This window comes from Cupriavidus sp. H19C3 (genome assembly GCF_049393815.1).
Lineage (GTDB): Bacteria > Pseudomonadota > Gammaproteobacteria > Burkholderiales > Burkholderiaceae > Cupriavidus.
Genome location: NZ_CP184985.1, coordinates 974958 through 1032628 on the forward strand (window position 1 = coordinate 974958; position 57671 = coordinate 1032628).

Consider the following 57671-nt stretch of genomic DNA (forward strand, 5'->3'; position numbering starts at 1 on the left):
ACCACCCGAACCCATTGCGCCGGAATCCGAACAGGACCAGCGTACCCGTGAGCAGTTGCTCAAGGAGAACGAATACCTGCGCGCGGAGGTGGCGTACCTAAAAAAACTCGATGCCTTGATTCGAGCGGAGCAGCGTCAGGCGCCGCGCGCAAAGCGCAAGTAGTACTCGAATTGAGGCAGCATCATCCATTGGCCGTTCTGCTGGCGGTGGCAGGACTGGCGCGCAGCACCTTCTACTATCAGCAGAAGGCCCTGCTGGCAGGAGACCGTTACGCTGAACTCAAGCAGCGCATTCGAGCGATCTATGAGCGCCATCGAGGCCGATATGGCTATCGGCGCATTACTGCGGCAATTCGGCAGGACGGCGAGGTAGTCAATCACAAGTTGGTCCGGCGCCTGATGCTGCAGTTGGGCCTGAAGTCGCTGGTACGACCGAAGAAATACCGCTCTTACCGGGGAGGGCTCGGACTGGCAGCTCCGAACCTGCTCAACCGACAGTTCGCCGCACAACGGCCTAACGAGAAATGGGTAACGGACGTAACCGAGTTCAACGTGAAGGGGCAGAAGTTGTACCTGTCGCCGGTCATGGATCTGTACAACGGCGAGATCGTCGCGTGGCAGAGTTCCACACGGCCCACGTTCGATCTGGTCAGCGGCATGCTGAAGAAAGCGATCTCACGCCTCAAGCGTAGTGAGCGGCCATTGTTGCATTCGGATCAGGGCTGGCAATATCGGATGCCCGCCTATCGACGGCTCCTGGGCAAAAAGGTCCGTCAGAGTATGTCCCGTAAGGGAAATTGCCTCGACAATGCCGCGATGGAAAGCTTCTTCGGAACGCTCAAGTCGGAGTTCTTCTACCTGAACGAGTTCGACAGCGTGAAGCAGTTGCAAAGTGGGATCCGACAATACATCCACTACTACAACAACGAACGTATCCGACTGAAGCTAAAAGGGCTGAGTCCCGTGCAGTACAGGACCCAGCCCTTGCAAGCCTAGTCTTCTTGAACCGTCCAACTTCTGGGGTTCAGTTCAATTCGCGGGCGTTTCTTGCTACTGGCGGAGTGGACGGGACTCGCCTGCGTTTCGCAGGCCGCTGCCGCGCCGGTAGGCGCGGCCCTTCTCGTCCCGCCGGGAGCCGCGCAGGCGGCTCCCTCCACTCCGCACAAATGAAAAACGCCCGCATTCGCGGGCGTTTCTTGCTACTGGCGGAGTGGACGGGACTCGCCTACGTTTCGCAGGCCGCTGCCGCGCCGGTAGGCGCGGCCCTTCTCGCCCCGCCGGGAGCCGCGCAGGCGGCTCCCTCCACTCCGCACAAATGAAAAACGCCCGCATTCGCGGGCGTTTCTTGCTACTGGCGGAGTGGACGGGACTCGAACCCGCGACCCCCGGCGTGACAGGCCGGTATTCTAACCGACTGAACTACCACTCCTGTGTCGGTCCCTGCGTGGATGAAAATGCGACCTGCGTCGATGGAGAGCAGTGGTGGGTGCTGAGGGGTTCGAACCCCCGACCTACGCCTTGTAAGGGCGCCGCTCTACCAGCTGAGCTAAGCACCCGCTCGACCATCGCAGATGTCATTGTCATTGTCGACAACATCCACTCGGTAATCTCGCTTCGCACGGCTCGGCAGGTACTGCTTGATTGCCGCTGTTTGCGTTGCGAGGCCGCGATTGTAATCCAGGTTTCCGCGCTTTGCCAAGCACCCGACGCAATAAAAAACGCCATGGGCGCGAGCCCATGGCGTCTTATCGCAACTGTCGGCTAACCGCAGCTCAGTGGTGCGTCATCTCGACCGAGGTCGTCGACTTGTCCGCCACTTCGGCAGGCTTGTCCACTTCCTCCGGCAGCGGCTCGGGCTTGCGCTCAAGCGCCAGTTCCAGCACCTTGTCGATCCAGCGCACCGGTACGATCTCGATCGCGTTCTTCACGTTGTCGGGAATCTCGGCGAGGTCCTTCACGTTCTCCTCGGGGATCAGCACCAGCTTGATACCGCCACGGTGGGCAGCCAGCAGCTTCTCCTTGAGGCCGCCGATCGGCAGTACTTCGCCGCGCAGCGTGATCTCGCCAGTCATCGCCACATCGGCACGCACCGGAATCCCGGTCAGCACCGACACCAGCGCCGTCGTCATCGCACCGCCCGCGGACGGACCGTCCTTCGGCGTGGCGCCTTCGGGCACGTGGATGTGGATGTCGCGCTTCTCGAACATCTCATCCGCGATCCCGAGCCGGCGGGCACGCGAACGCACCACCGAACGTGCCGCTTCGACCGATTCCTTCATCACGTCGCCGAGCGAACCGGTGCGGGTGATATTGCCCTTGCCAGGCATGATCGCCGCCTCGATGGTCAGCAGATCGCCGCCCACCTCGGTCCACGCGAGACCGGTCACCTGGCCCACCTGGTTTTCCTTGCCGGCCAGACCGAAGTCGTACTTGCGCACGCCGAGGAATTTGTCGAGGTTTTCCGAATCGACCTTGACCGGACCCGACTCCTTCTTCAGCAGCAGCAGCTTGACCACCTTACGGGCGATCTTCGACACCTCGCGCTCCAGCGAGCGCACGCCGGCTTCCCGCGTGTAGTAGCGAATGATGTCGCGAAGCGCGGCCTCGGTCACCTCGATCTCGCCCGCCTTCAGACCGTTGTTCTTGATCTGCTTGGGCAGGAGATACCGCTCGGCGATGTTGACCTTCTCGTCCTCGGTATAGCCCGACAGGCGGATCACTTCCATCCGGTCCAGCAGCGGCGGCGGAATGTTCAGCGAGTTCGACGTCGCCACGAACATCACGTCCGACAGGTCGAAGTCCACCTCGATGTAGTGGTCCTGGAACGTGTGGTTCTGTTCCGGGTCCAGCACCTCGAGCAGCGCCGACGACGGGTCGCCACGGAAGTCCATGCCCATCTTGTCGATCTCGTCGAGCAGGAAGAGCGGGTTGCGCACGCCGACCTTCGACAGGCTCTGCAGAATCTTGCCGGGCATCGAACCGATATAGGTCCGGCGGTGACCGCGGATCTCGGCCTCGTCCCGTACGCCACCCAGTGCCATGCGCACGAACTTGCGGTTCGTCGCGCGCGCCACCGACTGGCCGAGCGAGGTCTTGCCCACGCCGGGCGGCCCGACCAGGCACAGGATCGGCGCCTTCACCTTGTCCACACGCTGTTGCACCGCGAGGTACTCGAGAATGCGTTCCTTGACCTTCTCCAGGCCATAGTGATCTTCGTCCAGCACGCGCTCGGCATTGGCAAGGTCGTTGTTGACCTTGCTCTTCTTGCGCCACGGCAGATTGACCAGCGTGTCGATGTAGTTGCGCACGACGGTCGCCTCGGCCGACATCGGCGACATCAGCTTGAGCTTCTTGAACTCGGCGTCGGCCTTCTTCTTGGCCTCCTTGGGCATGCGCGCGGCCTTGATGCGCTTGTCGAGCTCTTCGAGATCGGCGCCCTCTTCGCCTTCGCCCAGTTCCTTCTGGATGGCCTTGACCTGCTCGTTCAGGTAGTACTCGCGCTGGCTCTTCTCCATCTGGCGCTTGACGCGGCCACGGATGCGCTTTTCCACCTGCAGGATGTCGATCTCGCCTTCCAGTTGCGACAGCAGGCTCTCGAGACGCTCGGTCACATTGACCATCTCAAGAATCTTCTGCTTCTGCTCGAGCTTGATCGGCAGATGCGCGGCAATGGTGTCGGCCAGGCGGCCGGCCTCATCGATTCCCGACAGCGAAGTCAGGATTTCGGGCGGGATCTTCTTGTTGAGTTTGACGTACTGGTCGAACTGCGACACGATCGCGCGGCGCAGGGCCTCGGTTTCGGCGCTTTCGACCGGCGCGGGCGGCACGGGCACGGCTTCGCACATGAAATGCGAATCGTCCTCGCTTACCTCGGTAATGTTCGCGCGCTGCGTGCCTTCGACCAGCACCTTCACGGTGCCGTCCGGCAGCTTCAGCATTTGCAGGATATTGGCGATGCAGCCGACCTCGTACAGGTCGTCAGCGGTCGGCTCGTCCTTCGCCGCCGTCTTCTGGGCCACGAGCATGATGCTCTTGCCCGACTCCATCGCAGTCTCAAGCGCCTTGATGGACTTCGGGCGACCCACGAACAGCGGGATCACCATGTGCGGAAACACCACCACGTCGCGCAGCGGCAACAGTGGGAGGCGAATCGGCTCAGCCGGGAGGAGTTGTGTTCCGGACATCATTTTCCCCAGTCAGTCATTTAAGGCGTAAATAGGGTCGCGGGAATCGATTACAAGACAGCAATCACCGGCAAATCATCAATTCCCTCGTGCGGGACAAAAATGCTGCATTCCGCACTTGCCACCCACTCTGAAACAGCATACCCGCGTTTGCTCCCGTTCGTCGTTTGAATTGAAGAAAAAAAGCCGCTCGCTTTCACGCGAACGGCCGCTTGATTTTTGCGCCGGTGTGACATCGACCACTTTCCCGGCATCGCCATCAGTTCGATCCTGCCACCTTTGGCTGCTGCTCCTCATACATCAGCAACGGCGGCGCATCGCCGGTGATCGTGCTTTCGTCGATCACCACCTTCTGCACGCCCTTGTAGTTGGGCAGGTCGTACATGACGTCCATCAGCGATTGTTCGAGAATCGACCGCAGGCCACGGGCGCCGGTCTTGCGCTTGATGGCCTTGCGCGCAATCGCCGACAGCGCCGCCGGGCGGATTTCCAGCTCCACGCCTTCCATCGCCAGCAATTTCTGGTATTGCTTGACCAGCGCGTTCTTGGGCTCGATCAGGATCTGCACCAGCGCGGCCTCGTCGAGCTTGGCCAGCGTGGCCACCACCGGCAGACGGCCGATCAGTTCCGGGATCAGGCCGAACTTGATCAGGTCTTCCGGCTCGGTGTGCGGCAGGACTTCGCTGACGTCGCGTTCCTCCTTGCTCTGCACCTGCGCGGCAAAACCGATGCCGGTCTTGTCCGAACGCTGCATGATGACCTTTTCCAGGCCATCGAACGCACCGCCGCAGATAAACAGGATGTTGGTGGTATCCACCTGCAGGAAGTCCTGGTTCGGATGCTTGCGCCCACCCTGCGGCGGCACCGAGGCCATGGTGCCCTCGATCAGCTTGAGCAGGGCCTGCTGCACACCTTCGCCCGAGACATCGCGGGTAATCGACGGATTGTCGGATTTGCGCGAAATCTTGTCGATTTCATCGATATAGACGATGCCACGCTGCGCCTTCTCGACCTCGTAGTTGCAGTTCTGCAGCAGCTTCTGGATGATGTTTTCGACATCCTCGCCTACGTAACCGGCTTCGGTCAGCGTGGTGGCATCCGCAATCACGAACGGCACGTTGAGCAGGCGCGCCAGCGTCTGCGCCAGCAGCGTTTTGCCCGAGCCCGTGGGGCCGATCAGCAGGATGTTGCTCTTGGAAAGCTCGACGTCGTCTTTCTTGCCAAGATGCTTGAGGCGCTTGTAGTGGTTGTACACCGCCACGGCCAGAATCTTCTTGGCCTGTTCCTGCCCGATCACGTACTGGTCGAGACTCTCGCGAATCTCGTGCGGGGTCGGCAGGTCGGAGCGGGTGGCAGCGGCGGCGTCCTTCTCGGACGCGGCAGCTTCGTCGCGGATGATCTCGTTGCAGAGGTCGATGCATTCATCGCAAATGAACACCGACGGGCCCGCGATCAGCTTCTTGACCTCGTGCTGGCTCTTGCCGCAGAACGAGCAGTACAGAAGCTTTTCACTGGAAGAACTCTTTTTGTCCGCCATAGGAATCAGTCACATTAGCTGTGTGTGCCGCACGGAGCCGGGAGCCGGCCTGCGCGGGAAACGCATGAATCGCATCATACGCCAAAACAATTGGCCCAGCCGACGGGGCTTGCCCGCGGTATGGGGTCAATGTGGGTGAAAAACAAAAAACGAGGCCCCCGGGCCTCGTTCTTCCGCGCAGGCTGCGCCAATGACCACACCGGCGGCCCGGCAACGTCGGACCCCGGCGTTGCCGCCAGCGCCACTCCTCACCCGCGGCGCGTGATGACCTTGTCGATCAGGCCGTAGTCCACCGCCTGGTCGCCGCTCATGAAGTTGTCGCGATCGGTATCGCGTGCGATCTTCTCCACGGGCTGGCCGGTCACTTCCGACAGGATGCTGTTCAGGCGTTCGCGCAGGTACAGGATCTCGCGCGCCTGGATCTCGATATCCGAGGCCTGGCCGCGCGCGCCGCCGAGCGGCTGGTGAATCATGATGCGCGAGTTCGGCAACGCGCTACGCTTGCCCTTGGTGCCAGCCGCGAGCAGGAACGCGCCCATGCTCGCCGCCATGCCCATGCACAGCGTCTGCACGTCCGGCTTGATGAACTGCATCGTGTCGTAGATGGCCAGGCCCGCCGAAACGGAGCCACCCGGCGAGTTGATGTAGAGCGAGACGTCCTTGTCGGGGTTTTCGCTCTCGAGGAACAGCAACTGTGCCACCACCAGGTTGGCGGTCTGGTCGTTGACCTCGCCAACCATGAACACCACGCGCTCCTTGAGCAGGCGCGAGTAGATGTCGTACGCGCGCTCGCCCCGGCCCGACTGCTCGACCACCATCGGCACCAGCCCCAGACCCTGGGTCTCGAGGGCCGAAGCCTGCGTGGTGGCGAGACGGTCCAGCAAATCATTGCGGGTCATGCCATTGCGGGTCATGCAGGTTCTCCAGGTATTCAAGAATCACGGCCGGCGCCACATGCTTCATGCGCTCACCGGCCGCTGCGCGAGCATCAGGCCTGTTGCGGATTCGTCTCGGCGGTCAGTTCCTCGAACGACACCGCCTTGTCCGACACCTTGGCCTTCTCGCACACGAAATTTACCACGTTGTTTTCGAGCACGTAGGCTTCCATTTCGGCCAGGCGCTGCTGGTCACCGTAGTACCAGCGCATGACTTCCTTCGGGTCCTCGTAGCTCTTGGCAAAGTCCTCGATCTCGGCCTTGATCTGCTCGGGCTTGGCCTGCAGGCCGTGCGCCTTGACGATCTCGGCGAGGATCAGGCCCAGCTTCACGCGGCGCTCGGCCTGCTGGGTGAACATGTCGGCCGGAATCGGCATGTCCTTGGCATTGGGCATGCCACGTTGCTCCAGGTCGCGGCGCGCCATTTCCACCAGGCGCTCCTTGTCCTGCTCGACCAGCGCCTTGGGCACGTCCAGCTCGCTCACCTTGAGCAGCGCTTCCATGACCTGGTCCTTGAGCATCGCGTGCGTGCGGCGCTTGACTTCGCGCTCGAGGTTCTCGCGGATGTCGGCGCGCATCTTCTCGACGCTACCGTCGGCAATGCCAAGCGACTTGGCGAACGCGTCGTCGATGTCGGGCATGTGCGCCCACTCGACCTTCTTCAGCGTGATGGTGAACTCGGCGGTCTTGCCGGCCACTTCCTTGCCGTGATAGTCGGCCGGGAACGCCAGCGGGAAGCTCTTGCTCTCGCCCACCTTCAGGCCCACCGCGGCGGCTTCGAACTCGGGCAGCATGCGGCCTTCGCCCAGCACGAACGCGAAGTCGTCGGCCTTGCCGCCGGCAAATTCCACGCCGTCGATCTTGCCCACGAAGTCCACGGTCACGCGGTCGCCGTTCTTGGCGGTCACGTCAGCGCCGCCATCGCCATGGGCACCGGCGTCGCCACGCTCGTGATAGTGCACGCGCTGCTTGCGCAGGATGTCCACGGTCTTGTCGATCTCGGCGTCGCCGATCTCGGTCCTGGTGCGGGTCACCTCGGCCGTGGCCAGGTCACCGATCGTGACTTCCGGGTACACCTCGAACGTGGCTTCGAAAGCCACTTCGTCGTCGGCCACGCCGTCGGTCTTCAGGTCGAACTTGGGCTGCCCCGCGACCTTGACGTCCTGCGCCTGGGTGATGTCGAAGAACTTGCGCGCGGCCTTGTCGAAACGCACTTCGAATTCGACCTGCTGGCCATACTGCTTCTCGACCATCTTCATCGGCACCTTGCCCGGGCGGAAGCCGGACATCTTCACCGTCTTGGACAGGCGGACCAGGCGCTCCTGGGTTTCCTTTTGCACTTCGGCCTTGGGGATGGCCAGGGTCACCTTGCGGTCCAGCTTGCCGAGATTTTCAATGACGTTCGACATGGTCGTTGATCCAATCCAGAAATGTTGTTGTCTCTTGCGCGCGCGCCGGGGGAATTCGGGTACCTGCCATCGGGTACCTGCCGGTACCTGCCGGCTCCCCCGGCGCACGCGCGAATTTCGGGTCCGCGCAAACGGAAAACGCGGATTATCGCATGGTTTTCATTCGCTTCCGGCAGTTTTTACCCTGCCCGCATCGTGGGCATGCCGGCCTTCCGTTTCCGCCCGGCCGTGGCGCAATGCGCGCACCAGCAGCCGCGCGGGGTCCACGGCATCGGCGAGATCCGCTTCCAGCGGCAGCGGCTCGCCCTCCACCTGGCTGGCGATCAGCTCGCCGGCCAGCGCTGCCCATGTGAGGCCGCGCGAGCCAAACGCAAGCGCCGCATAGAGGCCCGGCAGGCGCGGCAGGTCGCGCAGGTGGGCGCCACGCAGCGCGCCGGCGTGGGCCAGTGCCTGCGCCTCTTCCGGCAGCCGGCCGATCATCGGCAGGCGGTTATGCGTGACCGTGCGTACGCCGACGTAACCGTGCAGCGCATGCGGGTCGAGCCGGCCGAGGGCGGCTGCGCGGTCCGGCAACAGCGCGGCCAGCCGCGCGAGGTTGGCCGCGTGCACTTCGGCGCGCGCCACCAGCGGACCTTCGTCGGGGTCGTAGCTCGAGCCGACCCGCACGCTACCGTCGGGCGCCGGCGGCAACAGATAGCCGCTGCCGGTGACGACGCAGTCGGGCCAACGGCCGCGCGGCGCCACCTGTCCGGCCTGGGTCGGCGACAGGTCGGTCAGTTGGCCCCGTACGCGGCGCAGTGCGCGGAACGGTGACGGCAGCAGCGCCTCGGCTTCGTACGCATTGGCGAGCACCAGCACCGGCGCCGCGGCAAGCACGGCACCGTCGCGGGCGCGCGCCTGCCAGATGCCATCGGCATGCGCCAGGCTGGCCACCTCGCAGCCGAAGCGCGCGGTGACGGCATCGGCCGCACGCGCGAGCTGCGCGGCGCAGATATCGGGCGGCGCGACCCAGCCGCCCTGCCCGAACCACAGCCCGCCGCGCGGCACGCTCGCGCCATGCGCTTGCGCCGCCTCCTCGGCCGACATCCAGCGCACGTACCCGGGTGGAAATCCCAGGGCCGCCAGGGCCGCGTGCTGCGCCGCGTTGTCGGCGGCGTCCTCGCCGATATGCAGCACGCCGCAGCCCTGCCACCCCACCGGATGCCCGGCCGCGGCCAGGGCCTGCCAGGCGCGTAGCGCATAGAGGTTGCCGGCGCGCGAAAGGCGCGACAACAGACTGTCGTCCGCCGAGATATGCGGGTGCATCGCGGCCGCGCGATGGGCCGAGGTTGCACGGGCCGGACCCGCGTGACGATCGAGCAGCGTGATGCGCCAGCCGCGCGCGGCCAGTCGTTCGGTCACGGCGCAGCCGGCCAGGCCGGCACCGATCACGATGGCATGCCGCTCGGGCCAGTGGGCCGCCGGCGGCGGCGCCTGGCGGCGATGCTTCCATGCCGGCGCAAAGCGGGCCACCGTCATATCGCGCTTGCCGCCGAAGCCCGGCACCTTCTCCACCGCGAAGCCGGCGGCCTGCAGGCCGCGCCGCACAAATCCCGCCGCGGTATAGGTGGCCAGCGTGGCGTCCGTGCGTGCCAGGCGCGCCAGCCCCCGCAACACGGTGTCCGACCACATGTCCGCGTTGCGGGCCGGGGCAAAGCCATCGAGATAGAAGGCGTCGGCGCCCACCACGAGGCGCGGCAGCATCGCGTCGACATCGCCGAATGCCAGCGTCAGCGTGACCGCGCCGCCCTCGAACGCAAGCCGGTGGATGCCGGGCAACGGATCGGGCCAGGCGTGCCGGAGCTGCGCACCGAGTGCTGCCAGGTCGGTGGCCGGCGCCGCCTGGCCCGCATCGGCGGCAAATGCCGACGCATACAGCTGCGCGAGCCCTTCCCGCGTGAACGGATGCTTTTCGATCGACACGAAGTGCAGGCGCGCACAACGCCGTGGATCGTCGCGCCACGCCTGCCATGTGGCCAGAAAATTGAGCCCTTGGCCAAAGCCGGTCTCGACGATGACGAACTGCCGTTGCCCGTCCCAGCGCGCCGGCAGGCCATTGCCGCCCAGAAAGACGTGGCGCGCCTGCGCCAGCCCGCCGCGGGTGCTGTGGTAGACGTCGCCGTAGCGCGGCGAAAACGGGATGCCTTCGGGAGAGAGAATCGGCTCGGCAGGCTCGATGGCGCGCGGCATGGCGTGATGATCGCTAAAAATTCGCGGAAAGACCGGGAGTTCGCGGAACGGTGGCGGAAGGTTTGCGGAAGGATCGCGGAAAAAATCGGTCGGAACGAAGGCCGCGGATGGTAGCATAGCGCCCCCGGCGCCCCGGCCAGGGCCGCCGCGCCATGTTCACCAGCTCCGCGCCATGTTCAGCTACCGCCACGCCTTCCATGCCGGCAACCATGCCGATGTGCTCAAGCACGCCATCGTCGTCCAGTTGCTCGATTACCTGACGCAGAAAGACAAGCCGTTCTGGTATATCGACACGCAGGCGGGCGCCGGCCTGTACGCGTTGGACCACGCCTATGCGCAGAAGAACGCCGAATTCGAGACCGGTATCGGCCGCCTCTGGCATGCCGCGCAGCCATTGCCTCCGCTGCTGGAGGCGTATCTCGAGCAGGTGCGTGCGCTCAATCCGGATGGCAATCTCAAGCACTACCCGGGCTCGCCCTGGCTGGCATGGCAGATGCTGCGCGAAGCGGACCGCCTGCGCCTGTTCGAACTGCATCCGACCGAGATCCAGGTGCTGCGCGACAACTTCCGCGGGTCCGGCCGCCGCGTCATGCTGTACGACGGTGACGGCTTCGAAGGCATCAAGGCCATCCTGCCCCCGCCGCCGCGCCGCGCGCTGGTGCTGATCGATCCCGCCTACGAGGACAAGAACGACTACGCGCGCACCGTGCGGGCGGTGCAGGACGGTCTGCAGCGCTTTGCCACGGGCATGTACGCGGTCTGGTATCCGCAGGTGCAGCGGCGCGAAGCCGCGCTGCTGCCCGAGCAACTGAAGAAGCTGCCGGTCAAGAGCTGGGTGCACGCGTCGCTGACGGTCAGACATCCGGTCGCGGGCGGCCTGGGCCTGCATGGCAGCGGCATGTTCGTCATCAACCCGCCCTGGACCCTCAAGGCCGAACTGGAAGCCGCGCTGCCGCGCCTGGTGGAACTGCTCGGCCAGGACGACGGCGCCAGGTTCACGCTGGAATCGCTCGATAGCTGATGCGTCGTGCGTTCATGACGTCAGACTGACCGCCTGACGCGACGCAGCCCGGCCTCGACCGCAAGGCCAAGCAGAATCCCGATGCTGTCGGCGACCACGTCGATGGCATCGGCATCGCGATATGGCGTCAGGCTCTGCAGCCATTCGATCAGCACCCCGTACCCCACCAGACAGATCAGGATGGCCCAGCCCCTCCCGGGCCAGGCCCGTCGCGCGAGCAAGGCCAGCGTGGCGAACGCCAGCATGTGATTGCTCTTGTCCCAGCCCGTGGTCGGCATCGACGTGCTCGGCGGCAGCAATGCGAGCGCCAGCACGATCAGCGCGCAGAGCCAGAAGGCGATGCGAAAGGTCGAAGCAGACATTCGCGCAAGACTGTGCATGTCGACGGGAAAGGTTGCGAAGGGAGATCGCCGCGCCATCGCGGCCAGGCGACAGCATACACGTCGCCCACGGACCGCTTTGTACGCCAGCAGACCGATGCGCGCCGGTCGCACCGCCGTCGTAGACGCCGAACGGTCATGACTGGCATGCTTCCTGCTGCCATGGCTGCATCGGCACGCTGGCTGTCGCCCCAAGGAGCAACCGATGAGGAACCCCTGGCTGAAGAAGAATCCCATGCTGAGCATGTGGCTCAGCGGCGCCAATGCGGTGGCCGGCGCGGCGCGCGGGCGCGCGGCGGCCGAGGGCCGGCGCCAGACCGCCATGGCCACCGCCGCGATGACCAAGGCCGCAACGGACGCGTGGCTGGCGGCATTGACCCCGCCCGGGCCCGCCCGCAAGCGCCCGGCCAGGCGCCGCGGCAAATAGCCGGATCTACATGGTCGCCGCCGGCAATTTGTGCAAGCAACGACGCGCATGAGCGACGGGATGCCACCGCCCCGCCTCCCCGCCCGGGGCGCGTCGCCTGCGGCCCGGGAGCCGGACCGCGCCTCCACGGGTACCGACAGCTTCGTCAAGGTGCGCGGCGCGCGCGAGCACAACCTCAAGAATATCGATGTCGATATCCCGCGCAATGCGCTGGTGGTGTTCACCGGCGTGTCCGGCTCCGGCAAGTCGTCGCTGGCGTTTGGCACGCTCTACGCCGAAGCGCAGCGGCGCTATTTCGAATCCGTCGCGCCCTATGCAAGACGCCTGATCGACCAGGTGGGCGTGCCGGAGGTCGACAGCATCGAAGGCCTGCCACCCGCCGTGGCGTTGCAGCAGCAGCGCGGCACGCCCAACGCGCGGTCGACGGTGGGCAGCGTCACCACGCTGTCGAGTCTGGTACGCATGCTGTATTCGCGTGCCGGCACCTATCCCGCGCGGCAGCCCATGCTGTACGCCGAGGACTTCTCCCCCAACACCGTCGAGGGCGCCTGCCCGCAATGCCACGGGCTTGGGCGCATATACGATGTGACCGAGCAATCGATGGTGCCCGACGATTCGCTGACCATTCGCGAACGCGCCGTGGCCGCGTGGCCACCGGCCTGGCATGGCCAGAACCTGCGCGACATCCTCGTCACGCTCGGTTACGACGTCGATACGCCGTGGCGCGACCTGCCGAAGCGGGACCGCGACTGGATCCTCTTCACCGACGAGCAGCCCACCGTGCCGGTGTACGCGGGCTTTACGCCGCGCGAGGTGCGCGCCGCGCTCAAGCGCAAGCTGGAGCCGAGCTACCAGGGGACGTTCACCGGCGCGCGGCGCTACGTGCTGCAGACCTTTGCCACCACGCAGAGCGCGCTGATGAAGAAGCGCGTGGCGCAATACATGATCGGGCGCGAGTGCCCGGCGTGCCATGGCAAACGGCTCAAGAAGGCGGCCCTGTCGGTGACGTTTGCCGGGCTCGACATCGCCGCCTTCGCGCATCTGCCGTTGGCGCGCGTAGCGGAGATCATGCGGCCGATCGCGCACGGCGAAGCCGCCGGCGCGGCCGCTGCTGACCGTACTGCCGTCGATACCGTGCCAAGCCGCAAGGCGGCACGTGCCGACACGGCGCGGCGCGTGGCGGCCGGCGGCTCGGCGCACAAGGCCGCTCCCGACGTGCGGCGCACCCCCAATTTTTCCGCCGAGAAACGGCTAGCCTCGCAACGCATCGCCGAGGAACTGATGGAGCGGCTGACCACGCTGATCGACCTCGGCCTGGGCTACCTGTCGCTCGATCGGAGCACGCCGACGCTATCGTCGGGCGAACTGCAACGGCTGCGGCTGGCCACCCAGATCTCGTCGCAACTGTTCGGCGTGGTCTACGTCCTCGACGAACCCTCGGCCGGGTTGCATCCCGCCGACGGCGAGGCGCTGCTGGTGGCGTTGCGCCGCCTCAACGCGGCCGGCAATTCGCTGTTCGTGGTGGAGCACGACACGCAGATCATGCGCGAGGCGGACTGGATCGTCGATGTGGGGCCCGCGGCCGGCGAGCATGGCGGGCGCGTGCTCTACAGCGGCCCGCCCGACGGCCTCGCCAGGATCGAGGCGTCGCGCACCGCGGCCTACCTGTTCGGGGCGCCGCCAACGCCCCGGCGTGCGCCGCGCGAGCCGGCCGGATGGCTCCGGCTGACCGATGTCTCGCGCAACAACCTGCATCGCGTGGATGCGGATATCCCGCTTGGCGGCTTTACCGCGGTAACGGGGGTGTCCGGTTCGGGCAAGTCGAGCCTGATCAGCCAGGCGCTGCCCGAACTGGTAAGCCGGCACCTTGCGCGCGAGGGAGGACGCGAGGGAGCACATCATGCGGGACGCGCAAACCATCACGACTCCCATGACGCCCACGACGGTGACGCCGACGAGCGCGACCCGCTGTTCGCGATGACCGGGACCCCCACCGAGGGCCGCATCGCGGGCGGCATGGCATCAGTGCGCCGGCTGGTGCGCGTGGCCCAGACGCCGATTGGCCGCACGCCACGGTCGAACCTGGCGACCTATACCGGACTCTTCGACCATGTCCGCAAGCTGTTCGCGGCGACGCCCGCCGCGCGCAAGCGGCGCTACACGGCCGGCCGCTTTTCGTTCAACGTGGCGCAGGGCCGTTGCCCGACGTGCGAAGGGGAAGGCTTTGTCAGCGTGGAGCTGCTGTTTCTGCCGAGCGTCTACGCGCCATGTGCCGCATGCCACGGCACGCGCTACCGGCCGCAGACGCTGGAAATCACGTGGCAAGGCCGCAATATCGCCGAAATCCTGGACCTGACCGTCGACGCGGCCTGCGAGGTGTTCGCCGACGAGGCACCGGCGATGCGCGCCCTGACCGCGTTGCGCGATATCGGGCTCGGCTATCTGCGGCTGGGGCAGCCGGCCACGGAACTCTCGGGCGGCGAAGCCCAGCGCATCAAGCTGGCCACCGAGTTGCAGCGCGCGCAGCGTGGCGACACGCTGTACGTGCTCGACGAACCCACCAACGGCCTGCATCCCTCGGACGTGGATCGCCTGCTGGTGCAGTTGCAGGCGCTGGTGGACGCGGGCAATACCGTGGTGGTGGTCGAGCACGACATGCGCGTGGTGGCGCAGGCGGACTGGGTCATCGATATCGGCCCCGGCGCCGGCGACCAGGGCGGCCGCATCGTGGCCAGCGGCCCGCCGGCCGCTATCGCCGCCATGGCGGCGTCCGGCGCAAGCGTGACGGCGCGCTACCTGACAGCGTGGCAAGGCGCGGCGGGCGGATAGGCCATCACGGGCGCCACCGGCTCGGGCGAGACGTGGAAACGTCGGGGGTCCAAGCAGAAAACAGCAGAAGAGATGGTGCGAGGGAGGGGACTCGAACCCCTACACCATTGCTGGCGTCAGGACCTAAACCTGGTGCGTCTACCAATTTCGCCACCCTCGCAGTCCTTGTCTCGTTGGGACGAAGCCCGTCGCCGAACCGAATGCGCCGGCAGATAAAGCAAAAAAGGCGGCTCGGACTGCCCGCCTTTCTGATCGGCTTAACTGCCGTCGGCTTACCTGCTGTCGGCTTACCCACCGTCGGCTCACCTACCGTCGGCTCACCTACCGTCGGCTTACCTACCGTCGGCTTACCCACCGGCTTACTGGTCGACGTACGGATCGACTTCCGTGCGGCATGCCAGGCATGCCGGGCGCTGCACCTTGCGTGCAGCACAACGAGGCTGCGGATTGTAGCGCAACGTTGGAGGGGAATCCAGCCCCCTCCCCGTTCCCGGTCAGTACCTCTGGTCGGGCCGGCCTACCGCTTGACGCGGATACAGGCCAGCACCAGCACCGTTGCACAGGCTTCCAGCGCCGCCACGAAATACAGGCCGGACGACAGCTGGCCCGTATTGGTCTTGAACCAGCCGATCATGTACGGCGCCACAAAGCCCGCCAGGTTGCCGATGGAGTTGATCAGCGCGATACCGCCCGCGGCGGCGGTGCCGGCCAGGAACGCGGACGGCAGCGACCAGAATACGGGAAAGGCGGCCAGGATGCCGATCGACGCGACTGTCAGCGCCACCAGGGCCAGTACCGCGCTCTGCAGCCACATGCCGGTGAGCGTCAGGCCCACGGCGGCCAGCAGCGTGGCCAGGGCGCAGTGCCAGCGGCGCTCGCCGGAGCGGTCCGAGTGCACGCCGTTGAGCACCATGGCGATGGTGCCGGCAACGAACGGAATCGCGGACACCAGGCCGATCTGCAGGTTGCCCTTGACGCCGAGCTCCTTGATGATCGACGGCGACCAGAACGCGATGGTGGCGTTGCCGCTGACCACACAAAAGTAAATGGCGGCACAGATCCAGACGCGCGCGTTGGCAAACGCGTCGCGCAGCGCCGAATGTTTGGCCGGGTCGCGCGCGTCCGCCTCCACGTCGCGCATCACCAGCGCCTGCTCGGCGCTGGACAGCCAACGGGCATCGACCGGCTTCTCGGGCAGGTACATCAGCACGGCTACGCCGGCCAGCACCGACGGAATGCCTTCGAGCACGAACAGCCATTGCCAGTTGGCGAGACCATCCACGCCGTCCATCGCGCTCATGATGTAGCCGGCCAGCGGGCCGCCGACCACGCCCGCGATGGCGAACGAGGTCATGAACAGGCCATTGATGCGCGCGCGCCGTTCGGCCGGGAACCAGTACGTCAGGTACAGCACCACACCCGGAAAGAAGCCCGCCTCGAAAATTCCGAGCAGGAAGCGCAGCGCATAGAACTGCAGCGGCGTCTTGACGAAGATCATCGCCATCGAGGCCAGGCCCCACAGGATGGTGATGCGCGCAAGCGTCTTGCGCGCGCCAATCTTCTCGAGCAGCAGATTGCTCGGCACCTCGAACAGGAAGTAGCCGACAAAGAAGATGCCGGCGCCAAAGCCGTATACCGCCTCGCTGAACTGGAGGTCCTGCAGCATCTGCAGCTTGGCAAAGCCGACGTTGACCCGGTCGATCCACGCAAGGATGAACAGAAACACCAGAAACGGGATCAGGCGCACCGTGATCTTGCGGTACGCATCATTGCGGTGCCGGGCCAGTTCGCCCGGTGGCAGGCCATCGATGGCGCCGGGGGCGCCGGTGAGTGCGGATGACATCGCGGAAGACATCGGTGAATACTCCTGGGCTTGTGGTAGGCGGGGCCGCGCTACGTTGGCGCGGCCCTCGGTGAGGCGGTGCTGAAGTACGACTGACGGCGACGGAGTAAGGCGAAGCGCGGTCCTACAGCGCGCCTTCGATGGCGCCGGCCACCTGCAGCACGCGCGCGTCCTGTCCATGCAGGCCGCACACCCCAAGGCCGATGCCATTGCCGAGCGGCAGGCTCGCGGCGCAACCGTCGAGGAAGTTGATCACGCTCGGATTGCGCAGCACCAGGCCGTTGGTGGCGAAGAAATCCTCGTCACGGGTCAGTGCATCGAGGCGCGGCGGACGCACCGCGACGGTCGGCATCAGCCAAGCATCGGCCTCGCGCAGCCGTTCCGCCGCGCGTTGCTGCATGGCCCGGCGCGCGGCCAGCAAGGCGATGTAGTCGGCCGCGCCCTGCTGCTCGCCGCGGCGGATCCGCATGGCCACGCGCGGATCGTAGCGGTCGCCATACAGCGTCAGCATGGAACGGTGCCAGGACCACGATTCCGCCGCGGTCAGGCCGCCGCCCGCGTTGATTTCCGGCAGCTGACGCAGCTCGGGGAAGTCGAACGGCACGATCTGCGCGCCACTGGCGGACAGCAGCGCGAGCGCCGCCTCGAACGCTTCGGCCACGTCGGCATCGAGCCCCTCGCAGACGAAATCGCGCGTCACATAGAAGCGCAGCCCCGCCAGCGTGGCCGGTCGCGTATCGAGCGTCTCGCCGCTGAGCACGGCATCCATCGCGGCACAGCACGCGACCGAGCGCGCCAGCGGGCCGGCCGAGTCGAGCGAGGTCGACAGCGGCACGCCGCCCTCCAGCGAGACGCGGCGCGCGGTGGGCTTGAAGCCGGTCAGACCGCAGAACGCCGACGGAATGCGGATCGAGCCGCCGGTATCGGTGCCGAGCGCGGCCACGGCCATGCCCTCCGCCACGCTGACCGCGCCGCCCGAGGTGGAGCCACCCGCGATACGGTCTGGATCGAGCGGCGTGCGCGGCGTGCCGTAATGGGGATTGAGCCCCAGCCCCGAGAACGCGAACTCGCTCATATTGGTGCGGCCGATCAGCACGGCGCCGGCCGCGCGCAGGCGTGCCACGGCCACCGCATCGGTCGTCGCCGGCTCGCCATGGCATGCCGCGAGCGCCTGCGAGCCGGCCCGCGTGACCTGGCCACGCACATCGAACAGGTCCTTGATGGACACCGGCAGACCCGCCAGCGGCGACGCCACCAGCCCGGCCGCGCGGGCCTGGTCGGCGGCGCGCGCCGCGGCCAGCGCGCCCGGCGCGTCCACCTCCATGAATGCCGTGCCGCCAGCGCGCCGATGCGCGTCGATGCGGGCCAGCGCGGCTTCGGTCAGCGCCAGGCTGGTGGTACGGCCCGCCGCCAGGTCGGCGGCCAGCGCGGCGATGGTGGGGGCCTTGTTGGGGGCCTGGTTGGTGGCCTCGTTGGTGGCCTGGTTGGGGGCCTCGTTGGGGGTCCGGTTGGAAGTCATGGGCGCGCTCACTCGGCCACCGCCAGGCTTGCCACGCGGTACGCATGCCGCAGCGTGCGGTTGCGCACCGGGTCGTGCAGTTCCACCTCGAAGGCCTCGCCATGGCCCAGCTCGCCGATCACGGCCTGCGTGCCGCAGAACATCGCGGTGCCGCGCGGCAAGGCGTCCTCGCCGGTCAGGCGACGCACCAGCTCGCGCGGATCGAGCAGGCGCGTGACCTTGCCTTCCTGATACAGCGCGCGCTTGCCGTCGCGCACGCGCCAGCAGCGCATCTCCAGGCTGTCCCAGTGATCGGCCACCTCGTCGAAGCGCCACACTTCGCGGCCCATGGGCTTGCCGCACATCTGCTTGGACACCGTCACGTCGTAGGCCTCGACCTTGCGGTCGGTGTGATCGGAGCCGATGCCGATATACAGCGCATCGGCCGTCTGCAACAGCACGAATTCGGTCTCGCCCGACGAGTCGTCGCGCGGTACTTCCAGGATATCGCTGGTGGTCAGCAGCGAGGCGGCCAGCGGATAGAAGCACGGCACCGCCGCGGGCGGCTTGACGCCGATGTCCTGGAGCTCCTGGATGTGGTGCTGGACGGCGTCCGCATCGCGGCCGGTCCAGCCGGCAATGATCAGTCGTTCCACGTCGAAGGCGAGCGCGCCCCCGCCGGCTACCTGGAATTGCAGTGTCGGCATTACGTAAATCCTCTGGGTCTGGGGTCTGGGGTCTAGGTCTGGCTCTGGGAAGGCAAGGTTCAGAGTGTCCGGATGATGTTCTTGCGAAACTCGTCGATGTGTTCGCGAATGGCCTCGCGCACAGCCGGTATGTCGCGGCGCTCCAGCCCGTCCACGATATCCAGGTGTTCCTGGTAGACGTTCTGCAGATGCTGCGGGTCCGACAGCGAGAGAAACCAGAAGCGCGCCTGCTTCTCGTGCAGGCTGCGCAGCAGGTCGGCCAGCACGCGATTGCGCGACGCGGCCGACATGGCGGTATGGAACTTGAGGTCGAGCGAGGCCAGCGCGGGAATATCGCGGCGCGCGATCAGGTCCGGCGAGCGGTCGACGATATCGCGCATCGCCTTGAAGTCGCTGTCGTGGCCCCGCTCGCACGCCAGCGTGGCGCACAGCACCTCGTTGGTGGCACGCACCTCGATCATGTCCAGCACGTCGTTGAGCGACAGCGGCGCCACCAGCACGCCCTTGCGCGGCATGATCGACACCAGGCCCTCCACTTCCAGCCGGTGCAGCGCCTGGTGCACCGGGGTACGGCCCAGACCAAGCAGCGTGGCGACCTGCGCCTCGTTGAGCGGCTCGCCCGGGCGGAACTCGCACGCGATGATGCGCCGCTTGATCTCGATATAGGCGTGCTCGCGCATCGCCGCGCCGCTCTGCGCGGGCGACGGCGGCGCGTGGTCCGTGTCATCGGCCTGCGCCGCGCCGACCAGTCGGATGGATTTCGCCATGGGGGTGTGCCGGGATTGCTTCGATGGCTGTGATACTAGTGTGATATTTCACAGCGCACAAGCCCGGAATTTCTCAGGGTTAACGCCAACCCGTCCCCGATGCACCCGATCCGCCCCGGCGTCGCGGGCAGCGTGGTGCATCGGGCCACCAACCTGGTGCACCCGATGCACGGCGATCAGGCGCGCCCGGACGCCATCCCGCGCATGGTGCGGTGGCGTACCGGCATCAACCGGCCACGCCGAGCATGGCCTGCAGCAGGACATTGGCCCCGGCCTCGATATGCTCGGGCAGCGCGTCCTCCAGCTCGTTATGGCTGATGCCGTCCTTGCACGGCACGAAGATCATGCCCGTGGGCGCGCGCTGTGCAACGTAGACCGCGTCGTGCCCGGCGCCGCTCACCACTTCCATATGCGGCAGGCCGAGCCGATCGGCCGCGCGCCGCACCGCGGCCACGCATGCGGGCGCAAACGCGCACGGCTCGAACTTGACCACCTGGCGAATCTCCACGGTCACCGCGGCGGCCTCGGCAATGCCGGCAAAGGCGGCGCGCATGGCGCCATCCATGCGGTCGAGGCCGGCCTGCGTGAGGTTGCGAAAGTCCACCGCAAAGTCGACCCGGCCCGGAATCACGTTGCGCGAGTTGGGCCGTACCTCCAGATAGCCGACCGTGCCGCGGCCATGCGGCGCTTCGTCGCGTGCGATGCGGTTGACGGCCTCGACCATGCGCGCGGCCGCGAGCATGGCGTCGTGCCGCAGCGCCAGCGGCGTGGGGCCGGCGTGGGCGTCCATGCCGGTCACCGTCACGTCGTACCACTGCTGCCCGAGCGCGCCGGAGACCACGCCGATCGGCAGGCCGGCCGCTTCCAGCACGGGACCTTGCTCGATATGGGCCTCGAAGTAGGCCGCGTACATGCCGCCCGGGACCTCGCCCGCGCGCTGCGTGCCGCGGTAGCCGATGGCGTCGAGCGCCGCGCCCACGCTGATGCCCGCGCGGTCGACCTGGGCCTGCGCGTGCGCCACGTCGAACACGCCCGCGAACACCCCGGAGCCCATCATCACCGGCGTAAAGCGCGTGCCTTCCTCGTTGGTCCAGATGGCGATCTCGAGCGGCGCGCGCGTGGCGATGCCGAGATCGTTGAGCGTGCGCATGACCTCAAGCCCGGCCAGCACGCCGAAGTTGCCGTCAAACTTGCCGCCCGACGGCTGCGTATCGATATGGCTGCCGGTGGCCACCGCCGGTGCATGCGGATCGGTGCCCGCGCGCCGCGCGAACACGTTGCCGATCTCGTCCACGCGCACCGCGAGGCCGGCCTCGCGGCACCACTGCACCACCAGGTCGCGGCCGCGCCGGTCTTCCTCGGTCAGCGCGATACGGCAGACGCCGCCCTTGGGCGTGGCGCCGATCGCGCCGAGATCCATCAGCGATTGCCAAAGCCGTGCACCATCGATGCGCGGCGTGTGAAGCGAGTCCATGTGTGTGCCTTCCGTGAGTCGGGGAAATGTCGCGCGAACGTTCGCCGCAGGGGGCGATGAGGTCGTGACAGGCAGGTCGCGAACCCTGGCCGGGTCGCGCACGCGCGTCGTGATCACCAGCAAAAACCAGACCATCGCGCGCACCTTACGGACGGCTTGCATCGCGCCGATGGCAGCGGCGTGGCGCGTGGTGAACCGGTGGCACATGACTTGCTAGCCAGTGAGCAAGCGCTTCTCTCCTCGCGTCTTCCTCTCTTCCCCACTCAGGAGCATTGCCTGTGCATTCCTATCCGTCCTCCCACGCGAAAGGTTTCCTCTCCGGTGTTCGTGCCCAGGGCATCGGTACCCTGGCGGCCGCGCTCGCGGTTTCCGTGCTCGCCTTGCCCGTGACCGCCAGTGCCGCGGACAAGGTGCTTCGCATCGGCATGACGGCGGCCGACATTCCGCGCACGCTGGGCCAGCCCGACCAGGGCTTCGAAGGCAATCGCTTCACCGGCATCCCGATGTACGATGCGCTCACGCAGTGGGACCTGTCGAAGAGCAACGGACCGAGCCTGCTGATTCCCGACCTGGCCACCGAATGGAAGGTCGACGACAAGGACAAGACCCGGTGGACGTTCAAGCTGCGCCCCGGCGTGAAGTTCCACGACGGCTCGGCCTTCAATGCCGATGCCGTGGTATGGAACGTCAACAAGGTGCTCGACAAGACCGCGCGACAGTTCGACCCGAGCCAGGTGGGTGTGACCGCCTCGCGCATGCCCACGCTGCGCAGCGCGCGCAAGATCGACGACATGACGGTGGAACTGGTCACGTCCGAACCCGATTCGTTCCTGCCGTATAACGTCTCCAACCTGTTCATGGCCTCGCCCACGCAATGGGAGAAGAAGTTTGCCGCGGTGCCGGCCTCGGTGACCGATCCGGCCGAACGCAGCAAGCAGGCATGGGTGGCGTTTGCCGCCGATGCGTCGGGCACGGGGCCGTTCCGCATGACGCGCTTTGTGCCGCGCGAGCGCCTGGAGCTCGCACGCAATCCGGCCTACTGGGACGCCAGGCGCGTGCCGAAGATCGACAAGGTGGTCATGCTGCCGATGCCCGAAGCCAACGCGCGCACCGCCGCGCTGCTGTCCGGCCAGGTCGACTGGATCGAGGCGCCCGCCCCTGACGCCATTGCGCAGATCAAGAGCCGCGGCTTCGAGGTCTACGCCAACACGCAGCCGCATATGTGGCCGTGGCAGTTGTCGTTCGCGCCCAATTCGCCCTGGCTCGACAAGCGCGTGCGCCAGGCCGCCAACCTGTGCGTGAACCGCGCCGGCCTGAAGACCCTGCTGGGCGGCTACATGGCCGAGGCCAAGGGCATCGTCGAGCCGGGCAACCCGTGGTGGGGCAATCCGAAGTTCGATATCAAGTACGACCCCAACGCCGCGCGCAAGCTGATGCAGGAAGCGGGCTACTCCGCCGCCAAGCCGGTCAAGGTGAAGGTGCAGGTGTCCGCCTCGGGTTCGGGCCAGATGCAGCCGCTGCCGATGAACGAGTATGTGCAGCAGAACCTCAAGGAGTGCTACTTCGACGTGGACTTCGACGTGGTGGAATGGAACACGCTGTTCACCAACTGGCGCATCGGCGCCAAGGACCCCAGCGCGCACGGCGCCAATGCGATCAACGTGAGCTTTGCCGCGATGGATCCGTTCTTTGCGATGGTGCGCTTCGTCAGCACCAAGACGCAGCCGCCGGTGTCGAACAACTGGGGTTATTTCGGCAATGCCGAGTTCGACAAGCTGATCGAAACCGCGCGCACCTCGTTTGACGAAAAGGGGCGCGACGCCGCGCTGGCCAAGTTGCATGCACGCATCGTCGAGGAAGCGCCGTTCGTGCTGATCGCCCATGACGTGGGGCCGCGCGCGATCTCGAAGAAGGTCAAGGGCGTGGTACAGCCCCAGAGCTGGTTTATCGATATCGCGACGATGTCGATGGACTGAGGAGGACGCGCGGACGCGCCGGCGCATCGCACGTCCGCGCCACCCTGACGACTCACCCTGGCCGGCCGCCGCTGCCCTGCTCCCTGTTTGCTTCGAGTCTGCGCCGTGTCGGTTCCCTGCCTGCTCCCGTCCTGCTCCGTGCAGGGAGGGAGCGGGGCCGGCGCGCCGCCGTTGACATGCGCACATCGCAATGACCTATCTTCTCCGCCGTCTGCTCTACGCGTTGCCCATCCTGCTCGGGGTCGCGCTGTTGTGCTTCTCGCTCGTGCATATCGCCCCCGGCGACCCGCTGGTGTCGGTGCTGCCCCCCGATGCCTCGGAAGAACTGCGCCGCCAGCTGACCGCGCTCTACGGCTTCGACAAGCCGTTTCTCGAACAGTTTTTCCACTGGCTGGTGCGCGCGCTGCACGGCGACCTCGGTACCTCGATCGCTACCAGCCGGCCCGTGATGCAGGAAGTCTCCACTGCCGTGATCAATTCGATCCGGCTGGCTTCGGTGGCCACGCTGATCGGCTTCTCGTCCGGCTGCCTGTTCGGCTTCGTAGCCGGCTACATGCGCGATTCGGTGTCCGATCGCGTGGCCTCGTTCCTGTCCGTGCTGGGCGTCAGCATTCCGCACTACTGGCTTGGCATGGTGCTGGTGATCGGGTTCTCGGTGGTGCTGGGCTGGCTGCCGGCCACCGGCGCCGGGCCCGACGGCTCGGGCGACTGGGCCTGGAACTGGGAGCACCTGCAGTACATGCTGTTGCCCGCGGTGACGATGTCGGTGATTCCGATGGGCATCGTCGCGCGCACCATCCGGGCGCTGGTCGCGGAAATCCTCTCCAACGAGTTCATCGTCGGACTGCGCGCGCGCGGCCTGTCGGACCTGGCCGTGTTCCGCCATGTGGTCAAGAACGTGGCGCCCACCGCGCTATCGGTGATGGGCCTGCAGCTCGGCTACCTGCTGGGCGGCTCGATCCTGATCGAGACCGTGTTCTCCTGGCCCGGCACCGGCTTCCTGCTCAACTCGGCGATCTTCCAGCGCGACTTTCCGCTGCTGCAGGGCACGATTCTCGTGCTGGCGGTGTTTTTCGTGCTGCTCAACCTGCTCGTCGACGCGCTGCAGACCCTGTTCGATCCGCGCATCGAACGGCAATGACATCCTCCGACTGACATGACGCAAACCAGCGACGCAACCCGGCGTCGGACATGAAGGTGCCCATGGACCTGACTCTCGACAAACGCACGACGCCCGTCGTCGTGCAGCGCTCGCCCGGCTACTGGGCCACGGTCGGCCGCCGGCTGCTGCGCAACCGGCTGGCCATGCTGGCCGCGCTGATCCTGCTGGCACTCGTGCTGATGGCGCTGTTTGCGCCGCACCTGATGCCGGCCGATCCTTATGCCACGTCGATCCTCAAGCGGCTCAAGCCGATCGGCACCGAGCACTATCCGCTCGGTACCGACGAACTGGGCCGCGACATGCTCTCGCGCCTGATGCTGGGCGCGCGGCTCTCGCTGTTCATGGGCATTACGCCGGTGCTGCTCGCGTTTGTCATCGGCAGCGCGCTCGGCATCGTCGCCGGCTACGCCGGCGGCTGGACCAACACCGTGATCATGCGGCTGACCGACATCCTCTACGCGTTTCCGTCGGTGCTGCTGGCCATCGCGCTGTCGGGCACGCTCGGTGCCGGCGTGGGCAATGCCCTGCTCTCGCTGACCATCGTCTTCGTGCCGCAGATCGTGCGCGTGGCCGAGAGCGTGACCACGCAGGTGCGCGGCCGCGAATTCGTCGACGCGGCACGCGCATCGGGGGCGTCGTCGCTGACCATCGTGCGCGCGCATGTGCTCAACAACGTGCTCGGGCCGATCTTCGTCTATGCCACCAGCCTGATCTCGGTATCGATGATCCTGGCCTCGGGCCTGTCGTTCCTCGGTCTCGGCGTCAAGCCGCCGGAGCCCGAATGGGGCCTGATGCTCAACACGCTGCGCACCGCCATCTATACGCAACCGTGGGTGGCCGCGCTGCCCGGCGCGATGATCTTCCTCACGTCGATCTCGTTCAACCTGCTGGCCGACGGCATCCGCTCGGCCATGGAAATCAAGGACTGAGCATGAGCGCCACTCAGGAAGCCGCGGCCCGCCTGCACGAGGCCGCCGCACCAGCGAACGCACCAGCAGACGCACCAGCGGCGGCCGCACCCGCTGTCGACAGGCGCGATCGCGATGGTCGCGACGTGGGTGGCCCCGCCCAGCCGCTCGTGATCGCCCGCGACCTGGTCAAGCATTTTCCGCTCAAGTCCGCGCTGCCGTTCCGGCGCGGCGGCGTGGTGCGCGCCGTGGACGGCGTCAGCTTCGATGTGCGCAAGGGCGAGACGCTCGGCGTGGTCGGCGAATCGGGCTGCGGCAAGTCCACCACCGCGCGCCTGCTGATGCAGTTGACCGCGCACGACAGCGGCGAGCTGATTTTCGACGCGCAGGGCGTGGGTTCGCCGCAGTTGCCGATGAAGGCGTTTCGCAGCCAGGTGCAGATGGTGTTCCAGGACAGCTATTCCTCGCTCAATCCGCGCCTGACCATCGAGCAGTCGATCGCCTTCACGCCACGTGTGCATGGCGTGGACGCCCGCGAAGCCACCGAGCGCGCGCGCCAGTTGCTGGCGCGCGTGGGGCTGGATCCGGCGCGTTTTGCCGGCCGCTATCCGCACGAACTGTCCGGTGGCCAGCGTCAGCGCGTGAACATCGCGCGCGCGCTGGCCCTGCGGCCGCGCCTGGTCATCCTCGACGAAGCGGTTTCCGCGCTCGACAAGTCGGTGGAGGCGCAGGTGCTGAACCTGCTGCTCGACCTCAAGGCCGAGTTCGACCTCACCTACGTCTTTATCAGCCACGACCTGAACGTCATCCGCTACCTGTGCGACCGCGTGATGGTGATGTACCTGGGCAAGGTGGTGGAGATCGGCGATACGGATGCGATCTTCGCCCACCCCGCGCACCCGTATACCCGCGCGCTGCTGGCCTCCATGCCGTCGATGGATCCCGACCAGCGCACCCAGGCGGCGCCCCTGGCGGGCGATCCGCCCAACCCGATCGATCCGCCGCCGGGCTGCAGCTTCCATCCGCGCTGCGCCCGGGCCGAACCCGTATGCGAGCGGCGCGCGCCGGTCCTGTGCGATGAACTGGCGGGACATCCGGTGTCCTGCCTGATGGCGATGCCCGATGGCGGTCATTCGCTGCCGCTGCGCCGGCTGACGCCGGGCCTCCACGCGGCGACGCCATGATGGCGCGGGACATGACGATGACGGACCTGACCGCGCCCGACCAGAATGCGAAGGACACCACGATGATGCCATCCGAACGGATTTCGACTTCTTCCACCGCGCCCATGGTCTCGGTGCGCGACCTCCATGTCAGCTTTCATGGCGGTGGCAGGACCATCCAGGCGGTTAATGGCGTTTCTCTCGACGTCGGCGCCGGTGAGGCGGTCGCTCTGATCGGCGAATCCGGCTCGGGCAAAAGCGTGACGCTGCGCGCGCTCATGCGGCTCCATCCGCCGCGCCGTACCCGCATGCAGGGCGAAATACGCATCGATGGCGAGGATGTCCTGGGCATGGACAAGCGCGCGCTCGCGCGGCTGCGCGGGGGCAAGATCGCGATGGTGTTCCAGGAGCCGCTGCTTGCGCTCGATCCGGTCTACACGGTTGGTCAGCAGATCGTGGAATGCATCCGCACCCATGCCCGCGTGACGCGTGCCGAGGCGCAGGCCGCGGCGCTACGCGCGCTCGAGGCGGTGCGTATCCCCAGTCCCGAACGGCGCCTGCGCGCCTATCCGCACGAGATGTCGGGCGGCATGCGGCAGCGCGCCATGATCGCGCTGGCGCTGTCGGCACAGCCGAAGATCCTGCTCGCCGACGAGCCCACCACGGCACTGGACGCCACCGTACAGATCCAGGTGCTGATCCTGCTGCGCGAACTGCAGCGCGAGCTCGGCCTGTCCATCGTGTTCGTGACGCACGATATCGGCGCCGCCGTGGAGATTGCCGATCGCGTCGCGGTGATGTACGGTGGCCGCATTGTCGAGGAAGGCCCGATCCGTACCCTGCTGCGCGAGGCGCGGCATCCATACACCGTCGCGCTGCTGCAGAGCCGCCAGCATGGCATGGACCGTGGCCAGCGCCTGCAGGCGATTGGCGGGGCACCGCCCGATCTTGCCGCCCTGCCGCCCGGTTGCACCTTTGCCCCGCGCTGCCCGCACGCGCGTCCCGCGTGCGTGGCCGAGGTACCGCGCACGGTGTCCCTCGACCATGGGCATCGCGTCAGTTGTGTACTGGTTTCCGCACCGGCCGCCCCCGCCAGCCCCGCGCCGGCGGCCGCCTGACGCCATCCGATCCAACGCTGTCGATTCAACCCCGTCGATCCAACCCCATCGATCCCCCGTGAGGACGTTTCCGATCATGACCCTGGCCACCCATCCCGCCCGTGCCTTCATGCCGTATCCCGAGGCCGCCGTGCCCAATGCGCCGGACGGCCCGCTGGCGGGCCTGACGTTTGCCGTCAAGGACCTGTTCGACGTGGCCGGCTATCCGACCGGTTGCGGCAATCCGCACCTGCTGGCGCGCTCGGGCATCAAGACCGGCACCGCGCCCACCGTGCAGGTACTGCTGGACACCGGCGCCCGCTTTATCGGCAAGAGCCATACCGACGAGATGGCCTTCTCGATGAACGGCAAGAACTTCCACTACGGCAGCCCGTACAACGGCGCGGCGCCCGACCGGATTACCGGCGGCTCGTCGTCGGGTTCGGCGTCGGCGGTATCGAATCATCTGTGCGACTTCGCACTCGGCACCGATACCGGCGGGTCGGTGCGCGCGCCGGCCAGCCACTGCGGACTGTTCGGCATTCGTCCGAGCCATGGCCGCATCTCGCTGGCGCAATGCATGCCGCTGTGCGAAAGCCTGGATACCTGCGGCTTTTTCGCGCGCGATATCCACACTTTTGCGCGTGTGGCCGACGTCCTGTTGGGCAGCGATGCCACGCCGCTGCCGGCCGCGCCGCGCGTGCTGCTGGCGAGCGACCTGCTGCCGCTGCCGACCGAGGAGGCGCGCGCCGCGCTGGCGCCGACCGTGGCGCGCGTGGAGGCGGTGCTCGGCAAGGGTACCCCGGTCGAGGTGGCGGACCGCCCGCTGTCCGAGCTCTACTGGGCCTTCCGCTATATCCAGGGGTGGGAAGCGTGGCAGTCGGGCGGCAAGCTGATCGAGGACTACGGACTCGAGCTCGGATCCGACGTGGCCGGTCGTTTTGCCTTCAGCAAGGGCGTGACGGCGGAACAGTTCGAGACGTCGAGCGCGGTGCGGCGCGCGTTCACCGCGCACCTGGGCCGGCTGCTCGGCAACGACGGCGTGCTGGTGCTGCCGACCATGCCCGATATTGCCCCGCTGCGCGCCTCGCCCATGGAAACCTTCGAGGACTACCGCACACGCGCCGCGCATATGCTGTGCCTGACGCCGCTATCGGGCTTTCCGCAGCTCAGCCTGCCGCTGTCCGGGCGCGACGGCGCGCCCTATGGCATTTCACTGCTGGGTCCCAGGGGCAGCGACCGCAGCCTGATCGCGGTGGCGCAGACGCTGATGGCCAGCTGGGCCTGAACGCCTGAACGCCTGAACGCCTGAAGCCCCGGACGCGCCAATCCCGAGGCATACTGTGCCGATCCGGTTGCCGGCCACTCCGGCAGCCGGCCACTGCCCACCCGACCCCGCCACGACGACCGAACCCAACTTCCTTATGCCCCAGATCCGCATCACCGCTGCCGGCTATACCTTCCTGGCCGAAACCCACGCCCACGCGCCGCAGACCGTCGATGCGTTCCTGCGCCTGCTGCCCTATCGGCAGAAGCTGATCCACGTGCGCTGGAGCGGAGAAGGCTGCTGGATTCCGCTGGGCGAGTTCGAGCTCGGAGTCGGCTTCGAGAACCATACGAGCCATCCGTCGGTCGGCGATATCCTGTTTTATCCGGGCGGCTACAGCGAGACCGAGATCATCCTCGCTTATGGCAGCTGCTGCTTCTCCAGCAAGATGGGGCAGCTTGCCGGCAACCACTTCCTGACCATCGTCGAGGGCCGCGAGCACCTGCGTGCGCTCGGCACCAAGGTGCTATGGGAGGGTGCGCAGGATATCGTGTTCGAACTGGTGCAGGGGTAGGCGTAGGCGCATCCGCCGACAGCGCTGCGCCACCGCGCCTCATTCAGCCTCATTCAGCCTCATTCAGCCTCATGCAGGTCACGCAGCCTCACGCAGGGTCACGCAAGAGGCCACACCGCCATCAGCCAGTGCGTGACCTGCGGCCCGGCGAGCACCATCAGCACGCCGGCCAGCACCATGGTCAGGCTGGCCACCACGCCCTCCTCGGTGCCGCGCTGGCGCGCCCGCACGGTGCCGAAGCCGTGCGCCGATGCGCCCAGCGAGGCGCCGTTGGCCACCGGCGACAGCCGCATCAGGCCGAGCACGGTATCGCCGGCGATCATGCCGACCAGCCCGGTAATGACGGTAAATAGCGAAACGAGATCGGCCGAGCCGCCGGTATGCGTGGCCACCGCCACCGCGAACGGCGTGGACACCGAGCGTGCCATGAGGCTGCTCGACACTTCCGGGCTGAAGTGAAACATGCCGGCCAGCCAGCGCGCGCTGACCAGCGACACCAGCATGCCGACCACCACGCCGAGCGTGAGCGCGAGCCAGTGCCGCCGCACGATCGCGCGGTGCGCGTAGATCGGAATGGCGAAGGCAACCGTCGACGGGCCGAGCATCCATACCATCCAGCGCGTATCGGCAACGTAGTCCGTGTAGGGAATGCCGGTGGCCAGCAAGAGCCCGATGGTCAGCGCGGGCACCACGATCGCCGGCGACAGCCACACGCGCGGGCGCCGCAGATAGAGCGGCTTGAGCGCGAAATACAGCACGCAGGTCCAGACCACACAGAAGGCCGAGGCAAGCGCATGGGCGGGGATATGCATTGTCAAGGCCCCTTGCGCCGCGCTTGCAGCCATTGTTCGAGCCGGCAGCCAAGGTGCACGGCCAGCGCCGTCGCCGCCATCACCAGCACGGTCCCGAGCGCCACCGCGAGCACGATCTGCACGCCTTCGCGGCGAAACAGCGCGCCATACTGCATGACCGCCACCACGCACGGAATGAAGAACAGCACCAGCTCGCCGAGCAGCCATTGCGCGCCATCCTCGATCCAGTCGGCCCGCGCGCGGCCCGACAGCAGCAAGGCCAGCACCGCCAGCAGGCCGATCACGCCGGGCGAAATATCGAGCCCGGCCACCCGCGCCAGCGCGGCGGCGGCCAGCCAGATCGCGACGATCGCGCCAACCTGCGCCAGCCGGCGTGGCAGCCCTGGCGACATCATGCGCAGCGATGGTGCGGCGGAGGGTGTCGCCGACCGTGCCACGGACGGCGCGGCCGCTGGCCGGATCGAGGACGTGACCGCCGGCGCGACCGCCGGCGAGCTAGCTGGCGATGTCGCTGGTGCAGGGGATGAGCGGCGCCCGGAACGCGCACGGCATACGGCTTTCATGCCGTGGATTATCGGATGCTCCCTGCTGCCATCCAACGCCAGCCCTCCGCATCCATTGTGCAGAAATGCACAACGTCCCCGCTTACAGATCCGGCAGGAACATGGCGCGGTCGGCGTCGACCTCGTCGGCGATAAAGCGGGCCACCTCACGCACGTGGGCGGCACGCTGGTGGTCGACATGGACGTGCATATGGAAGGTGCTGGTCACCGTGATCTGGTCCGGCAGCACCGGCACCAGTTGCGGATAGTGGCCCGCGATATAGGCCGGCAGAATGCACAGCCCCTGCCCGGTCAGCGTGGCCTGCAGCTGCGTCAGCAGGTTGGAGGAACGCAGGCGCGGCCGGATCGGCACGGTGGTGACGTTGCCAAAATCGAGCTCGGGCGTGAACAGCAGGTCTTCCATGTAGCCGATAAACGGATGCTGCGCGAGGTCTTCCTGGCTGCGAATGCGCGGCGCGGCCTTGAGGTAATCGCGCGCGCCGAACACCAGCATGCTGTATTCGGTCAGCCGGCGCGATGCCACGCGCAGATGTTCCGCGCTGGCCAGGCCGATGGCGATATCGGCCTCGCGCTTGGCCAGGCTGAACAGGCGCGGCGCCACGATCAGTTCGATCTCCAGGCGCGGATTGCGCGCGAGCAGGCGGCCCAGGCGCGGGGCGAGGAAGTAGGTGCCAAAGCCGTCGGGCGCGCCGATGCGCACCGTGCCGGCAATCTCGTGGCCGCCGCGCGCGGCTGCCTTGCTGGCCAGCAACGCGCTTTCGATGGCCTGCGCGGTCTCCATCAGCCGCTCGCCGGCGTCGGTCAGCTCATAGCCGAGCTGGCTCTTGTGGAACAGCCGGCTGTCGAGCGCGCGTTCGAGCGACTGCACGTGCCGCGCCACGGTGGTGTGCTCGGTGCCGAGCTGTTCCGCGGCGGCACTGAGCGTGCCCGTGCGCGCCACGGCAAGGAAATAGCGGAAGTCGTCCCAGTTCTCTTTGGCGGGGCGGGATGGCATGGAGGATGGCTCCTGGAGATCGGCGATGCAACGAGGGACGCAGCGAGGGACGCAGCGGCAGCGCGGCTATTTTCCCGCAGCGCGCTGCACGCAGTCGAGCAATGCCTGCACCAGCCGGTCTTCCGCCTCCGCCTGCCGGCACACGAACGAAATCTGGCGCGATGGCGCCTGCTCGCCCAGCGATAGCACACGCACGGGAAACGCGGCCAGCAGATAGGGGTCCGGCTCCGGCAAGATCGAGATGCCCAGCCCGCGCGCCGCCATGGCGACGATGGCCGGAATCGACAGCAGTTCGATGCGCGAGCGCGCCTCGGGGGCAAAGCGGTTGACATAGCGCGCCGCCGCCGAACCGGCGATGGTGGTGCGATCGAAGCGAATCCACTCGTAGGCGCGGAACAGCGCCGCCATGCCCTTGTTGCCCGAATCGGCCGGCGCCACCAGCACGCAGCGCTCGCGGAACAACGGCGTCCAGCGGACCCGCGTGGAAGCGCCCGTCTCGGGCTGCGCCACCACCGCGGCATCGATGCGGCCCGAGCGCAGTTCGTCGACCAGCGTGGCCGAGCGGCCGCGTTCCAGCCGCACATCGAGGCGCGGATACGACTCGCGCACGCGCGCCGTGAACCCTGGGAGCAACTTCACCTGCATCGGTTCGATCACGCCGAGCCGGATCCGGCCCTCGACCGCCGGCGCCGAGCGCCGCCGCAGCGCTTCCAGCGCGTCCATGGTGCCCTGCATGGTGGCGCACACCTCGTGCGCAAACGCGTTGGGGCGCACCTGCAACGCCGAGCGGTCGAACAGCGGCTGGCCGAAAAAGGCTTCGAGCTGCTTCATCTGCAGGCTGACCGCGCTCGGCGACAGGTTCATTTCTGCGGCCGCGCCGGCAAAACTGCCGCAGCGCACCACCGCGGCCAGCGTACGGAAGAACTCGACTTTCATGGCGCCGCCTGATGAGGTTTTCTCATCGATAAATTGAAAAACGTCACTTTATCTCAATAGCACGCGCCTCTACGATGTGTCCTATTACGCGACATAACAAGATCCATACAGGAGACAAGACGATGAAGCTGTTCACCCCGTATACGCGCGCTGCCGTGGCCGCCCTGCTGCTGGCTGCCGCCGGCACTGCCGGTGCCGCTCCCTCCGGCCCCACCCCCGGCACCGCTGCCGATGCCACCGCCATCCCCAAGACGCTCCGCCTGGTGGTCCCATTTCCGCCCAGCGGCAGCAATGACGTATTCGCACGGTTGCTGAGCGACCAGTTGTCGAAGCGACTCCATATCACCGCGATCGTCGACAACAAGGCTGGCGCGGGCGGTGCCATCGGCGCCGAGTTCGTCGCGCGCGCGGCGCCCGACGGCGCCACCCTGCTGGTCACCTCGTCGACGCTGACCGCCAATGCGGCGGTGCAGCCCAAACTCGGCTTCGATCCTGTGCGCAGCTTTGCGCCGGTGGCGATGCTGGCCAGCGGCCCGATGGTACTGGCGGTCTCGTCGACCTCGCCCTATCAGACCGTCAACCAGCTGATCGATGCCGCCCGCAAGACGCGCGGCGCCATCAACTACGGCTCGGCCGGGATCGGCTCGATCAACCAGATGGCCAGCGAACTGCTCGCCGGCGACAGCCAGAGCGAATTCACCCATGTGCCCTACAAGGGGATCTCCAACGCGCTGACCGACCTGATCGCGGGCCAGGTGCAGTTCGTGATCGCAAGCTTTCCGTCGGTGCAGGCACAGGTCAAGGGCGGCAAGCTGCGCGCGCTCGGCGTGACCTCGCCCACGCGCTCGAAGTTCGCGCCCGACTGGCCCACCGTCGCCGAGGCGGTCCCGCACTATTCGGCGGAACTCTGGTGGGGCGTGTTCGCGCCGGCCGGCACGCCGGCTGCGCTGGTCGAGCGCCTCAACGCCGAGATCCGCGCCATCATCGCCAGCCCCGAGATGCGCGCCACCTTCGCGCGCGAGGGCGCCGAACCGTCGGCCATGACCGCGCCGCAGTTTGCCGCGCATATCCGTCAGGAAGCGGCACGCTGGAAGCAGGTGGCCAAGGATCGCCATATCACCGCGGAGTGACCCGCCGCCCATGAACCCACGCTTACGCTGAGGAATTTCCGCATGTTCAAGTCTCTGGCGCTCACGCCCGACGCCAAGGGGCCGCTCGACGGCATCCGCATTCTCGACCTGTCGCGCCTGGTGGCCGGCAATACGCTGACCATGGCGCTGGCCGACCTTGGCGCCGACGTGCTCAAGGTAGAGCCGCCCGGCGGCGATACGCTGCGCGACTGGAAGGTGCGGGACGTGGCCACCGCGTGGAAGGCCTACAGCCGCAACAAGCGCAGCCTGTGCCTGAACTTCCGCGCGACCGGCGCCATCGCCGTGATTCTCGATCTGGTGCGCCATGCCGATGTGCTGATCGAAAGCTTCAAGCCCGGCACGCTGGAAGCGATGGGGCTCGGCACCGAAGTCCTGCACGCGCACAACCGCAAGCTCGTGATCGTGCGCGTCTCGGGCTGGGGCCAGGATGGTCCCTATTCGCACCGGCCGGGCTTCGGCACGCTGGTCGAGGGCATGTCCGGCTTTGCCTCCATGAACGGCTTCGACGATCGCGAACCGGTGCTGCCGCCGATCTACCTGGGCGACATGACCGCCGGCCTGTACGGCGCGGTGGGCGTCCTCAGCGCCGTGCGCCATGTCGAAGTGCAAGGCGGCGCAGGCCAGGTCATCGACCTGCCCCTGCTCGATCCCACCTTCGCCATCCTCGGCGCACAGGCGGCCAACTACCGGCTCACTGGCAAGGTCAAGCCGCGTACCGGCAGCCGCTCCACCAACAGTGCGCCGCGCAATGCCTACCAGACCGCCGACGGCAAGTGGGTATGCCTGTCCGCCTCGACCCAGGCCATGGCCGAGCGCCTGTTCCGCGTGATCGGCCGCGCCGACCTGATCGCCGATCCACGCTTTGCCACCAATGCCGGGCGCGTGCGCCACGCCGCCTTGCTGGACGGCATCATCGGCGAGTTCCTCGGCAAGATGACGCAGGACGCCTGCGTCGATTTCTTCGACAAGGCCGGCGTTACCATCGGCCCGATCTACGACATGTCCGATATCGAACGCGACCCGCACTTCCAGGCGCGCGATATCGTGGTGGAGCTGCCCGATGCCGAGATGGGCCGGATTCCCGTGCACAACATCTCGCCGCGACTGTCCGGTACACCGGGTGCGTTCCGGCGCGTGGCGCCGCAGCTTGGCGAGCATTCGGCCGAGGCGTTGCGCGAGGCCGGCTACAGCGATGAACGTATCGCCGCGCTGCGGGCGGCGGGCGTGATCGCCGAGCCGCGGGAGGCCTGACATGGCGCCACGACAACCCCGCTGGCGGCAGCGCCCGCCCGGTGCAAACTGGGGCGACTTCGGTCCCGACGACCAGCTCGGCCGCCTCAACCTGATCGGCCCGGAACAGATCCTGGGCGCAGTACGCGAGGTGCGCGCGGGCACCACCTTCTCGCTGAGCCTGCCGCTCGACGTGCCGCGCGCCGGCGTGCTGAACCCGCGCCGCAGGCCGCCCGTGCTGCATCCCTCGGAGCGGGACGGCAAGCGCTTCTTCAACTATTCGCTGGGCCAGGACGTGCCGGGCGCCACCGATGTGGTCAGCGACGACCACGTCATGCTGTCGCCGCAGTATTCGACCCAGTGGGATGCCCTCGGCCATATCAACTGCCGCTTCGACGCCGATGGCGACGGTCATGCCGAATGCGTGGGCTACAACGGCTTCTCGGTCGGCAGCGGCAGCGCCGCCGACGGCAGCTTCCATGGCGCCCAGGCCCTCTCGGTCGCACCGATGGCGGCGCGCGGGATCCAGGGACGCGGCACGCTGCTCGACCTGCGCCATCACTTTGGCGACACGCGCCGCGCGGTCGGCTACGACGACGTGATGCGCGTGATCGAGGCCGACCGGCTCGAGATCCGTCGCGGCGACATCCTGTGCGTGCATACGGGCCTGGCCGACCTTGCGCTGTCGCTCTCCGCCACCGACGATCACGGCTTCCTGCGTACCGCCTGCGCGGTGCTCGATGGCACCGATACGCGCCTGTTGCAGTGGATCGATGTTTCCGGCATCGCCGCCATCGCGGCCGACAACCACGCCGTCGAGGAACGCCGCCACAGCCTGCCGCCGGACGCCACCGGCCCACTGTTACCGCTGCACGAGCTCTGCCTGGTGCGGCTCGGCATTCCGCTCGGCGAGATGTGGCACCTGACGCCGCTCGCCGGCTGGCTGCGCGCGCATGGCCGGGCCTCGTTCCTGCTGACCGCGCCGCCGCTGCATCTGCCGCGCGCGGTCGGGTCGCCGGTCAATCCGCTCGCGACCGTCTGATCCTTCGAGCCACCCGGCACCCGCCCGGCCTCACGCACATCGCCAACAAACCAGAGGAGACCTTCATGCCCTGCTTTCCCGGCCGCCACGGCCTGCAACCGCTCCATCGCCATGCCGGCAAGCTGCTCGCGGCGCTCGCCGCATGCGTGCCGCTGCTGGCCAGCGCCGCCTACCCCGACCGCCCGATCCGCATGATCGTGCCCTACTCGGCCGGCGGCGGCGCCGACAATACGGCGCGCGTGGTGGCGCAGCAGATGAGCCAGGCGATGGGCCAGCAAATCGTGATCGACAACCGTCCCGGCGCGGCCGGCGTGATCGGCGAGGAAGCGGTGGCCAAGGCCACGCCCGATGGCTATACGGTGCTGTACGACGCCTCCGCCTTTGCGGTCAATCCGAGCCTGCGCAAGCTGTCGTTCGATCCGCTCAAGGACTTCATCCCGATCTCGCTGGTGGCCACCGCCGCCAATATCCTGGTGGTGCCGCCCAGCGCGCCGTACCAGACCATCGAATCGTTTCTCGAATACGCGCGCAAGCATCCCGGCAAGCTGACCTTCGCCTCGGCGGGCGCCGGCAGCGGCTCGCACCTCGCCGGCGAACTGCTCAACGCCAAGGCCGGCATCGACCTGCTGCACGTGCCGTACAAAGGCGGCGCGCCGGCGCTGACCGATGTCATGGGCAACCAGGTGTCGTCCTATTTCGGCAACGTGGCGTCGACGCTCAACTATGCCAACAGCGGCAAGCTGCGCGCGCTGGCGGTCACCTCGCTCAAGCGCAATCCGGGTCTGCCCGATACCCCCACGCTGGCCGAGAAGGGCCTGAAGGACTTCGAGGTGCTGGAATGGAACGGCATCTTCGTGCCGCGCGGTACGCCGGACGAGGTGGTCCAGCGCCTGGCAAAGGAAGTGCAGGCGGCGGTCGCCAATCCGAAGGTATCGGCCAGGCTGCGCGAGCTGGGGCTGGAGCCGGTCGGCAACTCGCCGCAGCAGTTCGGCCAGTTCGTGCAGAAGGAAGCGACGCGCTGGGGCGCACTGGTCAAGGCGCGCAACATCCGCGCGGAATGAGCCCATCATGAGAAGCAAGCTCTTTGTGCCCGGCTCGCGTCCGGAACTGTTCGCCAAGGCGCTCGCGAGTGCGGCGGACGCGCTGTCCTTCGACCTCGAGGACGCCGTGGCCGAGCCGCGCAAGGCGGCAGCACGCGCGGCATTGCGCATGCTGTTGCAAACGCCAGCCGCGCATGCGACCGGCAAGACACTGATCGTGCGCGTCAACGGCGTCGAGACCGCGCATTTCGCCGACGATATCGCCGCCGTGGTGCAGCCCGGCCTGCATCTGGTCAATGTGCCCAAGGTCGAGCATCCCGACCAGGTGCGCGCGGCCGCGGCGGCCGTGGCGCGCGCCGAGCGTGCCAACGGCGTGACCGTGCCGGTCAGGCTGCTGCTCAATATCGAGTCGCCACGCGGGCTGCGCCTGGCCGCCGAACTCGCCGGTACCGACGCGCGCGTGGCCGGCCTGCAGCTGGGCCTGGCCGACCTGTTCGAGCCGGCCGGCGTCCATCGCCGCGAACCCACGGCGGTGGCGCAGGCCATGTTCACCTTGCGCATGGCGGCCGCCGAGGCCGGCGCCTTCGCCTACGACTCGGCCTTTGCCGATGTCCGCGATGCCGACGGCTTTCGCGCCGAAGCCGCACTCGCGCGTCGGCTCGGCTATCTCGGCAAGAGCTGCATCCATCCCAGCCAGATCGCGCTGGCCAACGACGCCTTCCGCCCCACCGACGCGGAAATCGCCCATGCGCGCCGTGTCGTGGCCGCCGCCGCCGAGGCGGAAGCCAGCGGAACCGGCGCCTATCTGGTCGAGGGCCAGATGGTCGACCGCCCCTTCGTCGAGCGCGCGCGCGATTCTGGCGCAAGCCGGCTGAATCGCCGGCGGCCGGGGCGGCCGGGGCGGTCCGACCACCGCCCGGCCGCATCTGGCGCATCGCGCGCCGTCGCGATGCTTAACCCGCCATCACCCCCGCATGCGCCTCCGGCCGGCGCACGCGGAACCACGCGGCGTACAGTGCCGGCAGGAACAGCAGCGTCAGCACCGTGGCGATGATCAGGCCGCCCATGATGGCAGCCGCCATCGGGCCCCAGAACAGCGAGCGCGACAGCGGAATCATCGCCAGCACGGCCGCCGCCGCGGTCAGGATGATCGGGCGGAAGCGACGCACCGCCGATTCGACGATCGCATCCCATGGCGCCGCACCGGCGGCGATATCCTGCTCGATCTGGTCGACCAGGATCACCGAGTTGCGGATGATCATGCCCAGCAGCGCGGTAATCCCGAGCTGCGCCACAAACCCCATCGGCGCGCGCAGCAGCAACAGCGTAGCGGCCGCGCCGATCAGCCCGAGCGGGCCGGTCAGGAACACCATCACCGCGCGCGAGAAGCTGTGCAGTTGCAGCATCAGCAGCGTAAAGATCAGGAAAATGCACAGCGGCAGCTGCGCGGCGATCGACTTGCCAGCCTTGCCGCTTTCCTCTTCCGCGCCCGCGATCGTGATCAGGTAGCCCGGCGGCAGGTCCGCACGCAGCTTGTCGAGCTTCGGATTGATCTGCGCGGTCACGGTCGGCCCCTGAATGCCTTCCACCACGTCGGCCTGCACGGTCACGCCGAAGTCGCGATTCTCGCGCCACACCACGCCCGGCTCGGAGCGCAGCGTCACCCGCGCAATCTGCGTCAGCGGCACCACGCGCCCGCTATTGGTCGGCACCAGCGCGTTGGTCAGGTCGGACATCGCGTCGCGCTCGTTCTTCGGCGCGCGCATGACGATATCGATCAGCTTGTCCGCATCGCGATACTGCCCCACCGGCACGCCGGTCAGCACGGTCTGCGTGACGCGCGCAATCGCGTTGGTGGTCACGCCAAGCGCCCGCGCCTTGTCCTGGTCGATCTCCAGACGCAGCATCTTGACGTTTTCGTTCCAGTTGTCGTTCACGCCCACCGTGTTCGGATTGGCGTTCATGATCGCCTTGACCTGATCCGCCACCTTGCGCACGGTGGTGGCATCGGGGCCGATCACGCGAAATTGCACGGGATAAGCCACCGGCGGCCCGTTCGGCAGCAGCTTGACGCGCCCGCGCAGTTGCGGAAAGTCCGTGGCCAGCACCTGGACGATCCGTGCGCGCAGCGCGTCGCGGGTCTCGGTGCTGGTAGGCATGACGATTACCTGCGCCACGTTACTTTGCGGAAAGATCTGGTCCAGCGGCAGATAGAAGCGCGGGGCACCGGTGCCGACGAACGTAGTCAGGCTGTGCACGTCGCGGTCGCGCTGCATGATGCGCTCGAAACGGCTGGCCTCGGCCTCCATGTGCGCAAAGCTGGTACCTTCGGGCATCCATAGCTCGACCATCAGCTCGGGCCGGCTGGAGTCTGGAAAGAACTGCTTCTCGACAAACTGGAAAGCAAAGATGCCGAGCGCGAAGGCGGCCAGCGTAATGGCGATCACGGTCTTGCGCCATTGCACGCATCCGTCCACCAGCCGGCGGAAGCGCGCATAGAACGGCGTGTCGAACACCTCGTGATGGCCGCTGCCGGCCGGTCGCGTCTTGAGCAGCAGATAGCCGAGATAGGGCGTGAAATAGACCGCCGCGAACCACGACAGCACCAGCGCCAGCGCCGTTACCGCAAAGATCGCGAAGGTGTATTCGCCCACCGTCGAGCGCGCCAGCCCCACCGGCAGGAAGCCCGCGGCGGTAATCAGCGTGCCGGTCAGCATTGGCATCGCGGTGGAGGTGTAGGCAAAGGTCGCCGCCTCCATCTTCGAGAAGCCCTCCTCGAGCTTGCGCACCATCATCTCGACCGCGATGATCGCGTCGTCGACGAGCAGGCCGAGCGCGACGATCAGTGCGCCCAGCGAGATCTTGTGCAGCCCGATGCCAAAGATGTCCATGAACAGGAACGTCACGGCCAGCACCAGCGGAATCGTCAGCGCCACTACCAGGCCAGGCCGCACATCGAGCCGCAGCGGCCTGGTATGCAGGCCCAGCGAGACAAAGCTGACGCCGAGCACGATCACCACCGCCTCGATCAGCACATGCACGAACTCGCCCACCGAGCGCTTGACCGCCTCCGGCTGGTCCTGCACCTGGTCGATCTCGATCCCCACCGGCAACTGCCCGCGCAGGCCGCTCATCACGCGGCGCAGTTCCTTGCCGAGCGCGATGATATCGCCGCCCTTCTCCATCGAGATGCCGAGCCCGATCACATCCTTGCCGTTGAAGCGCATGCGCGTGGACGGCGGATCGATATAGCCGCGATATACATGGGCGATGTCGCCGAGCCGGATATTGGCGATGCCATTGGGCCCGCGCAGCACGAGGTTCTCCAGGTCCTGCACATCGGCGAACTGGCCGGTCAGGCGCACCTGCAGGTTGTCGGTCGGCGTCACCAGCACGCCGCTGCCGGTCGGGTTGTTCTGCTCGGTGATCTGGTTGGCGATGGCGTTGATATCGAGGCCGAGCTGCGCAAAGCGAGCCTGGTTGAACTCGATATAGACCTTCTCGTCCTGCAGGCCCAGCAGCGTCACCTTGGCCACCGCGGGCACGCGCAGCAGCGCCTGCCGCACGAGGTCGGCGTATTCGCGCAGTTCCTTGTAGCTGAAGCCATCGGCGGACAGCGCGTAGATCGAGCCATAGACATCGCCGAACTCGTCGTTGAAGTACGGCCCGCGCACGCCCTGTGGCAGCGTCTGCACGATATCGCCGATCTTCTTGCGCACCGTGTACCAGATCTGCGCGGTATCCCTGGCCGGCGAGTTGTCGGCGAGCTGGAAGATCACCGTGGTCTCGCCGGGCTTTGAGAAGCTGCGGATCTTGTCGGCGTAAGGCACCTCCTGCAGCTGGCGCTCGATCTTGTCGGTGACCTGCACCGCCATCTGCTCGGCGGTGGCGCCCGGCCAGAACGCCTGCACCACCATCACGCGGAACGTGAACGGCGGATCCTCGTCCTGCCCCAGCTGGAAGAAGGCCAGCAGGCCGCCGAGCAGCAGCACCACCAGCAGGTAACGCGTGAGCGGCTGGTGCTCCAGCGCCCAGCGTGACAGGTTGAAGCGGGAATGGTCCATGCGGATGTCCCCGCTCAGCCCTGGCGCGCGGCAGCCACGGCACGCGCCGGACCTTGCGGCGGATCGCCCGGGCTGCCCTGGCTACCCTGGCTGCCGGCCTCGCGCGCGGGCGCCCCGGCCGGCGGCGGCAGGGTCGGGCTGATGCGCTGCATCGGCTTGACCTTCTGCCCGTCCTTGAGCAGGTGCACCCCGGCCGTGACGATGGTCTGGCCCGGTGCCAGCCCTTCCCGGATCACGATGTCGTTGCCGAGCGGCTCGCCGAGCGTGACCGGTACCGGCCGCACCGTCCCCGTGCCGCCCTGGCCGGGCTGGTAGACCCATACCTGGTTACGGCCCTGGTCCTGCAGCAGCGCGGTCAGCGGCACGCGAATGGCGGCGTTCTCGGCCGTGCGCACGAAGGTCACCACGGCGGTCATGCCGATACGCAGGTCGGCAGGGGGATTGGGCACCGAGACGCGGGTGGGATAGGTACGCGTGACCGGGTCGGCGGCCGCCGAAATCTCGCGCACACGGCCCGGCAGCTTGCGATCCGGCTCGGCCCAGGTATGGATCGTCACGTCGCCCACGGCACGCAGCATGTTCACCTGGTCTTCGGGCAGGCCGATCGCCACTTCCTTCTCGGCCGTCTGCGCCACGCGCACCACCGGCTGGCCCGGTGTGACCACCTGCCCGACTTCGGCGTCGATGGCGGTCACCACGCCATCGGCGTCGGCCGTCAGCACGGCATAGCCGGTCTGGTTGGACTGGTTGCGCAGGCTGGCCTCGGCCTGTTCCAGGCGCGAGGCGGCGGCATCGTAGTTGGCCTGGCGGCGATGCTGCTCGGCCGCGCTGATAAAGCCCTTGTTGAACAGTTCGTGGTAGCGCCTGAGGTCCGACGCGGCGAGATCGCGGTCCGTACGCGCGGCGTCGTAGGCCGCGCGCGCCCCGGTCTCGGCGAGGGCCAGATCGGTCGGGTCCAGCCGCGCGAGCGGCTGCCCCTTGCGCACGGTGGCGCCCACGTCGACCACGCGCGCCGCGATCTTGCCGCCCACGCGAAAGCCGAGGCGGGATTCCACGCGCGGCCGTATCTCGCCCGAGAATTCGAAGGCGGTGCGGCCCGCGGCCGGGTGCAACTGCATCAGGCGTACCGGCCGGACCGCTTCCGCGGGCGGCGTAGACTGGCCGCAGCCGGTCACTGCCAGGGCCGTTGCAAGCATCGTTGCCGCCACCACCGCCATACGGCCGGCGTGGCGCCCGCCCCTGCCTCGCGCGGCGGACGGCATGCCGCCCGTCAACGCGCGCGGGCGCGCGTCGCGCGGCGCCGCGCAGGCGGGTATCTCCACATCGGCGGCCGCAATTTCCGGCCCGGAACAAGGCACTTGCATTGTTGGATAGTCGTCGTTGTCTGAACGGAAAGCACAGCGGCGGCCGTAGTGGGGTAGCGGAACCGACATTGCACTGTCGCGCCGCCTGGTCATCTGGCACCTGATCATGTCGCACCTGATCATGTGGCACCTGATATGTGGCATCCCGATCATGCGGTAACCCGGTGGTGGCTGGCGGCAGTAAATAACTGGCCGGTCAGTAATATAACGACCTCGCCCCGGGTGCGTCAAACGCCAGTGCGCGCCGACGCGGCCAAACGCATGCTGGAGCGACGGGGTGGCTGGAGTGGCGATCCGGAGGCGCCCCCGGCACGGGGCGGCAGCCCCCGCACGGTCCCCGGCGCTATCTGGTCCTCCGCCTGGCACGCACGGTGGCAGGTTCTGTGGCACGATTCCCCTACCATTTGCGGCGCCGCCGCATTGCTGCGGTTAGAATGCTCGCCCGCAGCCCCCACACATCCCGAGGCCGGCGTGACGCCCGATCAGTATTGTCAAGACAAAGCCGCCCAGAGCGGCTCCAGCCTGTATTACAGCTTCCTGTTCCTGCCCCAGGAGCAACGCCGCGCGATCACCGCGCTGCATGCCTGGCGGCGCGAGCTCGACGATCTCGTCGACGACAGCCATGACGCGGGCGTGGCCCACCAGCGCCTGCACTGGTGGCGCGCCGAGGTGGGCCGCCTGTTCGACGATCATCCCGACCGCCCGGTCTCGCACCCGGTCACGCAGGCATTGCTGCGTCATCGCGACCGGCTGCACGCCGACGAGATGGCGCAGGTCCTCGACGGCATGGAGATGGACCTCAACCAGTCGCGCTACCTCGACGAGCCCGCGCTGGAGCGCTACTGCCAGGGCGCAGGCAAGGCCTTCGGCCGGCTCAATGCGCGCATCCTCGGCTTTACCGACCCGCGCACCCTGACCTTCGCCGAAAAGCTGTGGCTGTCGCTGTTGCGGGTCAGCATCATCCGCGATGTCGGCGAGGATGCGCGCCGCGGCCGCATCTACATTCCCGTCGATACCTTGCAGCGTTTCCAGGTGCCGGCGGCGGACATCCTGCAGTCGCGGCATTCCGAACGCTTTGTCGCGCTGATGGCCGAGCAGGCCGAGCGCGCCCGCACGCTGCGGCGCGAGGCCCGCGACCTGCTGCCGCGCGCCGACCGGCGCGCCCAGCGGGCCACCATCGTGCTGTGCGCGATTTCGCACGCGCTGCTCGACGAGATCGAGGCCAGCGCGTTCCAGGTGCTGCACCAGCGCATCGCCCTGACACCGATGCGCAAGCTGTGGATCGCATGGAAGACATGGCTGCGCAACGGCTGATGCCGTTGCCGGCATGACCGTTGCACTCCCCAGCCCCTGCCCGACGGGGCAGACGGCTCCCTTTTTCGATTACCGCCCATCATGACTCCGACGCTCGGCCAGACCATCCTCGACCACGCCAACACGCTGGCCCGCTTCTCCGACATGGAAGACGGGCTGACCTGCGCCTATCTGACGCCCGCGCATCGCGCCACGCAGGCACAACTCGCGCAGTGGATGGAAGCGGCCGGCATGACCGTCCGCATCGATGCCATCGGCAACGTGATCGGGCGCTACGCGGCAGACCCGGCCACCGAGGCGCCCAGGGTGCTGATGACCGGCTCGCATTTCGATACGGTGCGCGACGGCGGCCGCTATGACGGGCGACTCGGCATTCTGCTGCCGATCGCCGTGGTCGGCGCGCTCCATGCGGCCGGGATTCGTCTGCCCTACCACTTCGAGGTGGTCGGCTTTGCGGAGGAGGAAGGGCTGCGCTTCAAGACCAGCTTTCTGGCCAGCAGCGTGCTGGCCGGACACTTCGACGCGGCCTTGCTCGACCGTGTCGATGCCGATGGCGTGACCATGCGCGAGGCGCTGGCGGCGGCCGGCTTTGCTGACGGTGGTGGCGAGGCGGCTGACGGGCTGGCGGCGCTGCGCGCGGCGGCGGTGGACCCCGCCACGCTGGCCGGTTTTGTCGAAGTGCATATCGAGCAGGGTCCGGTGCTGCTCAACGGCGGCCTGCCGCTGGGCATCGTCACGCAGATCGCGGGCAGCAGCCGCTTCCAGGTGCGCGTGGAAGGCCTGGCCAGCCACGCGGGTACCACGCCGATGCACATGCGGCGCGACGCCGCCGCCGGCGCGGCCGAGATGATCCTGCTGGTGGAGTCGCGCTGCGCGCAGGTACCGACCCTGGTCGGCACGGTCGGCCAGTTGCAGGTGCCGAACGGCTCCAGCAACGTGATTCCGGGCGCGTGCATGTTCTCGATGGATATCCGCGCCGGTGAAGACGGCATTCGCGAAGCCGCCATCGCCGATATTCTTGCCGGCATCGAGGCCATCGCGCAGCGGCGCAGACTGGTGGCGCGCGTGGACCGCGTGACGCCGGTCAATAACGCGCCGTGCGCGCGCTGGCTGATGGACCAGTTCGGGGCGGTACTCAGGAAACGTGGCCTCGACGCGTTCGAGCTGCCGTCCGGCGCCGGGCACGATGCGATGATGATGCACCGGATTACCGATGTGGCCATGCTGTTCGTGCGCTGCGGCAATGGCGGCATCAGCCACAATCCGCTGGAGACGATCACGGTGGAGGACGCCCAGCTGGCGGCGGAAGTCCTGGTGGACTTCCTGCGCCACTTCCGGCCACGCGGGCAAGACTGACGTAACGCGATGGGCGGAGGGTGGGCCGCCTTGCGGCCGGCTAGCCGCCCTCGTACATTTCGCGGCTGAGGTCCAACAGGTTCTTGCGCAGCGCCTTGCGCTCGTCGGGCGACAGCCGCGGATTGCCGCCGCCCGGACCCTGCCGGGTGGCGCGCTCGGCCATATCGCGTTCGTTGCGGTAGCGGTCGGGGCGCCCCCGGGTCTCGCGCGGGTCCGGACGGTCGCGGCCGGGCGGGACGGCCCGGCCATCGGAGGCGGGGCCGCGATGGTGAAGCAGGTTGGCCATGCCGGCCGACTGGGCCTCGGCGGCCTGCGGCATGAGTGCGCAGGCCATGACCAGTCCGGCAATCGCTGCCACCCGTGCGCGCCTGGCGCGACGCAGGGTTTGCCCGTGCCGGTTTTGCTTCACTTTCATTGGATAATGTCGATTTTGGCTTTGGCTGCCAGCCGTCCGCGTCGATGCGCCCGCCGATGCGCCAGTCGAGGTACCTGTCAACGCGCGGGTGCGTCGGCGCGTAGTGTGTCAACACATGGGTGTCAACACATGGGTGTCGACACATGGGTGTCGGCGCATGGGTGTCGACGCATAAGTGTCAACGCATGGGTGTCGACACGTGGGCGTCAGCACCCGGCGATGCGTCGACCGTTTACCGTTCAAACGGTACCGCCGTCATCGGAAATGGCTGCCACAGAAAAACAGTGGGGCGAGTGTAAATGCAGTGTGGGTGCACGCAGCCATACCACCGGGTAAAGTATGTAACGTTTTGTTAAGCCATTTTGAGCAAAACCGATAGTCGCTAAGATACCGCCATGGAAAATACGAGCCACAAGATTCTCGTCGTGGATGACGACCCGCGCTTGCGCGACCTGCTGCGCCGCTATCTTGGCGAGCAGGGCTTTACCGTGCTGGTCGCGGAGAATGCCACCGCCATGAACAAGCTCTGGCTGCGTGAGCGTTTCGATCTGCTGGTGCTCGATCTCATGATGCCCGGCGAGGATGGCCTGTCGATCTGCCGCCGCCTGCGCGGCGCCAACGATCAGACCCCCATCATCATGCTGACCGCCAAGGGCGAGGACGTGGACCGTATCGTCGGCCTGGAAATGGGCGCCGACGACTACCTGCCCAAACCCTTCAACCCGCGCGAGCTGATCGCCCGCATCCATGCGGTGCTGCGCCGCAAGGGCCCGGCCGAAGTACCCGGCGCGCCATCTGAAACACCCGAGACGTTCGCATTTGGCGACTTCGTGCTGAACCTGGCCACCCGGACCCTGACCAAGAACGACGAGGAAATCACGCTCACCACGGGCGAATTCTCGGTGCTCAAGGTCTTCGCCCGCCATCCGCGCCAGCCGCTGTCGCGCGAAAAGCTCATGGAAATGGCACGCGGCCGCGAATACGAAGTGTTCGACCGCAGCCTCGACGTGCAGATCTCGCGCCTGCGCAAGCTGATCGAGCCGGATCCGGGCAATCCCAGGTTTATCCAGACGGTCTGGGGTCTCGGCTACGTCTTCATCCCCGATGGCGTGAAGTAATACGGTCCGTCCACAGTCTGCATCGTGGCGACCGCTCTCGGCCGTACCGCAACGCGGTTCTTCGGTTCGCTGTTCTGGCGAACCTTCATGCTGATCGCCCTTTTGCTGGCGATCTCGCTGGGCATCTGGTTCCAGAGCTACCGGCTGTTCGAACGCGCCCCGCGCGCCCAGCAGATCGCCATGCAGGTAGTGAGCGTGGTCAAGCTCACGCGCGCCGCGCTGCTGTATTCCGATCCGGCGCGGCGCCGCTTCCTGCTGCTCGATCTCGTGCAGAACGAGGGCATCAAGGTCTATCCACGCGAGAAGGACGACGACTTCGCGGTGCCCACCGCCAACCCCTTCCTGACCCAGCTGGTGCAGCAGGAGATCCGCGGGCGGCTCGGCGAAGACACCGTGATCGCGACCACCGTCAACGATATTCCGGGCGTGTGGGTCAGCTTCGAGATCGAGGGCGACGACTACTGGGTGGCCATCAGCCCCGAGCGCTTCGAGCGCGTGCCGGGCATCCAGTGGTTATGGTGGAGTATCGCCGCGCTGCTGCTGTCGATCTTCGGCGCGGCGTTCATTACGGCGCGCGTCAACTACCCGCTCAAGCGGCTTGCCAACGCGGCGCGGCAGATCGGCGCCGGCGGCGATCCGCCGCCGCTCAACGAACACGGCGCGAGCGAAGTGGCCCAGGCCAACCACAGCTTTAACCAGATGGTGCGCGACCTGCGTCAGCTCGACGACGATCGCGTGGTCATGCTGGCCGGCATTTCGCACGATCTGCGCACGCCGCTTACGCGTCTGCGGCTTGAGACCGAGCTGTCGCCGGTCGATAACGCCACGCGCGAGGCGATGATCGCGGATATCGAGCAGATGGACGCGATCATCGGCCAGTTCCTCAACTACGCGCGGCCCGCGCAGGAGATGGTGGAACCAGTGGACCTGTCCGCGCTCGTGCAGGATGCGGTGGGCGTCTACGCCGCACACGACGACGTGCGCGTGCATGTGCGCGCCAGCGGGCCGGTGATGGCGGTGGCCAACCGCATGGAAGTGCAGCGCATCCTGGACAACCTTGTCGAGAATGCGCGCCGCTATGCCAAGGACGACGACACCGGCATGGCGGTGGTGGAGATCACCACGCGCGCCGAGGACAAGGAGGCCGTACTCACGGTGGCCGACCATGGCCCCGGCGTGCCCGAGGCTCAGCTGTCGCTGCTCACGCGGCCGTTCTATCGGCTGGATAGCGCGCGCAGCGAGGCCAAGGGCGCGGGGCTCGGCATGTCCATCGTCAACCGCATTCTCCAGCGCAATGGCGGCCGGCTGGTGCTCGCCAATCGTTCCAACTCGGGCACCGGCCTGGTGGTGAGCGCGTTCTTCCGGCGCGCCTGAGCCGCGCGCCCGTCACCACCGCCTACTGCGCGGCGCGATCGTCACGCTGACAGGTTTTCGACAGCTACTGATATCCAATTGAAAGCCCGTTGACAGGGGAATGACAGCGTCGCGGCGCACACTGGCCGGCATCACAACATGCTGCCGGACTCCACCGGTGGCGTCCGAGAGACAGCCATGTCCAGCTCCACCTCCCCCGCCGCCCAGCACGGATTCCGCACGGTGTTCCGCGTCGTCAGCGGCAATTTCCTCGAAATGTACGACTTCATGGTGTACGGCTTCTATGCCGCCGCCATTGCCCGCACGTTCTTTCCGAGCGGCAACGACTTCGCGTCGCTGATGCTCTCGCTTGCCACCTTCGGCGCGGGCTTCCTGATGCGACCGCTCGGCGCCATCGTGCTTGGCGCGTATATCGACCGCCATGGCCGCCGCAAGGGCCTGATTCTCACGTTGATCATGATGGCGATCGGCACGCTGCTGATCGCGCTGGTCCCCGGCTACGCCTCGATCGGCGTGGCGGCGCCGCTGCTGGTGCTGGCCGGCCGTCTGCTGCAGGGCTTCTCCGCCGGCGTCGAGCTCGGCGGCGTCTCGGTCTATCTGTCCGAGATCGCCACGCCCGGCAGGAAGGGCTTCTATGTGGCGTGGCAATCGGCCAGCCAGCAGGTGGCGGTGATCTTTGCCGGCCTGCTCGGCGTGGTCCTGCACGCCACGCTCGCACCCGCGGAGATGGACGCCTGGGGCTGGCGCGTGCCGTTCCTGATCGGCTGCCTGATCGTGCCGTTCCTGTTCATCATCCGTCGTTCGCTCGAGGAAACCGAGGCCTTCCGCGCCCGTCGCCATCGTCCGGCCGTGCGCGAGATCTATCGCTCGATGCTCGACAACTGGCGCATCATCGTCGCCGGCTGCCTGATGGTGGTGATGACGACCGTGTCGTTCTACATGATCACCGCCTATACGCCGACCTTCGGCAAGACCGTGCTCAAGCTCGACGAAGTGGACAACCTGGTCGTGACGATGTGCGTCGGCCTGTCCAACTTCATCTGGCTGCCGGTCATGGGCGCGCTCTCCGATCGCGTCGGCCGCAAGCCGCTGCTGGTCGTCTTTACCGTGCTGACGCTGCTTACCGCCTATCCCGCGGTATCGTGGCTGGTGGCGGAACCATCGTTCGGCCGCCTGCTCGCGGTGGAACTGTGGCTGTCGTTCCTGTACGGCAGCTATAACGGCGCGATGGTGGTGGCGCTGACCGAAGTGATGCCGCCCGCGGTGCGCACGGCCGGCTTCTCGCTCGCGTACAGCCTGGCCACGGCGCTGTTCGGCGGCTTCACCCCGGCCATCTCGACCTACCTGATCCACAGCACCGGCAACAAGGCCGCGCCGGGCCTGTGGCTGATGTTTGCCGCCGCATGCGGCCTGGTGGCGACGCTGGTGATCTTCCGCACGCGCCGGCAGGCCGAGGCCTTGCAGGCGGCCTGAGCGCACTCAGCGCCCGCCGAGGTCTTGCCCGCCGCCTCCACCCGCCCGCACGCCCGGCTTGCCTGCCGCCGGCGCGCGGGCGTGGCATACTGTCCGTTCCTGCCCCTGCCGTGATGGCGTGACATCGTCGTGACGGCTGCCCATGACAGCACCTATCGGGCCGTTTGAGATTATCAATTGGCCCGGCACGATGCTGTTGCGCATAATTGATCCTTGTTGCAAATCGCGGGCAACGCGCCCGGTGCACCCGCTGCTTGGGATGCATGGGATGGGCGTGGCCGTTGAGGCCGTGCCTGTGTGTTGTCCCTGTGTAATCTGTGTGTCGTCCGTGTGTCGTCCGCGATTTGCCTGTCTCTCTTCAACCGCATCTCAGGAGAAGTCTTATGAAGACCGTTGGTGACAAGATCGAAGCCTTCCACGTCGTTGGTGTCAAGCCTGGTTTCAACAACCACGAAGAAAACGGCCAATCGGCTTTCGAAGACATCACCGAAAAGTCGTTCGAAGGCAAGTGGAAGATCATTTACTTCTACCCGAAGGACTTCACCTTCGTGTGCCCGACCGAAATCGTGGCCTTCGCCAAGCTGAACGGCGATTTCGCCGACCGCGACGCGATCGTGCTGGGCGGCTCGACCGACAACGAATTCGTGAAGCTGGCATGGCGCCGCGAACACAAGGACCTGAACAAGCTGGACCAGTGGCAATTCGCCGACGTGACCGGCTCGCTGGTCGACCAGCTGGGCGTGCGTGACCAGGCTGCCGGCGTTGCGCTGCGCGCGACCTTTATCGTCGATCCGGACAACGTGATCCAGCACGTGTCGGTGAACAACCTGAACGTCGGCCGTAGCCCGGACGAAGTCCTGCGTATCCTCGACGGTCTGCAAACGGACGAACTGTGCCCGTGCAACCGTGCCGTGGGCGGCGCAACGCTGTAATTGCCGTAGCCTGGATGCCGCGGGCAGAACTGCCGCGGCCAGGTCAGCGCGCGTTGGAGGCTTTGCCTCCGCGCGCGCCGAAGCCCGCTCGATGCGGGTTTTTTGAGCCCTTTTCGATAGGAGAAATAAATGGAATTTCTCGGTACGATTAAGAACCTGATCCCCGATTACGCCAAGGACATCCGCCTGAACCTCGACGGCACCATCGCGCGCTCGTCGCTGGAAGGCAACGACGCCGTGGGCGTGGCGCTGGCCGCAGCGTTTGCCGCGCAAAGCCGCGTGATCGTCGACGCCATTCGCAATGCGAACGTGCTGTCGCCCGAGGAAACCAATGCCGCCCTGACCGCCGCCGCGCTGATGGGCATGAACAACGTCTGGTATCCGTATATCGAGATGGCGGACGATCCCGACCTGGCGAGCCAGCCGGCCGGCCTGCGCATGAATGCGTACGCCACCCATGGTGGTGTGGACAAGCGCCGCTTCGAGATGTACGCGCTGGCCGCGTCGATCGTCGGCAAGTGCCACTTCTGCGTGAAGTCGCACTACCAGCTGCTCAAGAATGAACAGGGCATGACGGCGCAACAGTTGCGCGACGTCGGTCGCATTGCCGCGGTGATCGGCGCCGCTGCCAACGTGATTGCCGCGCAATGAACGTCAATGCCACCGCGCGGCGTGAGGTCGCGGGCGGCAGCATGCGGACCGTGATGCCGCCGCGGAATTTGCAGGACACGCGACAGACCCTGCGGCACACCGAGCCTTAAGCAACACGCGCGCCCTGGCGCGCGTTTGCATTTGGCACGCGACATGCGAACGTATCCGCTGTTGTGTCACGACCAAGGCAGGGTTCGCCACCGCTGCATTTGTGTGTCGATGGGCCTACAATCCACCCATGACTGCAACTTCATCGTCACCATGAGCACCCTGCCGTCACATACCTCGCCCCGCTTTCGCTATCGCCTGGCGGCGGCGCACGACTGGGGCGACATTGCCGCGGTCACACAGCAGGCCTATGGCCAGTACGAGCTGGAGATCATGGAAGATTGCCGCGCGTCCTTCCAGCGCGGCATGCAATCCGTACTCGCCGCCAAGGACAATCCCGACATGGAATGGTGGGTCGCCGAAAGCGACCACGGCATCAGCGGCGCCGTGCTGTTCTGCCATCCGGGCGCCACGCTGCCTGCCCTCGACGGCAGCACCATCACGCTGACGCAGCCCGAGGCGCGGCTGTTGTCGGTGGGGCCGCAGGCGCGCGGCCTTGGCCTCGGTCATACGCTGATGCAGATCTGCATCCAGCGTGCTCGCGATATCGGCGCCAGCACGCTGGTGGTCCGCACCATGCCGGAAATGGATGCGGCCAAACGGCTGTGCGAGCATATGGGCTTTACCAAACGCACCGAAGCTGGCGCGCGTACCGGCGCCATGGCGCGGCTGGTCGACTACACCTACGCGATCGGGCCCGAGGACAATCCGGCGCCGTCGCCAGCGCCGGGCCTGTAAGCGCGGTCCAGCGCGGCGCCGTCCCCGCGCGGGCCTGCCGACAGTACCCGCCGACAGTACCCGCCGACAATCCCCGCCGTCAGTCCCGCATCGGTCGCCACCTCAGTCCTGCGCGTCTCCGCCGCGCCGCCAGATCAGCACGGCGGCCTGTGCCACGATGCCTTCCTGCTTGCCCTCGAAGCCCAGCTTCTCGTTGGTCTTGGCCTTGACGTTGCAACGCGTGACGTCGATGCCGAGATCCTCGGCGAGGTTCTTCACCATGCCGGCGATATGCGGCGCGAGCTTCGGTTGCTGCGCGATCACGGTGGCGTCGACATTGCCGATCTCGTAGCCGGCCGCGCGCACGCGCAACGCGCATTCGCGCAGCAGCAGGCGGCTGTCCGCGCCCTTGAAATCGGGATCGGTATCGGGAAAATGACGGCCGATATCGCCCAGTCCGGCGGCGCCGAACAGCGCGTCGGTCACGGCGTGCAGCAACGCGTCGGCATCGGAATGGCCGAGCAGCCCGCGATCATGGGGAATGTCCACGCCGCCGAGAATCAGCTTGCGGCCCGGCACGAGCGCGTGGACGTCATAACCCTGACCGACGCGGATATCGAATGGATTCAATGCGACTCCTTGTTTGAATCGTGCGTGATTGTCCGTGTGCAACGCGCCGCCGCGCGTCCGGACGTTACTGGCGCGCCGCGGTCAACAGCACCTCGGCGAGCGCGAAGTCTTCGGGATACGTCACCTTGAAATTGCGCAGCGAGCCGTTGACGAGGCGCGGATGCAGGCCGAGCCGTTCGATCGCGCTGGCTTCGTCGGTGACCACGGCGCCGGCTGCCATTGCGTCCTGCAGCGCCTGGCGCAGGACCCCGACGCGGAACATCTGCGGCGTCTGCGCCTGCCACAGGCCCTCGCGCGACACCGTGGCACCGATGCGCGTGCCGGCCTCCGCGCGCTTGAGCGTATCGGGCACCGGCACCGCCAGGATGCCGCCGATGGCAGCGTCCGGATCGTCGTCGCCATCGGCCTCCACCGCGCGCACCAGCGTATGGATCATGGCGGGCGTCAGCCCGGGCCGCGCGGCATCGTGCACAAGTACCCAGTCGCTGTCGGTGGCGCCCACCTGGGCCAGGTGATGCAGCCCGGCCAGCACCGAGGCATGACGGCTGTCGCCGCCCACGAAGGCGGTATCGAAGCGCAGGCCGGCAAACATGGCCGCGCCGAAGCGCGATTCCAGCGGCATGTCGTCGGGCGCCAGCACCAGCGCGGTGGCGGCGATCGCATCGCAGGCGGAAAACGCCGCCAGCGCATGCCAGATCATCGGGCGGCCGGCCACGGTCTGGTATTGCTTGGGCACGCTGCCGCCGGCGCGGCTGCCGGTACCGGCACAGGGAATCAGGGCAAAGCGACGATCGGGCACGGCGGCAGCACCAGGGCGGGAAACGTTATGGGAATGTCTGTCAAGACCGACGGTCAGGCTGGAATGTCAAGATCGTTGAGCGGCCGGCAAGGCGGCCGGTCCGCATTCTATAATACGGCCCTTGCTTGCCGCCATGTTGGCGTCCAGGCGCGCCCTTCCGCCTGCCCCGGTTGCGCCGGTTTGCGCCGGTTTGCGCCTGTTGCTCCGACCGCCCCACCCGCACTGCCCCCAGCACTGCCGGCGGGGTGTCGTCGTTTCGTATCGTCCCGTTGCCAATGCCTGACACCAACGATCCGCTTTCGCTTCACCGCCTGCCGTTCCTCCAACTGCCGCTGGTCAAACCCGGCCAGCGCCATGTCATGCCCGGCCTGACCGGCTCGTCCGATGCGCTGCTGGTGGCCGCCTACATGCGTGCGCATCGCGCGCAGGTGCCGATGCTCGCGGTGGTCTGTGCCAATGCCACCGACGCGCAGCGGCTGGCGGAAGAAATCCCGTGGTTCGCGCCCGAGCTGCGCGTGCGCCTGCTGCCCGACTGGGAAACCCTGCCGTACGACAGTTTCTCGCCGCACCAGGACCTGGTCTCGGAACGTCTGGCCACGCTGCACGATATCCAGGGCGGCCAGTGCGACATCATGCTGGTGCCCGCATCCACCGCGCTGTACCGCCTGGCGCCGCCATCGTTCCTGGCGGCCTATACTTTCTTCTTCAAGCAGGGCGAACGGCTCGACGAGGCCGCGCTGCGCGCGCAGTTCACGCTGGCCGGCTACGAGCATGTGAGCGCGGTGATGCGGCCCGGCGAATACAGCGTGCGCGGCGGCCTGATCGACCTCTACCCGATGGGCTCGGCGCTGCCGTACCGGATCGACCTGTTCGGCGACGAGATCGAGACCATCCGGGCCTTCGACCCCGATTCGCAGCGCAGCCTCTATCCGGTCAAGGAAGTGCGGCTGCTGCCGGGCCGCGAGTTTCCGCTCGACGAGGCCGCGCGTACCGCCTTTCGCGGCCGCTGGCGCGAGGTGTTCGAAGGCGATCCGACCAAATCGCCGATTTACAAGGACATCGGCAACGGCGTGCCGTCGGCCGGTATCGAGTACTACCTGCCGCTGTTCTTCGAGGCCAGCGCCACCGTGTTCGACTATCTGCCCGCGGGTACGCAGCTCGCATTTGCCGGCAATGTCGACGAAGCGATCCGCCGTTTCTGGGCCGATACCACACAGCGCTACACCTTCATGCGGCATGACCGCGAACGGCCGCTGCTGCCGCCCGCGCAACTGTTCCTGTCCGAGGAGCAGTTCTTTATCGGCGCCAAGCCGCTCGCGCGCCTGGTGTTGCCGCACGACGCGCCACCGGCCGAGACGCCTGCGTTCGCCACCGCGCTACCCGATGTCTCGGTCAACCGCCGGGCCGACGACCCGCTCGTCAACCTCGAAGCGCTGCTGCTGAACAAGACCAGGCGCGTGCTGATGTGCGCGGACTCGGCCGGCCGCCGCGAAACGCTGCTGCAGATGTTTGCCGAAAGCGGGCTGCGCCCCCAGCCGGTGGAGGACTTTGCCGCGTTCCTCGCCGGCGACGCGCATTTCTCGATCGCGGTGGCGCCGCTGCAGAGCGGCTTCGCACTGCCGGCAGGCGCGCTTGCCTTCGTCACCGAGGCCGAGCTCTATGCCGGCACCGCGCGCCGCGCCGGCCGCCGCAAGCAGGAGCAGGCCAGCGCCGTCGATTCGATGGTGCGCGACCTCGCCGAGCTCAAGATCGGCGATCCGGTGGTCCATAGCGAGCACGGCATCGGTCGCTACCAGGGTCTGGTCACGCTCGACATGGGCAATGGCGACGAGGAATTCCTGCACCTCGACTACGACAAGGGTGCCAAGCTGTACGTACCGGTGCACCAGCTGCACGTGATCTCGCGCTATTCGGGCGCCGATCCCGAGACCGCCCCGCTCCATCACCTCGGCTCGGGCCAGTGGGACAAGGCCAAGCGCCGGGCCGCACAGCAGATCCGCGATACCGCGGCCGAGCTGCTCAACCTGTATGCGCGCCGCGCCGCGCGCGAGGGCTTTGCGTTTCCGCTCTCGCCCAAGGACTACGAGGCCTTTGCCGAAAGCTTCGGCTTTGAGGAAACCCCGGACCAGGCCGCCGCCATCGCCGCCGTGATCGCCGATATGACCTCGGGCAAGCCGATGGACCGGCTGGTGTGCGGCGACGTCGGCTTCGGCAAGACCGAGGTGGCACTGCGCGCGGCCTTCGTGGCCGTGCTGGGCGGCAAGCAGGTGGCCATGCTGGCACCCACCACGCTGCTCGCCGAGCAGCATTTCCAGACGCTCTCCGACCGCTTTGCCGAATGGCCGGTGCGTATCGTCGAGCTGTCGCGCTTCAAGACGAAGAAGGAGATCGACGCCGCCATCCGCCAGATCAACGAAGGCAGTGTCGATATCGTGATCGGCACCCACAAGCTGCTCTCCGACGAGGTCAAGTTCCAGCGGCTGGGGCTGGTGATCATCGACGAAGAACACCGCTTCGGCGTGCGGCAGAAAGAAGCGCTGAAGACGCTGCGCGCGGAGGTCGACGTGCTGACGCTGACCGCGACCCCCATCCCGCGTACGCTCGGCATGGCGCTCGAAGGCCTGCGCGACTTCTCGGTGATCGCCACCGCGCCGCAGAAGCGGCTGGCGATCAAGACCTTCGTGCGGCGCGAGGAAGATGGCGTGATCCGCGAGGCCATCCTGCGCGAGCTCAAGCGCGGCGGCCAGGTCTACTTCCTCCACAACGAGGTGGAGACCATCGAGAACAAGCGTGCGCGCCTGGCCGAGCTGGTGCCCGAGGCGCGCATCGCGGTGGCGCACGGGCAGATGCACGAGCGCGAGCTGGAACGCGTGATGCGCGACTTTGTCTCGCGCCGCGACAATATCCTGCTGTGCACCACGATCATCGAGACCGGCATCGACGTGCCGACCGCCAACACCATCCTGATCCATCGCGCCGACAAGTTCGGCCTGGCGCAGCTCCACCAGTTGCGCGGCCGCGTGGGCCGTTCGCACCACCAGGCCTATGCCTATCTGCTGGTGCACGATGTCGACGGCCTGACCAAGCAGGCGCAGCGCCGGCTGGAGGCCATCCAGCAGATGGAGGAACTGGGCTCGGGCTTCTACCTGGCGATGCACGACCTGGAAATCCGCGGCGCGGGCGAGGTGCTCGGCGACAAGCAGTCCGGCGAGATCCACGAGATCGGCTTCCAGCTCTACACGGACATGCTCAACGCGGCCGTCAAGGCGCTCAAGGCGGGCAAGGAGCCCGACCTGATGGCGCCGCTGGCCGCGACCACCGAGATCAACCTCGGCACCCCGGCGCTGCTGCCCAACGACTATTGCGCGGATGTGCACGAGCGCCTGTCGCTCTACAAGCGCCTGGCCAACTGCGAGACCGCCGAGCGCGTCGACGATATCCAGGAAGAACTGATCGACCGCTTCGGCCGGCTGCCCGCCCAGGCCCAGGCGCTGGTGGAAACGCACCGCCTGCGCATTGCCGCGGCGCCGCTCGGCGTGCGCAAGATCGACGCCGGCGAGGCGAGCATCAGCGTGCAGTTCGTGCCCAACCCGCCGATCGACGCGATTCGCATCATCGACCTCGTGCAAAAGAACCGGCATATCAAGCTGGCCGGGCAGGATAAGCTGCGTATCGAGGCCAAGATGCCGGACGTGGCGGTGCGCGCGCAGACCATCAAGCAGACGCTGCGCCAGCTGGCCTAGAATTTGCACACCAACCGCACACGAACCGATTACACCCGTACCGATTACACCCCGAACCCTTACCTCCGACGCCAACAGGCAGACCGCGCCATGCACGCAGACTCTCCAGCCGCCCCCTCGCCTTCGATGCCATCTTCGTCCCGCGCCGCCCCGGACGACGCGCGCGGTAGCGCGCTGCACTGGACGCAGCGCCTGGTGTCGTTCGACACCACCTCGCGCCACTCCAACCTCGGCCTGATCGAGGCCGTGCGCGACCACTTCCTGGCCCGTGGCCTCAAGCCGCATCTGAGCTACAACCCGCAGGGCAACAAGGCCAATCTGTTCGTGACGGTGCCGGCCGCCGATGGCGCCACCGATGGCGGCATCGTGCTGTCGGGCCATACCGACGTGGTGCCGGTCGACGGGCAACACTGGACCAGCGATCCGTTCCAGCCCGTGATTCGCGATGGCAAGCTGTA

Annotated in this window: 46 protein-coding genes, 3 tRNA genes and 1 pseudogene (2 of these 50 cut by a window edge); 26 read left to right on the forward strand and 24 right to left on the reverse strand. The window is 67.1% G+C overall.

Translation table 11 applies throughout. The annotated features are described in order from the left end of the window. Window positions 1-996, forward strand: a protein-coding gene (locus DFLDMN_RS04400; protein WP_423196806.1) for an IS3 family transposase whose coding sequence is annotated in 2 segments (ribosomal slippage) — window positions 1-107 and window positions 107-996 — 1368 coding nt in all; it begins 371 nt to the left of the window's first position. Because the reading frame shifts where the segments join, the coding sequence is not laid out codon by codon here. Between the two features lie 356 nt (window positions 997-1352). Here the strand turns inward: DFLDMN_RS04400 and DFLDMN_RS04405 are convergent. From DFLDMN_RS04405 to mnmC, 8 genes are all read right to left on the reverse strand, one after another. Then, a tRNA-Asp gene (locus tag DFLDMN_RS04405) sits at window positions 1353-1429 on the reverse strand. Window positions 1430-1480: 51 nt separating this feature from the next. Beyond that, a tRNA-Val gene (locus DFLDMN_RS04410) sits at window positions 1481-1556 on the reverse strand. Between the two features lie 216 nt (window positions 1557-1772). After that, window positions 1773-4184 carry an endopeptidase La gene (lon, locus tag DFLDMN_RS04415; protein ID WP_423198311.1) on the reverse strand — a complete coding sequence of 804 codons (2412 nt, stop codon included), beginning with the start codon at window positions 4182-4184 and terminating at the stop codon, window positions 1773-1775. Window positions 4185-4234: 50 nt separating this feature from the next. Continuing rightward, complete coding sequence (locus DFLDMN_RS04420) at window positions 4235-4444, reverse strand: hypothetical protein (protein WP_423197282.1); 210 nt, start codon at window positions 4442-4444, stop codon at window positions 4235-4237. Beyond that, a complete protein-coding gene (clpX, locus tag DFLDMN_RS04425; RefSeq protein ID WP_423197283.1) occupies window positions 4444-5721 on the reverse strand; it encodes an ATP-dependent Clp protease ATP-binding subunit ClpX in 1278 nt (425 codons plus the stop codon). The genes DFLDMN_RS04420 and clpX overlap by 1 nt, the downstream gene beginning before the upstream one ends. Before the next feature lie 248 nt (window positions 5722-5969). Further along, window positions 5970-6620, reverse strand: a complete 651-nt coding sequence (gene clpP / locus DFLDMN_RS04430; RefSeq protein WP_423198312.1) for an ATP-dependent Clp endopeptidase proteolytic subunit ClpP — start codon at window positions 6618-6620, stop codon at window positions 5970-5972. Window positions 6621-6709: 89 nt separating this feature from the next. After that, window positions 6710-8065 (reverse strand): trigger factor, encoded by a 1356-nt coding sequence (tig, locus tag DFLDMN_RS04435; protein WP_423197284.1) that lies wholly within the window; start codon window positions 8063-8065, stop codon window positions 6710-6712. A 159-nt stretch (window positions 8066-8224) separates the two neighbouring features. Beyond that, window positions 8225-10294, reverse strand: coding sequence for a bifunctional tRNA (5-methylaminomethyl-2-thiouridine)(34)-methyltransferase MnmD/FAD-dependent 5-carboxymethylaminomethyl-2-thiouridine(34) oxidoreductase MnmC (mnmC, locus tag DFLDMN_RS04440; RefSeq protein WP_423197285.1), 2070 nt, complete (start codon window positions 10292-10294; stop codon window positions 8225-8227). A 172-nt stretch (window positions 10295-10466) separates the two neighbouring features. On the opposite strand from mnmC, the gene DFLDMN_RS04445 reads away from it, so the two are divergent. After that, the gene (locus DFLDMN_RS04445; RefSeq protein WP_423197286.1) at window positions 10467-11315 is read left to right on the forward strand and encodes a 23S rRNA (adenine(2030)-N(6))-methyltransferase RlmJ; all 849 of its coding nucleotides are present in this window, start codon (window positions 10467-10469) and stop codon (window positions 11313-11315) included. 20 nt (window positions 11316-11335) lie between these two features. Here the strand turns inward: DFLDMN_RS04445 and DFLDMN_RS04450 are convergent, their stop codons facing one another. After that, entirely contained in the window at window positions 11336-11677 is a 342-nt protein-coding gene (locus DFLDMN_RS04450; protein ID WP_423197287.1) for a VanZ family protein, read from the reverse strand. A gap of 223 nt (window positions 11678-11900) precedes the next feature. On the opposite strand from DFLDMN_RS04450, the gene DFLDMN_RS04455 reads away from it, so the two are divergent. Together DFLDMN_RS04455 and DFLDMN_RS04460 are read left to right on the forward strand one after the other, a co-directional pair. Beyond that, entirely contained in the window at window positions 11901-12122 is a 222-nt protein-coding gene (locus DFLDMN_RS04455) for a hypothetical protein (RefSeq protein WP_423197288.1), read from the forward strand. A 60-nt stretch (window positions 12123-12182) separates the two neighbouring features. Continuing rightward, window positions 12183-14951, forward strand: a complete 2769-nt coding sequence (locus DFLDMN_RS04460; RefSeq protein WP_423197289.1) for an excinuclease ABC subunit A — start codon at window positions 12183-12185, stop codon at window positions 14949-14951. A gap of 73 nt (window positions 14952-15024) precedes the next feature. Here DFLDMN_RS04460 and DFLDMN_RS04465 read toward each other — a convergent pair. The 6 genes from DFLDMN_RS04465 to DFLDMN_RS04490 form a co-directional block, all read right to left on the reverse strand. Continuing rightward, window positions 15025-15111, reverse strand: a tRNA-Leu gene (locus tag DFLDMN_RS04465). Between the two features lie 357 nt (window positions 15112-15468). After that, entirely contained in the window at window positions 15469-16806 is a 1338-nt protein-coding gene (locus tag DFLDMN_RS04470; protein ID WP_423197290.1) for an MFS transporter, read from the reverse strand. 112 nt (window positions 16807-16918) lie between these two features. Continuing rightward, complete coding sequence (locus DFLDMN_RS04475; protein ID WP_423197291.1) at window positions 16919-18313, reverse strand: amidase; 1395 nt, start codon at window positions 18311-18313, stop codon at window positions 16919-16921. 8 nt (window positions 18314-18321) lie between these two features. After that, window positions 18322-18999, reverse strand: coding sequence for a DUF2848 domain-containing protein (locus DFLDMN_RS04480; protein ID WP_423197292.1), 678 nt, complete (start codon window positions 18997-18999; stop codon window positions 18322-18324). Between the two features lie 59 nt (window positions 19000-19058). Then, a complete protein-coding gene (locus DFLDMN_RS04485; protein WP_423197293.1) occupies window positions 19059-19766 on the reverse strand; it encodes a GntR family transcriptional regulator in 708 nt (235 codons plus the stop codon). Window positions 19767-19992: 226 nt separating this feature from the next. Continuing rightward, on the reverse strand, window positions 19993-21240 hold the full coding sequence (locus DFLDMN_RS04490) for a Zn-dependent hydrolase (protein WP_423197294.1): 1248 nt from the start codon (window positions 21238-21240) through the stop codon (window positions 19993-19995). A 278-nt stretch (window positions 21241-21518) separates the two neighbouring features. Here DFLDMN_RS04490 and DFLDMN_RS04495 point away from each other — a divergent pair, with 278 nt between their 5' ends. From DFLDMN_RS04495 to DFLDMN_RS04525, 7 genes are all read left to right on the forward strand, one after another. Further along, entirely contained in the window at window positions 21519-23216 is a 1698-nt protein-coding gene (locus DFLDMN_RS04495) for an ABC transporter substrate-binding protein (protein WP_423197295.1), read from the forward strand. A 190-nt stretch (window positions 23217-23406) separates the two neighbouring features. Continuing rightward, window positions 23407-24357, forward strand: coding sequence for an ABC transporter permease (locus tag DFLDMN_RS04500; protein ID WP_423197296.1), 951 nt, complete (start codon window positions 23407-23409; stop codon window positions 24355-24357). A 62-nt stretch (window positions 24358-24419) separates the two neighbouring features. Continuing rightward, window positions 24420-25307 (forward strand): ABC transporter permease, encoded by an 888-nt coding sequence (locus DFLDMN_RS04505; protein WP_423198313.1) that lies wholly within the window; start codon window positions 24420-24422, stop codon window positions 25305-25307. A 2-nt stretch (window positions 25308-25309) separates the two neighbouring features. After that, entirely contained in the window at window positions 25310-26470 is a 1161-nt protein-coding gene (locus tag DFLDMN_RS04510; protein ID WP_423197297.1) for an ABC transporter ATP-binding protein, read from the forward strand. Between the two features lie 104 nt (window positions 26471-26574). Continuing rightward, on the forward strand, window positions 26575-27567 hold the full coding sequence (locus DFLDMN_RS04515; protein ID WP_423198314.1) for an ABC transporter ATP-binding protein: 993 nt from the start codon (window positions 26575-26577) through the stop codon (window positions 27565-27567). A 76-nt stretch (window positions 27568-27643) separates the two neighbouring features. Then, window positions 27644-28834 (forward strand): amidase, encoded by a 1191-nt coding sequence (locus DFLDMN_RS04520; protein WP_423197298.1) that lies wholly within the window; start codon window positions 27644-27646, stop codon window positions 28832-28834. Window positions 28835-28970: 136 nt separating this feature from the next. Continuing rightward, the gene (locus tag DFLDMN_RS04525; protein ID WP_423197299.1) at window positions 28971-29387 is read left to right on the forward strand and encodes a DUF3830 family protein; all 417 of its coding nucleotides are present in this window, start codon (window positions 28971-28973) and stop codon (window positions 29385-29387) included. 98 nt (window positions 29388-29485) lie between these two features. Here DFLDMN_RS04525 and DFLDMN_RS04530 read toward each other — a convergent pair whose 3' ends face one another. The 4 genes from DFLDMN_RS04530 to DFLDMN_RS04545 all read right to left on the reverse strand — a co-directional run bounded on the left by DFLDMN_RS04530 (window position 29486) and on the right by DFLDMN_RS04545 (window position 32692). Continuing rightward, complete coding sequence (locus DFLDMN_RS04530) at window positions 29486-30199, reverse strand: LrgB family protein (protein WP_423197300.1); 714 nt, start codon at window positions 30197-30199, stop codon at window positions 29486-29488. 2 nt (window positions 30200-30201) lie between these two features. Then, window positions 30202-30594, reverse strand: a complete 393-nt coding sequence (locus DFLDMN_RS04535; protein WP_423197301.1) for a CidA/LrgA family protein — start codon at window positions 30592-30594, stop codon at window positions 30202-30204. Between the two features lie 250 nt (window positions 30595-30844). Then, a complete protein-coding gene (locus tag DFLDMN_RS04540; RefSeq protein WP_423197302.1) occupies window positions 30845-31756 on the reverse strand; it encodes a LysR family transcriptional regulator in 912 nt (303 codons plus the stop codon). 66 nt (window positions 31757-31822) lie between these two features. Continuing rightward, window positions 31823-32692, reverse strand: a complete 870-nt coding sequence (locus DFLDMN_RS04545; protein ID WP_423197303.1) for a LysR family transcriptional regulator — start codon at window positions 32690-32692, stop codon at window positions 31823-31825. Between the two features lie 122 nt (window positions 32693-32814). Between DFLDMN_RS04545 and DFLDMN_RS04550 the strand changes: the two genes are divergently transcribed. The 5 genes and pseudogenes from DFLDMN_RS04550 to DFLDMN_RS04570 form a co-directional block, all read left to right on the forward strand. Beyond that, the gene (locus tag DFLDMN_RS04550; protein WP_423197304.1) at window positions 32815-33822 is read left to right on the forward strand and encodes a tripartite tricarboxylate transporter substrate binding protein; all 1008 of its coding nucleotides are present in this window, start codon (window positions 32815-32817) and stop codon (window positions 33820-33822) included. A 42-nt stretch (window positions 33823-33864) separates the two neighbouring features. Then, window positions 33865-35094, forward strand: coding sequence for a CaiB/BaiF CoA transferase family protein (locus DFLDMN_RS04555; RefSeq protein WP_423197305.1), 1230 nt, complete (start codon window positions 33865-33867; stop codon window positions 35092-35094). 1 nt (window position 35095) lies between these two features. Continuing rightward, entirely contained in the window at window positions 35096-36115 is a 1020-nt protein-coding gene (locus tag DFLDMN_RS04560; protein ID WP_423197306.1) for a cyclase family protein, read from the forward strand. Between the two features lie 65 nt (window positions 36116-36180). Continuing rightward, window positions 36181-37176: a tripartite tricarboxylate transporter substrate binding protein gene (locus tag DFLDMN_RS04565; protein WP_423197307.1), complete on the forward strand. Its 996-nt coding sequence runs from the start codon at window positions 36181-36183 to the stop codon at window positions 37174-37176. Window positions 37177-37183: 7 nt separating this feature from the next. Beyond that, window positions 37184-38008: pseudogene (locus tag DFLDMN_RS04570) on the forward strand (HpcH/HpaI aldolase/citrate lyase family protein); the annotation flags it as partial. 100 nt (window positions 38009-38108) lie between these two features. Here the strand turns inward: DFLDMN_RS04570 and DFLDMN_RS04575 are convergent. Both DFLDMN_RS04575 and DFLDMN_RS04580 read right to left on the reverse strand, forming a co-directional pair. Further along, window positions 38109-41219 carry an efflux RND transporter permease subunit gene (locus tag DFLDMN_RS04575; protein ID WP_423197308.1) on the reverse strand — a complete coding sequence of 1037 codons (3111 nt, stop codon included), beginning with the start codon at window positions 41217-41219 and terminating at the stop codon, window positions 38109-38111. A gap of 14 nt (window positions 41220-41233) precedes the next feature. Continuing rightward, window positions 41234-42415 (reverse strand): efflux RND transporter periplasmic adaptor subunit, encoded by a 1182-nt coding sequence (locus DFLDMN_RS04580; RefSeq protein ID WP_423197309.1) that lies wholly within the window; start codon window positions 42413-42415, stop codon window positions 41234-41236. A 639-nt stretch (window positions 42416-43054) separates the two neighbouring features. Here DFLDMN_RS04580 and hpnD point away from each other — a divergent pair. Both hpnD and DFLDMN_RS04590 read left to right on the forward strand, forming a co-directional pair. Further along, window positions 43055-43897: a presqualene diphosphate synthase HpnD gene (gene hpnD, locus DFLDMN_RS04585; RefSeq protein WP_423197310.1), complete on the forward strand. Its 843-nt coding sequence runs from the start codon at window positions 43055-43057 to the stop codon at window positions 43895-43897. 81 nt (window positions 43898-43978) lie between these two features. Next, window positions 43979-45253: a Zn-dependent hydrolase gene (locus tag DFLDMN_RS04590; RefSeq protein WP_423197311.1), complete on the forward strand. Its 1275-nt coding sequence runs from the start codon at window positions 43979-43981 to the stop codon at window positions 45251-45253. A 40-nt stretch (window positions 45254-45293) separates the two neighbouring features. Here DFLDMN_RS04590 and DFLDMN_RS04595 read toward each other — a convergent pair whose 3' ends face one another. Further along, window positions 45294-45668: a hypothetical protein gene (locus DFLDMN_RS04595; RefSeq protein WP_423197312.1), complete on the reverse strand. Its 375-nt coding sequence runs from the start codon at window positions 45666-45668 to the stop codon at window positions 45294-45296. A 395-nt stretch (window positions 45669-46063) separates the two neighbouring features. Here DFLDMN_RS04595 and ompR point away from each other — a divergent pair, with 395 nt between their 5' ends. From ompR to DFLDMN_RS04625, 6 genes are all read left to right on the forward strand, one after another. Then, on the forward strand, window positions 46064-46786 hold the full coding sequence (ompR, locus tag DFLDMN_RS04600) for a two-component system response regulator OmpR (protein WP_006576352.1): 723 nt from the start codon (window positions 46064-46066) through the stop codon (window positions 46784-46786). Between the two features lie 24 nt (window positions 46787-46810). Then, window positions 46811-48160 (forward strand): ATP-binding protein, encoded by a 1350-nt coding sequence (locus tag DFLDMN_RS04605; RefSeq protein WP_423197313.1) that lies wholly within the window; start codon window positions 46811-46813, stop codon window positions 48158-48160. Window positions 48161-48337: 177 nt separating this feature from the next. Continuing rightward, window positions 48338-49633: an MFS transporter gene (locus DFLDMN_RS04610; protein ID WP_423197314.1), complete on the forward strand. Its 1296-nt coding sequence runs from the start codon at window positions 48338-48340 to the stop codon at window positions 49631-49633. Window positions 49634-50016: 383 nt separating this feature from the next. Further along, window positions 50017-50565 carry a peroxiredoxin gene (locus DFLDMN_RS04615; protein ID WP_423197315.1) on the forward strand — a complete coding sequence of 183 codons (549 nt, stop codon included), beginning with the start codon at window positions 50017-50019 and terminating at the stop codon, window positions 50563-50565. Window positions 50566-50694: 129 nt separating this feature from the next. Next, a complete protein-coding gene (locus DFLDMN_RS04620) occupies window positions 50695-51216 on the forward strand; it encodes a carboxymuconolactone decarboxylase family protein (protein ID WP_423197316.1) in 522 nt (173 codons plus the stop codon). Between the two features lie 261 nt (window positions 51217-51477). Beyond that, window positions 51478-52062, forward strand: coding sequence for a GNAT family N-acetyltransferase (locus DFLDMN_RS04625; protein WP_423198315.1), 585 nt, complete (start codon window positions 51478-51480; stop codon window positions 52060-52062). Window positions 52063-52164: 102 nt separating this feature from the next. Here DFLDMN_RS04625 and ispF read toward each other — a convergent pair whose 3' ends face one another. Next, the gene (gene ispF, locus DFLDMN_RS04630) at window positions 52165-52671 is read right to left on the reverse strand and encodes a 2-C-methyl-D-erythritol 2,4-cyclodiphosphate synthase (protein WP_423197317.1); all 507 of its coding nucleotides are present in this window, start codon (window positions 52669-52671) and stop codon (window positions 52165-52167) included. Between the two features lie 64 nt (window positions 52672-52735). Continuing rightward, on the reverse strand, window positions 52736-53470 hold the full coding sequence (ispD, locus tag DFLDMN_RS04635) for a 2-C-methyl-D-erythritol 4-phosphate cytidylyltransferase (protein ID WP_423197318.1): 735 nt from the start codon (window positions 53468-53470) through the stop codon (window positions 52736-52738). 275 nt (window positions 53471-53745) lie between these two features. Here ispD and mfd point away from each other — a divergent pair, with 275 nt between their 5' ends. After that, window positions 53746-57213, forward strand: coding sequence for a transcription-repair coupling factor (gene mfd, locus DFLDMN_RS04640; RefSeq protein ID WP_423197319.1), 3468 nt, complete (start codon window positions 53746-53748; stop codon window positions 57211-57213). 126 nt (window positions 57214-57339) lie between these two features. Beyond that, window positions 57340-57671: the 5' end (the start) of an acetylornithine deacetylase gene (gene argE, locus DFLDMN_RS04645; RefSeq protein ID WP_423197320.1), read on the forward strand. The gene runs 868 nt beyond the window's last position; only the first 332 of its 1200 coding nucleotides appear in the window; it begins with the start codon at window positions 57340-57342; its stop codon lies beyond the right edge, outside the window.

What these genes read in the sequence shown, in the direction of transcription:
- lon (WP_423198311.1), bottom strand. Translation starts at nt 4,184, where the DNA reads ATGTCCGGAACACAACTCCTCCCGGCTGAGCCGATTCGCCTCCCACTG.
- DFLDMN_RS04420 (WP_423197282.1), bottom strand. Translation starts at nt 4,444, where the DNA reads ATGGCGATGCCGGGAAAGTGGTCGATGTCACACCGGCGCAAAAATCAA.
- clpX (WP_423197283.1), bottom strand. Translation starts at nt 5,721, where the DNA reads ATGGCGGACAAAAAGAGTTCTTCCAGTGAAAAGCTTCTGTACTGCTCG.
- clpP (WP_423198312.1), bottom strand. Translation starts at nt 6,620, where the DNA reads ATGACCCGCAATGATTTGCTGGACCGTCTCGCCACCACGCAGGCTTCG.
- tig (WP_423197284.1), bottom strand. Translation starts at nt 8,065, where the DNA reads ATGTCGAACGTCATTGAAAATCTCGGCAAGCTGGACCGCAAGGTGACC.
- mnmC (WP_423197285.1), bottom strand. Translation starts at nt 10,294, where the DNA reads ATGCCGCGCGCCATCGAGCCTGCCGAGCCGATTCTCTCTCCCGAAGGC.
- DFLDMN_RS04445 (WP_423197286.1), top strand. Translation starts at nt 10,467, where the DNA reads ATGTTCAGCTACCGCCACGCCTTCCATGCCGGCAACCATGCCGATGTG.
- DFLDMN_RS04450 (WP_423197287.1), bottom strand. Translation starts at nt 11,677, where the DNA reads ATGTCTGCTTCGACCTTTCGCATCGCCTTCTGGCTCTGCGCGCTGATC.
- DFLDMN_RS04455 (WP_423197288.1), top strand. Translation starts at nt 11,901, where the DNA reads ATGAGGAACCCCTGGCTGAAGAAGAATCCCATGCTGAGCATGTGGCTC.
- DFLDMN_RS04460 (WP_423197289.1), top strand. Translation starts at nt 12,183, where the DNA reads ATGCCACCGCCCCGCCTCCCCGCCCGGGGCGCGTCGCCTGCGGCCCGG.
- DFLDMN_RS04470 (WP_423197290.1), bottom strand. Translation starts at nt 16,806, where the DNA reads ATGTCTTCCGCGATGTCATCCGCACTCACCGGCGCCCCCGGCGCCATC.
- DFLDMN_RS04475 (WP_423197291.1), bottom strand. Translation starts at nt 18,313, where the DNA reads ATGACTTCCAACCGGACCCCCAACGAGGCCCCCAACCAGGCCACCAAC.
- DFLDMN_RS04480 (WP_423197292.1), bottom strand. Translation starts at nt 18,999, where the DNA reads ATGCCGACACTGCAATTCCAGGTAGCCGGCGGGGGCGCGCTCGCCTTC.
- DFLDMN_RS04485 (WP_423197293.1), bottom strand. Translation starts at nt 19,766, where the DNA reads ATGGCGAAATCCATCCGACTGGTCGGCGCGGCGCAGGCCGATGACACG.
- DFLDMN_RS04490 (WP_423197294.1), bottom strand. Translation starts at nt 21,240, where the DNA reads ATGGACTCGCTTCACACGCCGCGCATCGATGGTGCACGGCTTTGGCAA.
- DFLDMN_RS04500 (WP_423197296.1), top strand. Translation starts at nt 23,407, where the DNA reads ATGACCTATCTTCTCCGCCGTCTGCTCTACGCGTTGCCCATCCTGCTC.
- DFLDMN_RS04505 (WP_423198313.1), top strand. Translation starts at nt 24,420, where the DNA reads ATGGACCTGACTCTCGACAAACGCACGACGCCCGTCGTCGTGCAGCGC.
- DFLDMN_RS04510 (WP_423197297.1), top strand. Translation starts at nt 25,310, where the DNA reads ATGAGCGCCACTCAGGAAGCCGCGGCCCGCCTGCACGAGGCCGCCGCA.
- DFLDMN_RS04515 (WP_423198314.1), top strand. Translation starts at nt 26,575, where the DNA reads ATGGTCTCGGTGCGCGACCTCCATGTCAGCTTTCATGGCGGTGGCAGG.
- DFLDMN_RS04520 (WP_423197298.1), top strand. Translation starts at nt 27,644, where the DNA reads ATGACCCTGGCCACCCATCCCGCCCGTGCCTTCATGCCGTATCCCGAG.
- DFLDMN_RS04525 (WP_423197299.1), top strand. Translation starts at nt 28,971, where the DNA reads ATGCCCCAGATCCGCATCACCGCTGCCGGCTATACCTTCCTGGCCGAA.
- DFLDMN_RS04530 (WP_423197300.1), bottom strand. Translation starts at nt 30,199, where the DNA reads ATGCATATCCCCGCCCATGCGCTTGCCTCGGCCTTCTGTGTGGTCTGG.
- DFLDMN_RS04535 (WP_423197301.1), bottom strand. Translation starts at nt 30,594, where the DNA reads ATGATGTCGCCAGGGCTGCCACGCCGGCTGGCGCAGGTTGGCGCGATC.
- DFLDMN_RS04540 (WP_423197302.1), bottom strand. Translation starts at nt 31,756, where the DNA reads ATGCCATCCCGCCCCGCCAAAGAGAACTGGGACGACTTCCGCTATTTC.
- DFLDMN_RS04545 (WP_423197303.1), bottom strand. Translation starts at nt 32,692, where the DNA reads ATGAAAGTCGAGTTCTTCCGTACGCTGGCCGCGGTGGTGCGCTGCGGC.
- DFLDMN_RS04550 (WP_423197304.1), top strand. Translation starts at nt 32,815, where the DNA reads ATGAAGCTGTTCACCCCGTATACGCGCGCTGCCGTGGCCGCCCTGCTG.
- DFLDMN_RS04555 (WP_423197305.1), top strand. Translation starts at nt 33,865, where the DNA reads ATGTTCAAGTCTCTGGCGCTCACGCCCGACGCCAAGGGGCCGCTCGAC.
- DFLDMN_RS04560 (WP_423197306.1), top strand. Translation starts at nt 35,096, where the DNA reads ATGGCGCCACGACAACCCCGCTGGCGGCAGCGCCCGCCCGGTGCAAAC.
- DFLDMN_RS04565 (WP_423197307.1), top strand. Translation starts at nt 36,181, where the DNA reads ATGCCCTGCTTTCCCGGCCGCCACGGCCTGCAACCGCTCCATCGCCAT.
- DFLDMN_RS04575 (WP_423197308.1), bottom strand. Translation starts at nt 41,219, where the DNA reads ATGGACCATTCCCGCTTCAACCTGTCACGCTGGGCGCTGGAGCACCAG.
- DFLDMN_RS04580 (WP_423197309.1), bottom strand. Translation starts at nt 42,415, where the DNA reads ATGCTTGCAACGGCCCTGGCAGTGACCGGCTGCGGCCAGTCTACGCCG.
- DFLDMN_RS04590 (WP_423197311.1), top strand. Translation starts at nt 43,979, where the DNA reads ATGACTCCGACGCTCGGCCAGACCATCCTCGACCACGCCAACACGCTG.
- DFLDMN_RS04595 (WP_423197312.1), bottom strand. Translation starts at nt 45,668, where the DNA reads ATGAAAGTGAAGCAAAACCGGCACGGGCAAACCCTGCGTCGCGCCAGG.
- ompR (WP_006576352.1), top strand. Translation starts at nt 46,064, where the DNA reads ATGGAAAATACGAGCCACAAGATTCTCGTCGTGGATGACGACCCGCGC.
- DFLDMN_RS04610 (WP_423197314.1), top strand. Translation starts at nt 48,338, where the DNA reads ATGTCCAGCTCCACCTCCCCCGCCGCCCAGCACGGATTCCGCACGGTG.
- DFLDMN_RS04615 (WP_423197315.1), top strand. Translation starts at nt 50,017, where the DNA reads ATGAAGACCGTTGGTGACAAGATCGAAGCCTTCCACGTCGTTGGTGTC.
- DFLDMN_RS04620 (WP_423197316.1), top strand. Translation starts at nt 50,695, where the DNA reads ATGGAATTTCTCGGTACGATTAAGAACCTGATCCCCGATTACGCCAAG.
- DFLDMN_RS04625 (WP_423198315.1), top strand. Translation starts at nt 51,478, where the DNA reads ATGAGCACCCTGCCGTCACATACCTCGCCCCGCTTTCGCTATCGCCTG.
- mfd (WP_423197319.1), top strand. Translation starts at nt 53,746, where the DNA reads ATGCCTGACACCAACGATCCGCTTTCGCTTCACCGCCTGCCGTTCCTC.